Origin of the sequence: Mesonia phycicola (genome assembly GCF_900141885.1) — a bacterium.
Lineage (GTDB): Bacteria > Bacteroidota > Bacteroidia > Flavobacteriales > Flavobacteriaceae > Mesonia > Mesonia phycicola.
In genome coordinates, this window is record NZ_FQYY01000004.1 from 58948 (window position 1) to 116618 (window position 57671).

48 protein-coding genes, 1 tRNA gene and 1 pseudogene (2 of these 50 only partly in view) are annotated in these 57671 nt (G+C 30.2%); 8 read left to right on the forward strand and 42 right to left on the reverse strand.

The annotated features are described in order from the left end of the window. From BUC03_RS06540 to BUC03_RS06640, 20 genes and pseudogenes are all read right to left on the reverse strand, one after another. Nucleotides 1-4408, reverse strand: the 5' portion of a protein-coding gene (locus BUC03_RS06540; RefSeq protein ID WP_073149513.1) for a PKD domain-containing protein. It extends 605 nt beyond the left edge of the window; 4408 of the gene's 5013 nt are visible here — the first part of the coding sequence; the start codon lies at nt 4406-4408; the stop codon falls past the left edge of the window. Nucleotides 4409-4456: 48 nt separating this feature from the next. Beyond that, entirely contained in the window at nt 4457-10081 is a 5625-nt protein-coding gene (locus tag BUC03_RS06545; protein WP_073149515.1) for a hypothetical protein, read from the reverse strand. A 1-nt stretch (nt 10082) separates the two neighbouring features. Next, the gene (locus BUC03_RS06550) at nt 10083-10661 is read right to left on the reverse strand and encodes a hypothetical protein (protein ID WP_073149517.1); all 579 of its coding nucleotides are present in this window, start codon (nt 10659-10661) and stop codon (nt 10083-10085) included. A gap of 196 nt (nt 10662-10857) precedes the next feature. Beyond that, nucleotides 10858-11352, reverse strand: coding sequence for a hypothetical protein (locus BUC03_RS06555; protein ID WP_073149519.1), 495 nt, complete (start codon nt 11350-11352; stop codon nt 10858-10860). Then, entirely contained in the window at nt 11345-12205 is an 861-nt protein-coding gene (locus BUC03_RS06560; protein WP_143159150.1) for a hypothetical protein, read from the reverse strand. The genes BUC03_RS06555 and BUC03_RS06560 overlap by 8 nt, the downstream gene beginning before the upstream one ends. Nucleotides 12206-12296: 91 nt before the next feature. Continuing rightward, a complete protein-coding gene (locus tag BUC03_RS06565) occupies nt 12297-12827 on the reverse strand; it encodes a hypothetical protein (RefSeq protein WP_073149523.1) in 531 nt (176 codons plus the stop codon). Then, the gene (locus BUC03_RS06570) at nt 12824-13996 is read right to left on the reverse strand and encodes a hypothetical protein (RefSeq protein ID WP_143159151.1); all 1173 of its coding nucleotides are present in this window, start codon (nt 13994-13996) and stop codon (nt 12824-12826) included. The genes BUC03_RS06565 and BUC03_RS06570 overlap by 4 nt, the downstream gene beginning before the upstream one ends. A gap of 11 nt (nt 13997-14007) precedes the next feature. Further along, nucleotides 14008-15909, reverse strand: a complete 1902-nt coding sequence (locus tag BUC03_RS06575; protein WP_073149527.1) for a type II secretion system protein GspD — start codon at nt 15907-15909, stop codon at nt 14008-14010. Between the two features lie 3 nt (nt 15910-15912). Continuing rightward, the gene (locus BUC03_RS06580; RefSeq protein WP_073149529.1) at nt 15913-17304 is read right to left on the reverse strand and encodes a GspE/PulE family protein; all 1392 of its coding nucleotides are present in this window, start codon (nt 17302-17304) and stop codon (nt 15913-15915) included. Between the two features lie 490 nt (nt 17305-17794). Continuing rightward, entirely contained in the window at nt 17795-18223 is a 429-nt protein-coding gene (locus BUC03_RS06590; protein WP_143159152.1) for a type IV pilin protein, read from the reverse strand. Between the two features lie 21 nt (nt 18224-18244). After that, the gene (locus tag BUC03_RS06595; RefSeq protein WP_073149533.1) at nt 18245-19366 is read right to left on the reverse strand and encodes a type II secretion system F family protein; all 1122 of its coding nucleotides are present in this window, start codon (nt 19364-19366) and stop codon (nt 18245-18247) included. Then, nucleotides 19366-19716: a hypothetical protein gene (locus tag BUC03_RS06600; protein WP_143159153.1), complete on the reverse strand. Its 351-nt coding sequence runs from the start codon at nt 19714-19716 to the stop codon at nt 19366-19368. Before BUC03_RS06600 ends, BUC03_RS06595 begins: the two co-directional genes overlap by 1 nt. A gap of 118 nt (nt 19717-19834) precedes the next feature. Next, entirely contained in the window at nt 19835-20143 is a 309-nt protein-coding gene (locus BUC03_RS06605; RefSeq protein WP_073149537.1) for a hypothetical protein, read from the reverse strand. A 1-nt stretch (nt 20144) separates the two neighbouring features. Continuing rightward, entirely contained in the window at nt 20145-21368 is a 1224-nt protein-coding gene (locus BUC03_RS06610) for a bactofilin family protein (protein WP_159432703.1), read from the reverse strand. A gap of 72 nt (nt 21369-21440) precedes the next feature. Then, a complete protein-coding gene (locus BUC03_RS15445) occupies nt 21441-21704 on the reverse strand; it encodes a hypothetical protein (RefSeq protein ID WP_317041152.1) in 264 nt (87 codons plus the stop codon). Beyond that, on the reverse strand, nt 21701-22654 hold the full coding sequence (locus BUC03_RS06615) for a type IV secretory system conjugative DNA transfer family protein (protein WP_317041153.1): 954 nt from the start codon (nt 22652-22654) through the stop codon (nt 21701-21703). Before BUC03_RS06615 ends, BUC03_RS15445 begins: the two co-directional genes overlap by 4 nt. Next, nucleotides 22651-23684 (reverse strand): annotated as a pseudogene (gene mobB / locus BUC03_RS15470) (MobB family relaxase). Before mobB ends, BUC03_RS06615 begins: the two are co-directional and overlap by 4 nt. Next, the gene (locus tag BUC03_RS06625) at nt 23650-24282 is read right to left on the reverse strand and encodes a BfmA/BtgA family mobilization protein (RefSeq protein ID WP_073149542.1); all 633 of its coding nucleotides are present in this window, start codon (nt 24280-24282) and stop codon (nt 23650-23652) included. The pseudogene mobB and the gene BUC03_RS06625 overlap by 35 nt, the downstream one beginning before the upstream one ends. Before the next feature lie 585 nt (nt 24283-24867). Beyond that, nucleotides 24868-25317, reverse strand: coding sequence for a JAB domain-containing protein (locus BUC03_RS06635; protein ID WP_073149544.1), 450 nt, complete (start codon nt 25315-25317; stop codon nt 24868-24870). Between the two features lie 75 nt (nt 25318-25392). After that, nucleotides 25393-25734 (reverse strand): single-stranded DNA-binding protein, encoded by a 342-nt coding sequence (locus BUC03_RS06640; protein WP_073149546.1) that lies wholly within the window; start codon nt 25732-25734, stop codon nt 25393-25395. Nucleotides 25735-27317: 1583 nt separating this feature from the next. Between BUC03_RS06640 and BUC03_RS06645 the strand changes: the two genes are divergently transcribed. From BUC03_RS06645 to BUC03_RS06655, 4 genes are all read left to right on the forward strand, one after another. Next, entirely contained in the window at nt 27318-28652 is a 1335-nt protein-coding gene (locus tag BUC03_RS06645; RefSeq protein ID WP_073149548.1) for an RNA-binding domain-containing protein, read from the forward strand. Nucleotides 28653-28963: 311 nt separating this feature from the next. Then, the gene (locus BUC03_RS06650) at nt 28964-31654 is read left to right on the forward strand and encodes a KAP family P-loop NTPase fold protein (protein ID WP_159432704.1); all 2691 of its coding nucleotides are present in this window, start codon (nt 28964-28966) and stop codon (nt 31652-31654) included. A 13-nt stretch (nt 31655-31667) separates the two neighbouring features. Beyond that, nucleotides 31668-31811 (forward strand): hypothetical protein, encoded by a 144-nt coding sequence (locus BUC03_RS15180; RefSeq protein WP_159432705.1) that lies wholly within the window; start codon nt 31668-31670, stop codon nt 31809-31811. Nucleotides 31812-31855: 44 nt separating this feature from the next. Beyond that, nucleotides 31856-32389 (forward strand): DUF7010 family protein, encoded by a 534-nt coding sequence (locus tag BUC03_RS06655; protein WP_073149552.1) that lies wholly within the window; start codon nt 31856-31858, stop codon nt 32387-32389. Between the two features lie 167 nt (nt 32390-32556). Here BUC03_RS06655 and BUC03_RS15340 read toward each other — a convergent pair whose 3' ends face one another. From BUC03_RS15340 to BUC03_RS06670, 5 genes are all read right to left on the reverse strand, one after another. Next, nucleotides 32557-33039, reverse strand: a complete 483-nt coding sequence (locus BUC03_RS15340; protein WP_317041157.1) for a site-specific integrase — start codon at nt 33037-33039, stop codon at nt 32557-32559. Nucleotides 33040-33043: 4 nt separating this feature from the next. Beyond that, nucleotides 33044-33304 (reverse strand): phage integrase SAM-like domain-containing protein, encoded by a 261-nt coding sequence (locus BUC03_RS15345; protein ID WP_317041158.1) that lies wholly within the window; start codon nt 33302-33304, stop codon nt 33044-33046. Between the two features lie 12 nt (nt 33305-33316). After that, complete coding sequence (locus BUC03_RS15350) at nt 33317-33790, reverse strand: Arm DNA-binding domain-containing protein (protein WP_234971605.1); 474 nt, start codon at nt 33788-33790, stop codon at nt 33317-33319. Between the two features lie 231 nt (nt 33791-34021). Then, nucleotides 34022-34095, reverse strand: a tRNA-Arg gene (locus tag BUC03_RS06665). A gap of 121 nt (nt 34096-34216) precedes the next feature. Next, entirely contained in the window at nt 34217-35575 is a 1359-nt protein-coding gene (locus BUC03_RS06670) for an NAD-dependent succinate-semialdehyde dehydrogenase (RefSeq protein WP_073149554.1), read from the reverse strand. A gap of 164 nt (nt 35576-35739) precedes the next feature. Between BUC03_RS06670 and BUC03_RS06675 the strand changes: the two genes are divergently transcribed. Further along, on the forward strand, nt 35740-36150 hold the full coding sequence (locus BUC03_RS06675) for a glyoxalase (RefSeq protein ID WP_073149556.1): 411 nt from the start codon (nt 35740-35742) through the stop codon (nt 36148-36150). 45 nt (nt 36151-36195) lie between these two features. Then, nucleotides 36196-37278, forward strand: a complete 1083-nt coding sequence (gene corA / locus BUC03_RS06680) for a magnesium/cobalt transporter CorA (RefSeq protein WP_073149558.1) — start codon at nt 36196-36198, stop codon at nt 37276-37278. Between the two features lie 8 nt (nt 37279-37286). Here corA and BUC03_RS06685 read toward each other — a convergent pair whose 3' ends face one another. Next, nucleotides 37287-37982: a TVP38/TMEM64 family protein gene (locus tag BUC03_RS06685; RefSeq protein ID WP_084112844.1), complete on the reverse strand. Its 696-nt coding sequence runs from the start codon at nt 37980-37982 to the stop codon at nt 37287-37289. A 66-nt stretch (nt 37983-38048) separates the two neighbouring features. After that, complete coding sequence (locus tag BUC03_RS06690; protein WP_073149562.1) at nt 38049-38831, reverse strand: tRNA pseudouridine synthase A; 783 nt, start codon at nt 38829-38831, stop codon at nt 38049-38051. A gap of 152 nt (nt 38832-38983) precedes the next feature. Between BUC03_RS06690 and epsC the strand changes: the two genes are divergently transcribed. Then, complete coding sequence (gene epsC / locus BUC03_RS06695; RefSeq protein ID WP_073149564.1) at nt 38984-39772, forward strand: serine O-acetyltransferase EpsC; 789 nt, start codon at nt 38984-38986, stop codon at nt 39770-39772. After that, nucleotides 39762-40649 (forward strand): cysteine synthase CysM, encoded by an 888-nt coding sequence (gene cysM / locus BUC03_RS06700; RefSeq protein WP_073149566.1) that lies wholly within the window; start codon nt 39762-39764, stop codon nt 40647-40649. Before epsC ends, cysM begins: the two co-directional genes overlap by 11 nt. 111 nt (nt 40650-40760) lie before the next feature. Here the strand turns inward: cysM and BUC03_RS06705 are convergent, their stop codons facing one another. The 15 genes from BUC03_RS06705 to BUC03_RS06775 form a co-directional block, all read right to left on the reverse strand. Then, nucleotides 40761-41438 carry a DUF2461 domain-containing protein gene (locus BUC03_RS06705; protein ID WP_073149568.1) on the reverse strand — a complete coding sequence of 226 codons (678 nt, stop codon included), beginning with the start codon at nt 41436-41438 and terminating at the stop codon, nt 40761-40763. Nucleotides 41439-41776: 338 nt separating this feature from the next. Further along, entirely contained in the window at nt 41777-42058 is a 282-nt protein-coding gene (locus BUC03_RS06710) for a GIY-YIG nuclease family protein (RefSeq protein ID WP_073149570.1), read from the reverse strand. Between the two features lie 345 nt (nt 42059-42403). After that, complete coding sequence (locus BUC03_RS06715) at nt 42404-43048, reverse strand: thiamine diphosphokinase (RefSeq protein WP_073149572.1); 645 nt, start codon at nt 43046-43048, stop codon at nt 42404-42406. After that, nucleotides 43048-43644 carry a bifunctional phosphoribosyl-AMP cyclohydrolase/phosphoribosyl-ATP diphosphatase HisIE gene (gene hisIE / locus BUC03_RS06720; RefSeq protein ID WP_073149574.1) on the reverse strand — a complete coding sequence of 199 codons (597 nt, stop codon included), beginning with the start codon at nt 43642-43644 and terminating at the stop codon, nt 43048-43050. Before hisIE ends, BUC03_RS06715 begins: the two co-directional genes overlap by 1 nt. A 248-nt stretch (nt 43645-43892) precedes the next feature. Beyond that, on the reverse strand, nt 43893-44648 hold the full coding sequence (gene hisF, locus BUC03_RS06725; protein ID WP_073149576.1) for an imidazole glycerol phosphate synthase subunit HisF: 756 nt from the start codon (nt 44646-44648) through the stop codon (nt 43893-43895). A 248-nt stretch (nt 44649-44896) separates the two neighbouring features. Then, nucleotides 44897-45625 carry a 1-(5-phosphoribosyl)-5-[(5-phosphoribosylamino)methylideneamino]imidazole-4-carboxamide isomerase gene (gene hisA, locus BUC03_RS06730; protein ID WP_073149578.1) on the reverse strand — a complete coding sequence of 243 codons (729 nt, stop codon included), beginning with the start codon at nt 45623-45625 and terminating at the stop codon, nt 44897-44899. A gap of 148 nt (nt 45626-45773) precedes the next feature. Beyond that, complete coding sequence (gene hisH, locus BUC03_RS06735) at nt 45774-46355, reverse strand: imidazole glycerol phosphate synthase subunit HisH (RefSeq protein WP_073149580.1); 582 nt, start codon at nt 46353-46355, stop codon at nt 45774-45776. A gap of 250 nt (nt 46356-46605) precedes the next feature. Beyond that, nucleotides 46606-47748 (reverse strand): bifunctional histidinol-phosphatase/imidazoleglycerol-phosphate dehydratase HisB, encoded by a 1143-nt coding sequence (gene hisB, locus BUC03_RS06740; RefSeq protein WP_073149582.1) that lies wholly within the window; start codon nt 47746-47748, stop codon nt 46606-46608. A 125-nt stretch (nt 47749-47873) separates the two neighbouring features. Further along, nucleotides 47874-48923: a histidinol-phosphate transaminase gene (gene hisC / locus BUC03_RS06745; RefSeq protein ID WP_073149584.1), complete on the reverse strand. Its 1050-nt coding sequence runs from the start codon at nt 48921-48923 to the stop codon at nt 47874-47876. A 1-nt stretch (nt 48924) separates the two neighbouring features. Next, nucleotides 48925-50211 (reverse strand): histidinol dehydrogenase, encoded by a 1287-nt coding sequence (hisD, locus tag BUC03_RS06750; protein WP_073149586.1) that lies wholly within the window; start codon nt 50209-50211, stop codon nt 48925-48927. 44 nt (nt 50212-50255) lie between these two features. Further along, complete coding sequence (hisG, locus tag BUC03_RS06755) at nt 50256-51113, reverse strand: ATP phosphoribosyltransferase (protein WP_073149588.1); 858 nt, start codon at nt 51111-51113, stop codon at nt 50256-50258. 226 nt (nt 51114-51339) lie between these two features. Next, nucleotides 51340-52182, reverse strand: coding sequence for a prohibitin family protein (locus BUC03_RS06760; protein WP_234971606.1), 843 nt, complete (start codon nt 52180-52182; stop codon nt 51340-51342). Next, complete coding sequence (locus BUC03_RS06765; RefSeq protein ID WP_073149590.1) at nt 52169-54190, reverse strand: vWA domain-containing protein; 2022 nt, start codon at nt 54188-54190, stop codon at nt 52169-52171. Before BUC03_RS06765 ends, BUC03_RS06760 begins: the two co-directional genes overlap by 14 nt. 71 nt (nt 54191-54261) lie before the next feature. Beyond that, entirely contained in the window at nt 54262-55008 is a 747-nt protein-coding gene (fabG, locus tag BUC03_RS06770) for a 3-oxoacyl-[acyl-carrier-protein] reductase (protein ID WP_073149592.1), read from the reverse strand. 142 nt (nt 55009-55150) lie between these two features. Beyond that, nucleotides 55151-57671: the 3' portion of an insulinase family protein gene (locus BUC03_RS06775; RefSeq protein ID WP_073149594.1), read on the reverse strand. Its footprint extends 461 nt past the window's final position; 2521 of the gene's 2982 nt are visible here — the last part of the coding sequence; its start codon lies beyond the right edge, outside the window; its stop codon occupies nt 55151-55153.

Here is a 57671-nt window from a genome sequence, read left to right on the forward strand (position 1 = left end):
CACAAGGCTGACATCCCTCTTCAGCTGAAATTACATTTAATGAAGATTTTTCGAAATCGCAATTTTCATCAAATATGGTTTGTGATAGATTTAGACTTAATTCTCCAAAATTATTAATGTATTCATCAGTAACTATACCTGAGCCAGAATTAGGAAATCCATCCCAATCCCAAGCATAATAATCAAACTCAGGAATGGGTCCGATTATATACTTATCACTTTGGATCTTCTCACATTTTTCAATACATCCAGTAGGTAATACCCATAAATGTTCTTTTGGTAGTTGCGGAATCTCAATTTCTTTAGTAACACTACAACCATTGCTATTGGTATAAGTTAATCCAACAACACCACTTCGATTGATGATTGTATTTACCCCTCCATCACCGTTACTCCAGCTATAAGTTCCCAATGGATCTGGATTTACGACACTTAAATTTACCTCAAAAGGATCGCATATTACTTGTCCTTGTACTACTATTTCATCTACATCAGGTACATCAAAAACTTCGACCACAAAATCTTTATTCGTTTCGCAAACCTCATTGGTTTCTAATGTAAAGGTAAATACTCCATTATTATCGAATACGCCCTCTACAGCTACTGTTGATGAAGTTGCTGTTTGCCAATTTTCTAATACATTTCCATTTCTTAACCAACGATATTCAATATTTTGATAATTAGGAATATACCCTTCAATTTTAAATTCATCACCTTCACAAAATTGAGAAGGTCCACTAATGAAGATCTCCTGGGCTTTAATAAAATTTAATTTTACCGATTGAGGATTTATATTAGAAGTGCAGCCATTAATATCAATCAATTCTAAACTATAAACACCTGAAATATTTGTCTGAATTGAAGGGTTTGTTTCTCCGTTTATAATATTATTATTACGAAACCATTGATAAGAAGAAATTTGATCTCCAGAACCTTGATTATAGGTAAGAGTCGCTATATCTCCTAAACAATATGGCCCTTCACTACCCGTTATATTTCCATTGAATGAAGCTCTGTTAATATTTATGGTTTTTGAAGACTGAGCATAACAACCTTCTTTATTTTCAGCTTTTAAAATCACTAAAACGTTCTGCCCCTCTGAAAGATTAACTAATAGTTCATCTCGATAATCTACTTCATTATCAAAAGTCCAAGTGTAATCTAAATTAGGGTCAGGATTATTTGGGGTAAGTAACAAAGGTTCTTCTGTACAAATTTCTGATGGTATTGTAAAGTTAGCAGAAGGATCTTCCATATTTATTGTGATAACCTGTGAATTACAAATAGGGTTGTTACCTCTTTTAATCCCTAGCTGAAATGTATGTGTACCACTCGGTAAAGAAGTTGTATATGAATCTTCGTGATTATTAAAAGTTACAGAATTATTATTTACCGTAAAAATTGTTTGATCCGGCTGAAAGTTTGGAATAAAGGGCGAATTATTATAAATGACTAAATCATATCCTCCAAAAAGTGGATTACAAGAAATTTCATAATTTAAATCTACTTGATAATCAACCTGCACCAATTCTTCATCTCGTTTTGTACCACAATTATAATGTGCTCTTCCCGTTATTGAATAGTTTCCTGGTTTGGTTACTTCAAAAGTAGCAGTCGTACCAGAAGTTGATATATAACTCATCCCATCTGCCGGTTGAATATTCCAATTTATATTATTTGGAATTGATGAATAACTAAAATCAACTTCTACCGTGTTGCAATTAGTCCAAGATGTATTATCAATTGAAAAAGTCTCATTACAAGATCCTGATGCTCCACACCCCATTTGATAGATAGTATATGTAGATGATTCTCCACTACAACCGTTCTCTCCAACTGCGGTAACTCGATAACTACCAAATTGGCTAACTGTTAAATTTGGAGACGTAGTATTTTGAACTGTACTTCCATTTCTTTCCCAAATCCAGTGATTTACATTTACTAGCCCACCTTGTTCAATTCCTGTTAATATATAATTTGAAGGTATATCTGCTTCTTCACAGAAAGTAACTTGACTCTCATTACTCGAAATTGCAGCCACTGGTGTCGGAATAATTGTTACTTGTTGATAAACAGTTACATCTTGACAGGACTCTGGCCCTTGGAGGGTTAAGCTTACATTATAATTTACATTAGACTGAAAAACATTATCGAAAGAAAGATTATTAAATACCCATTGAAAAGCTCCTGCTGATGCCGGAGAAGTAAATACTTGACCATCTCCTAAATCTAAAATAGCTTGATCAAAATTACCGACTGGTTGAGTTCCTATATCTGCATTAAAACTAATACTAAATGAATCTCCTGCACACATAACCGGGTCTAAGTCTGTCCAGCTAACAGTAGGCACTTCCAGTTTATTAATTTCAAAACTATCTACCGTAAAAAGTACACCACATTTTTCAATTTGTAATTGTAAAAAACCTACATCAGTGCTTGACTCCTCATGAATATTCAATGCAATTTCTGGAGTATTTTGACCTGAAACGATACTGGCAAAATTAGCAGGAGAAACAGACCAAATATATTTATCTCCTTCTAAGTCATCTACTCTGAAATTTGCCTCTGTACTTGTACAAAAAGTATTAAAAGATAAAGTTGATCCAGAATCAGGATCAAAAGATTCAATTACTGTATCCACGCTTTCAGGTAATATAATATTAGAACTTTGCCAAGCTGACGGACAATATGGGTTGGCACTCATTACATAGCGAACTTCAACTTGATAATCTCCTGAAGGATTCACGTCGAAAATAACAGAGCTTTGTTCATTAGTGGTGCTACCATTAATTTCTCCGTTTATAGCCCTCCATTCTAAAATAAAATCTGAAGTATTAATATTTGGATCAGTATTAGTGAATTCAATATCATAAGCTAATCCCGGACAAACAACTTGCGGGATATCGAATTTGCCCTGTGGTGTTGCAGGTGGACTTTGAATTAAAATTGTAAATGCCTTACCAGAGCATCGATTTGGGCTATCAGCAATTAAAGAATATTCCCCAGCATTAGCTATTGCATAATTAAAAGTTGCACCAATCTGATTGTGTACTTGACTACCATTTTCATCATATAAAATCCAGTTTATACCATTATCCTGCTCTATAGTACTAAACTGTAAATGATCATTTATACAGGCTTGCTTAGGTCCTTCTATTTTGTGTGATTCTTCAAGAACAGTTAAATTAATCAGACCTCTACCAGAACATTTTTTAAGTGTGTTTCTATAAACAGCAGAAAGAACGTATGACCCACTTGGTAAAAAATTTTCAAAATCAACTAATATTTCATTGCGTTGATTACTATAAACTAAAAATTGAGTAAAATCATTACCATTAACATCAGTCAATGTCCACTTAACTTCAGTAGTTGGCCATTTAGGTATACTATATCTATTTTGTTCCTCCAAACATATTACATCGTCTCCTTTAATTCTTATTTCTTCTTGAACAATTGGTACTTTTGCTGTTGCAGGAACTGGACAAGGTGAACATTCATCTGTTAAGTATAACCAACCAAAACCTTCTAATTGAGGGTCCATTTGATCCCATTTAACAGTTACTTGCGGGGCATAAGGATCACCTAAAATTGTACCTCCCACGACATTCCATTTAAAACTATCGCAATCAGAATTTGAAATAGCTTCGTAACTTTCAACATTATTTTCACAGGTTACAGTTGGACAACTAATTTCAGGGGGAATTCCCATATCTTCAACAACAATTTCAGTTTCATAAACATTAAAACAATTACATTCGTTCCATACTTTTAACTCCACTATGTATGATCCTGGATTTGCATATGAATGAACTGGCTCATATTCTGATGAGGTAGTACCATCACCAAAATCCCACTCAAATGCCACAAGTTGTCCCCCAGGATTTGGAATCGATAAATTATTAAAATATACCTCTTGATCTAAACATAAAGAATCGTCTTCTAAATTAGATGTAGAAAAATTAGCTTTAGGACTTTCTAAGGGCTCTACACAAATAGAATTGTGCAAAACAGTTCCATCGGCTAAAGTTAAACTTAAGAAAATTGTTCCAGTGCCATTTATATTATTCCAATCTACTGTAATATTCTGGCCTCCGTTTCCAATTGTAAAATCTCCGCCAGTTACAGACCAATTAACAGAACTAACCAAGTCAACATCTGTGCCTGCAATCCAATAATCGGCTATCATTCCATGACATATTTTTAAGCATTCTGTCATTTCAAGTTCTTCAGTAAGTTCAATTTTGTCATGTTCTCCATCATCATAAACCGCGCATAAAACTTGATTATGCCATCCTAATCTAATATCATAAGATGATTGTGCTGAAGCAGCAAATAAATTCCCAATAAGTAGTAAAAAAAGAACAAAAGCTTTTTTTACTACATTAAATTTAAATTGTTTAACGATCATAATTATTTGGTTAGTTGGTTAATTGGATATTTTATATGATATAAAACTTTAATACATGACACTTCCGCCGCCTCCACCAGATGATGATGATGAATTACAAGACTCTAACGTACTATTAAACTCTATTTCATCACCAGCTTCAATCTTTATGCTTTTTTTACCTGAATGAGAACGCTCATTAGAAATAGAATTTGATATGCCAGGTACATTTTGAAAACCAAAATGAGTTTTCTCTAATGATGCTTCGGTATAATCTTCAAACCCATCAAATCCCATTTCTTGATAACTACTATTGGAAGAAACTGCTGTTGGTAATGTATACTTATAGCCATATTGCGCTGATGAATGACGTCCTAAGGCATCTTTATTTTCTAATTCAGCACCATAAGGGCTATACCTTGTGACTTCACTGGCAAAAGTCCATCGATCTTGACTATTACTATTTATTACCCAGTTTTGGTTATTGTCTAATGTATAAAATGGACTGAACTCATTAAAAAAACCTTGATTTCTTACTCCTAAACCATCACCTTCATTTCTACCCGTTAAATAAGCATAGGATTTTACCGCGCGATAGTCCCCCTTTATATTGTTAACATATGGATTAAGACATATGCTTTCGGGTAAATAAATTTCATTTCCTTTTTCATCTAAAGTATAATGTAATTGAGGAATATTACCTTCGCAAGGAGAGGGCCAAAAATCTTTATACTCTATAGCAGAGGCATTAATAATTCTAGGATTGATAAGCGCTGATAAATTCATTAAAAAATCGCTTTGATCGATTTGATCGTCATTAATAGGGTTTTTCATTAATGTTATAGATGCCATCGAACTTTTTTGTAAATTTCTATAGCCTGATCTGCTAATTTTAAAAATTATATTAGTTCCTTCATCAATAATCTCACCTTCTCTATCCATTAACCTAATTCCAGTACCTTGGTTATTAAAGCCAATAACCCAAGCTTTATTCTCTTTAAGTTTTGGAGGGAAAATATGGCTATAATACTTTAGATTCAATTCATCTCCTTCTGTAAAGAATTCACGTAAGTCAGTATTATCAGATAAATGATAATAACCACCTTGATTAATTAATGTGCTACTTATACCTAGGTTTTTTGTAGCAAAACCCATTTGAGGGTAAGACCAATATGAAGGAAAATTTAAATTATAATATTGATCATTATATTCATTAGATGTTTCTGTCAAGACCACATCCCCAGTTTTAGAATCCCAAGCTAAATTCTTAGTTGAAACACTTGACCCTAAATCATAAGCAATCTTCTCTTTTAAAATTCCCGTTCTATGTATTACTTTAGTAGTTGTAGCTGTATGTAAAATTGTTTTGTGTGTGGAAGATTGCGGAACAGATGTTGGTATTACCCATACAAATGGAGGTAATGGAACTGGAATAGCTACTACGTTTGTCTGATTACCGGACATATTTGAATAAGTATAATTTTCAAAAAAGTCATTGATTACATCATAATGCATTCCTACTTCTGCAGTAGTGATTATTTCTCCATTTTCTTTAACAACAGGGACTCGGTTGTTAAGGCTACCATCATCGTTAACGTTATATTTATATTCTACTCCTGAGATGTATTCTCCTAATTCGGAATAAACAGATTGTCTTTTCTCTTTACCATTCATATCGTTAGTCTGTACAGAAAAACCTTGCGAAAGTGTTAATTCAGTATTAACTTTTACATTAAGTCCTAATATTCCACCTAAACCTTGGTTAAGCATATTATTATCATTTGAATAAAAATTATTAGGACCATCAAGCGTTGTATAATCTACCTTCGTAGGAAAATCTTTAGAGGTATAAAACTCTTGTACAATTTTTCCTGTTGCGTGTTTATTGACACTTAAGGTTTGATTACCATCTTGTCTTTCGCGAGATAAATTTTTCACTTCAACTTTGGAATAGGTTACTTGAGCTGAAGGAAAATAAGATTCTCCAAAAGGCTTCTCTGTATAATTAACTTCTCTGGGTGCAACTAAGTTTTCATCTTTGCTGTAAAAAGGTTCAACAAAAGGGTTTTCCTTACTAGCATTAGGCTCATAAGTTGCTACACCTGAAGAAGTACCATCATCAAGTTTATAGGAATACTCTTGACCGTAGAACTGTTTATAAATATCTTGAGTTGAACCCATCATTGCATCCCAATTATCATGCATTTCAATTTTACGAATTCGACTTCCTCCTCCGAGTTTAGTTCCTGAGGGGTTTAATAATCTAATCCAAGATTTTTCAGGAATATAACGTCTCGCAATAAGTTTTTGGTTTCTTAGTTTTGCATTAGGCCCTCTAATAATTTCATCTATAGCACCAAAATCTGATTTCAATTGATTGATAATATCCTTTATAGATGCTGCACTCGAATACTGAGGGAGACCATAAACTTTTTTAGGTAAATACTTTTGACCGAAATACCAACCAGCTTTCGAAATTGGATTCACGTTTTTTTGTCCATTTACTCCACCCTCCATATCTGAAAATTGCATCGGAATTGCTCCATAAAACTTTCCGTTAGAGCTAAATGTATTTAATGATTCATTCTTGTCAATTTTAAAATATCCTTCAACATAATCATAATCATTAGATTGATTTCCCTGACCTGTGGATTTTGACATATTTAACAAAAATCGGAAAAAAATAGGCTTATCGTAATGCTCTGCTAAATATTTCTGTTGAAATAATTCTGTTGAAATTAAATTATCCTCCTGTAATTCAACAATTAAATATTTTGCATCTTCAGAATAGCTCCCATTTTTATATAAAGTTGTATTTCCTATATCACTTCCACTAGGAATATTAGACTCTTTTGTAACACCAGCAATTTTAAACATTTGCATCGCTTTACGATCTTGAACGTATTGATAATCATCTGATTCGTAAGTTAAATCAATTTTACCTCCAGAAGGCAAATCGATAGAAGTTAAAGACCAAGCTGTTACATATTGATCTTGCAAATCAGTATCTAATTGCTGTACATAAGGAAATTCTTGAGGAGACAACGGATTATTAAATACATTATAATTGATAGCATTATTTGGTTTATAATTACCCCAAATATCGTAAGCCTTTAAAGAATAATCTGGATTCATATTATCTTCTGTATAATGAAACTTATAAGGCGTATATGCCCCCATGTGAGAATCTCTATAAGTGAAGTAAAGTTTTTTTAAGGTTAATTTACCTGTGATCGTATCGCCATTTTCTATTAAACTCGGGTCGATTTGCACACCCAATGTATTGACATTATTTGGTAATTTTCTACATAATGAATAATCATATTCAAAGTGGGCTACTTTTATTGCATTTTTAATGAGAATATTTTCATCAATATTTTCTGGGTTTTGATTATCGACATCTTCAACTAATTTTTGATACTCTGGTTTGCTAAATAAAAAAATCTTATCAATTTTTTTCATATATTTATTACCATCAGCTTCTATAGCATCATTTCTATTTAATAACTTAAAATAAGCAACGTGAGTTTTTGTTTCAATGGTATGAATATATTTAAGCTCTTTAGTACCAGAAACAATAGAACCTTTTTGATCTTTTGTATTTGAATATAAACCTTGATTAAATGATGCCTTTCCAATTTGATAAGGAACTCTCCAGTTATAACTAGATTCATGTATTTCATAATTAAACTTAGTATAACTTCCCAAATCATCATCCGTCATCCCATCTCCTGTTAAATCTTCATAATCAGAAGATAAAACCCCCGTCAACAAATAGGTATGAGCATAACCTGGAGTAGTAATACTATTAAAATAATTATCAACACCCGATACATTTTTTATAGAGTTTTCTTGAGAAATACTATCAACATCAACAGTACCATCTAAATTGGGTTCTCCATCTACTGCAAAAGTATTTTCTTGCTTAATATTATTATATACGGTTTCTCCATAAATATATTTAGCTCCATCAGTTTTAAGGATTTCATAACCTGCAATATGATGCGGTTTAGCTTCCTGAGATGTACTCGAATAAACAAAAGGATTTAATTCTACTTCACTATGATAAACAGGTTTTATTGCTGTATTTCTTATTTCCCGATGCTCTCGCTGAATAGGCGAATTGATCGATTCTTGAGCATAACTATGATTTCCTGTACTAGAAATGGTATTTGATTGTTTTACTTCGTATTTATTCTCGGCATATTTCCCGGGCCCATTGGAGTTACCACCAATCCCTATTCTGATTGGTTGGTCTCCTCCTAATTTATCTTCCAACATTTCAGAAGCCTCTAAATCAACTGTATATTCTCCGATAGTTTTATAATAGACTGGTTCATAATCAATATTATAATTTGTATTTTCCTTAAAATAATTTGACACTGGAGTATTCCATTTTCCAGTTCTTGAAAAACCGTCAGCCAAAGTAAAATCTAGCCCAACATGCCAACCCGTTCCTCCTTCACCTTCCCCTCCAAAACTATCATCATTACTTTTATCTTGAACAGATTGACTAAAAACCTCACCTACTTGACTACGAAACGGTCTAAACATTCCACCTATTCCTTGTCCTTGTATTTGATAAATGTCATAAGTATAGTTTGTAATAGGCAAATTGAGAGTATTTTTACTAATTACATTTTCTTTTTCTTTATTAAAATCTAGTATATCGTTTTTGGAAGCTAAATGCGTATTATTAAACCCATAAGAATTTGAAGTATTGGTTTTTGAATCTAATTTCTGCGTAATTCCAAATCCCGTCACACCAATTTCTGCATCAACTCCCCAAGCATCTAACCCAAGAGATATTGCAAACGAAAGATTTGAATTATTAAACGCTAATCTCTTAGAAGGTGTAAAAGTATTATTCAAAAATGAGATAGAGCCACTTGTACCTTCGCTAAAACCTCTACTTCTTTTATAATTTTTATTTCTCATACTATAACCCGCAGACATATTGAAAGATGTTAATCCTTGACGAGAATTGTACCCAACTCCAACACTCGATGTAAAACCTCTGTTTACCTCGCTATTTACTTCCTTACGTTTTGACCTCAAACTCAATGAAGGGCTCGCTGAAGCACCACTAGCCGCTGAAGAACTTAAATTTAGACCAGCACTAACATGTTCATTAAAATCATAAGAAATACCATAAGATGGTTGAAACCCTAATCCTGTATAATTATTATGCTGAACAGTAATACCAGCATTTACACCCAACCCCATACCTTTATTTACACCGAGTCCCTCATCCCCTAAGCCCCAAAATTGCGGATTGATATTAAAAGTCAAACCTACCGTACGATTGTCCTTAATATTATTTCGATAAATTAAATCATCCCCTTTAAAATCATCAGGAATACCTCTAACACTTCTTGTAATTTGCCCTACATTCAAATTCCAGCCCAACCCAACCCAAGACGCTTCTTGATCCATTCCTACTCCAGAATTATAGGCCAAATTCAATGGGTACCCCCCTACATCCATGATTGGAATATTATATTTGAAATCACCCGAACTTAAATCAACCATTTCAGAAGTACCAATTGGAGTAAAAGAATTAAACTCTGGCTGATCAGGACCTCCGGTTAACGCATATAAATTAGCAGGTTGAATTACAGAAATTAAAATCTGCAGGGCCAGATAAGATGCTAAAATTTTAGAAAATTTGCTTTTGCGTATTGATTTTATCATATTAATACATTTTAACAGGAATTTCTCCGAATTTAAATTTAAACAAACCATTTTTATATAACTGATCATCATATAACAGTTGTATATAATCATCATGTACATTATCAAAATATAATAATAATCGTATTTTTGGATCTACCTCAAAATGTCGTTCGAAATGGACACCTTTACAATTTATAGTATCTCCTTGTGATGTTAAAACTTGAAAATCTTTTTTAATTCCTGAGGATATATATTGAACACCCTCAGAGCCTTTTAAAAGTTTTTTATTTAAACGATTATACTCCTTTTCTCCTTCAAATGTAATCTCAAATTCAATCACTCTTTCATCTGACATCATAATAAGTAGAGAATCCATCGTTACAGTATTTATCTCAACTCTATTTTTCAGTAAATAATACTCTATAGGAACTTCTACTGCCTTATAGGCAATTTCGTTAGAGTAATGTTTAATATTTCGAGACTTCCATCCCCCTCCCCTATGCTTAAAGTATGTATTTAGATCATCCTGCTGACTAGAATTTGATTGACAAGAGAAAATAATAATTGCGATAAAAAAAAGTAGGTATTTATAATACATACATGTTATTTTTATAATACTAAAAATCAAAATAAAAACTCCTTCGTATATAGAATTTATCTAATTACCGAAAAGAGATAAAACACTATCGTAATTAAAAAATAAATTTTTGGGGAAAGATTATAAATAATTACGAGACTAATTTAGTTAAATTAACAAAAAAAACAAACTTTTAATATAAATTAATATAAGGTATTTATTTCTTTACAAAATTTTTAGACTCAATACCATTAAATAAAACGACTGTATCTTTAAAAATTTTAATAACAGATATTCCTAATTTTGAATCTTTATCTTTTATTTTATTTACTGTTCCGTTGATTTTCAATAGTACTAGCGGTTGTAAAGATTTTTCACTTTTCAAGAATCCCAAATATTCTATATCGGGCCAAATTTTACTATACTTATTGTGATTTATCTTCTTCTCATAGATGTTTGTATTTTTGTTCGTTACTTTTTTTGAGATTTTAAATTGTTCATTTTTAACATAATTCAAAAAAGGATCCCTACTAAATATAGGTGCTGAAAAAGTATCTCTATTGATATAATAATGCTCTGAGAAAACTTTTTTCTTTTCAAAAATTTCATTAGAAAAAGATTTTTGGAACGGAAAAACAAATTTATAGATAACAAAGAACCAAATAATTGCTAAAATAAAAATCAAGATAAAATTTAATTTCCTTTTATTCATTAATTATAATTTTTCCATCTTGATTGAAGCTACCTATATTGCCTGCTAAATCTTCACCTCGAATTCTCCAATAAAAACTTCCTGAATTTTCAAATTCATAGTTTGTATTGTTTGTATTTATTTGATCTGAAAAAATAATATTTTGAAAAATTTCATCATTAGCTATCTCAAATAAAGTTAATACTGGTGCAATTTGATTATACTCTGTAGGATATGTCCATTGGAATTGTACATCTTCCATTATATCAAATTGATCTTCATATTCAGGAATATTAGTAACAGGTATTTGTGGATTCTGTGTATCAATAAAAAAATCTCTATAAAAAAAAACAGTTTCACTTTGAGTGTTTAAAGCCTTTACCTTCCAGCGATAATGAGAATCCTGAGAAATCACTTCATCATCTAGGGTTAATACATTATCTAACATTTGATTTTCTAAGTGAATAGTTATATTCCCTGAAGTTGTAATTGCTTGTAATTCAAAATTATAAAAATCACTATTATCCAAATGTTGCCAATTAAATAAAACTTCATTATTATTAAGGTATATTTGGTCTGAAGGACTCATAAGTAAGACAGTTTGATTCGTTAAATCATCAGAGGCAACTAAGGTAAATGATTCAGGTAGGCTATAAATACTTGTATAAGCAGAATTCTGCCCTCTAATTCTCCAACGATAACTCCCTGGATTTAACACCTCACTATGATTAATAGTCTGAACTACGGTATCTCTAATAATTGACAAATTATTATTTTCAAAAATTTGAATTTTATATTCGTCTGCTCCTTTAAGTTCACCCCAATTAAACTGAATAGTATTTCCTTGAATAGTATCACCTTCTTTAGGGCTCAATGAAATAACTTGTTCATCTTGAATATCGTCTTCTAGGATATCCTCACAAGATATAAAAACAAATGCTAATATCACAATTAAATGAACATGGTTATTTTTTCTCATAATTCTGGAATATAATTTCATTATATAAAATTTTATTTTTTTTCACATAATCTTCTTTGGTATATAATTTAACAGATGCTATCCGAGCTTTATCAAATTTTTTTTCAATATCATAAATCGTTTTAAAGAGTTCATCAAATTTTCCTTCTAAAGTAATTTGATTTGAATAAATGGCATAGTATCTATTAGTAGCTACGTGTGTACTTTTAATGTTTGATAAGGTTACATTAGATTTATTATCTGAAATAAATGATAAAATATCATTTTGAACTATATCAGGCTTTTTCAAATTTTTCCCAATAATATTATCTAAATTTCTAGTTTGAATTTTTAAATGTTCTAATTCAGTTTTTGTATTAGAAGAGTCATTAATCTGTTCTAAATAATTGGCGTATGTTACATAAGACTTAAATGCTTTTTTTACTGAACGGTTATATATAAAAATACTAAAGCATATTGATAAAATTATCAATGCTATAAATTTTTTTTTATTCGAGTAATTTTCTAAAAAGCTCATAAGTACAATTTTATCGAAAAAATATAATTTTCATTAATATACAGGTACTGCTGTATTTCTGTTTTTTTTAACCAATTTAATCTTGATAATTTTTCAATCCATTCATTTACCCCTTGTTTAGAATTTGACGAACCTTCAGCTATAATAAGGTTTGAATCAATTTGAATTATTTCATTATTTTCTATTCTATCTATTATCGGAAATACCTCCAATTCATCTAATATTATATTTTCGGGCACTGTTTGAACTATTTCCGATATATAAAAACTAATAAATTTTTCAGAACCTAAGCTAGAATTCTTTATAATTTCTTCTTTATAAAGAATGTCTGAATTTAAATCATGAATTTGTTTTGAAATATTATTTTTTTGATAAACATAATCTTGATATTCTAGACTTTTGGAATTGAAATGAGACGTTAATATATAGCTTAACAATAATGTTGTAAATGCAATTACTATTGCAGCAAAACCAACAATTTTAAAAGCTTTATTGTATAAAAACTCTAAAAAATACTTGTCAGTAATATCCTTATAATTCACTGTAAAAGCAGGATTGAAATGTTGAATAATTCCAGCAAAGGGTAATATCGAATTCAGGCTTATTATTTCACCATCTATTTGAAATTTATCATTTGAAGGTGTGTTTTCTTCATAGCTAGTTATTTCAGTAGTATTTAAGTTATAATTGAAATATGGGGTTTTAATAATACTTTTATTATACAAATATTCATTATAAACACTTAAACTATATGGACCCAATATAATTTCAATAATACTATCTCCAAATTTCCCTAATTTTTCAATACACTTATTCAATACGTTTTGCCGTACTACCGAAACTAAAAAGTGTTTATCTTGTGACAATTCAAATATGTAAAAATCATCGGGGTTTTTATTAAATAAAATTGTTTGTAAATAATTTGGTGAATGTTCAATTTTTTTACTTAAAACTTTGGTTCCCGTCAACATAAAAATTATCGGGTAATTTTTATTTATATTTTCCTTTAAAGTATTTAAATTGTTATATATGTTCTCATCAATAATAGTTAATTGACTTTGAGATTTTTTGACCGTAATTACACTATAAACTTCAACATCACTGTTTATATGAATATGTAAAACATAATAATTTCTTAACAAATATTTACTGAAAATTTTCGTTAGCATATTCATTCTAATTAATAAATTATAGTAGGTCTAATAAATACGTGGAGTTTTGATTTTGACTTACTCTTACCCCGACTACTAAAGAACCATTTAATAATTGGTATTCGAGCTAAAAAAGGTGTACCTGTACCTGTATCTTGTTTTTCAAGTTCATCTAATCCGCCCAATAGAATCATCTCGTTATTTCTCACACGAACTAAGGATTGAAATTGTTGTGTAGCTCTATCTGGCGGTGCATTTTCACCTGACCTACCTGTAAACGCACTTTTTTCAACCCTAATGTTTAATGTTACTTGCTCATCTTTGGAAACATTTGGCTTTATCATCACACTCAAATTTGCCTCGGTTGGTTTCCATTGTCCAGATTGCAAAATATTATCAGTTATTCCTGTATTTATTAATCTATTGGTTTGTTCGAAATAATAACTTGTTTGACCTATAGAAACGGTTGCTTCATGACCATTCAATGTGGCTATCTTTGGAGTTGATTGGAGATTGATAATTGAGTTATTTTCCATTGCAGAAAGATTAGCATAAAAGTTTTGTGTAACTTTACCTAAATTAAAAATACCAAAACCATTAAAACTATTGATCAAATTATTTATCGAACTTGAATTTAAAGTCACATCTGTGGTAGGAAAAATATTCCCTTCAGTAGCAATAGTTTGCCCTTGCTCACCAAGAATAGCTCTTAGTCCAGTTTGAACATCATGCGATTTCTCGTATTGAACAATTAATACTTCAATTTGAATTAAAGGTACAACCTGATCAATTTCTCTAATATAATTTTTTAACTCTATGATTTTTGGCAAAGATCCTGAAGCGATAAGTCCATTTAATTCTATTACCTCCTTAATTTCAACTCCTTCTAAAAGTTTCTGAGGAAGAGTCGATAAAACCGATTCTAAAGTTCTATTTTGTAATTGAATAAGTTCAGTTTCTCTTAGACCTTCTGTATTATGCTCTCCTATAACATATAATCCATTTATATTTTTATACGTAAAGTTTTTACCTTTGAATAAATGAATTAATAAATCGTCAAAAGAAATTTGATTTGCGGAAAAAGTAGTTTGTTCTTTTTTAGGCTCATCATACATAAAATAACTCATATTTAATAAGCTTGCAGCTTGCATGATAATATTACTCAAATTAGCTTCATAAGCTTTAATATTCAAGTAGCCTTTCTCAGTAAGGGTTACATCAAGTAATCCTGTTTGTTCGTTAATATTATTTTGATAATTCCCGTTTAAATTTTGAGTGGAAGTTTTTTCATTTATAATATCTCTTTTCTCTAAGTAATAGAAATTATTTTCGTCTTTAGAAACTTTTAAGTTATTTGATTTCGCCATCATTTCTAATACTTGATCAAATGGTCTATTCAGAATATACGCTGAAACCTCTAAATTTTTAATATTTGGAGATAAAACAATATTTTTATCCGATACTTCCGTAATTCTTTCGGCGACTAGAGATAAAGAATCTTTTCTAAGTTTTAAAGACAAAAAATCATTACTATCGTTATAATTAACATCTATAACAGGAGAAGGTTTTTTAACCTCAATGACTTTATCTTTTTTATTAAAAACGATAATCCCATTAATAAATTTAACTTCTAAGTTGTATTTCTCTATTAAAAATAAAAAAACATCCTTAACCTGTAAATCATAAAAATTATTATTAATAAGTTGATTCAACTTATTATCAACACTTATATTTAATCGATGTTCATCTGCGATTGAAGCTATAAAATCATAAAGAGTAAGCCCAGAAATATCGATTCTAACTTTTTCATTTAACCCCTCATTCATGAAAGATAGTTCTTCAAACTTATCTTCAATTTTTTTTTGATCCTGAGCTAATGTCAGCTTGCAAAAACTAAGTAATAAGATTGTGAAAATTGTAGTTTTAATCATTGATTAATTATTATCTTGGATTAAAATAGAATAAACCTCATCTATTGAAGTAACTCCCTTAGTTATTAACGAAATGGCTTTAGTTTTTAAGTTTGATTTATTATAATCTGGTAATTTATCACCATTATTTATTTTAGATACAACTTCACTATTTACTGAAAATAACTCATATATCGCAACTCTCCCCTTATATCCAGTATGAAAACAAGTATCACAACCTTTTGAAATATAATGAAATTTTAATTCTTTAAAATCATCTTTAAATTGACCTTCTAAAGGTACACATACTTTACACTTTTCGCAAAGTTTCCTAATCAATCTCTGCGCTGCTGAGATCAATAAAGTTTCTGCAATTAAAAAGGATGGCACCCCCATATCCATTAATCTCGAAACAGTACCTATTGCTGAATTTGTATGAATGGTTGAAAGAACTAAATGACCGGTCAAACTTGCTCTAATAGCCATTTGAGCAGTTTTTTCGTCACGAATTTCTCCCACCATAATAATATCAGGATCTTGCCTTAAAAAAGTTTTAAGGGCGCTAGAAAAAGTTAAACCAATGTCTTCGTTAAGTTGAACTTGATTTATTCCTTCTAATGTATACTCAATAGGATCTTCAATTGTTAAAATATTTGTATTCAACTTATTCAACATCTTTAGTGTAGCATACAAAGTAGTAGTCTTACCAGAACCTGTAGGCCCACTAATCAAAATTATTCCTCTAGATGAGTTAACTCCCTCTAAATAAGTATCATATTCACGCTTTTCCATTCCTAAATCTTGAATCGATAAATTAGAAGTATCCTTTCCCAATATACGCATAACAACCTTTTCGCCATATAACGTGGGTAGAATTGATACTCTCAAATCAAAATCATCATAATGTATACGGCCGTCCTGAGGTAAACGCTTTTCTGTAATATTAAGTCTAGATTTTATTTTAATTTTATTTATTAATTCAAGATAATTTTCTTTCTCAACCTTATACCTTTCAATTAACTTACCATCAATTCGAAACCTAATTCTTGAATTATTTTTAAATGATTCAAAATGAATATCACTACTATCTAATGATTTAGCTTCTAGAATTAAATTTTCTAAGAAATCAGTATTAAGCGAAAAACTAGTATCTCTTTTCTCATTATTATTTGACCTATAATATTTAGATAAAGTTTTATTAATTATCTCATCGGATACAGGATTAAATTTTACAGAACAGCCTAAGATTAATTCTAATTCCTCAATATAATGATTATCTTTCTTACTATTAGCAATATATAGAGTTAATATATTGTCAATTTTACTTTCTGGAATTATTTTATAATGAAATGCTAGTTTACCCGAAATTAACTGTTGATGTTCTGTAGATAAGTCTATTTCTTTGATTAAATTCATTATTAATAAAAATTAAATAAATTGTAAGTAAAAAGGTTTCTCAAAAAAATTAGTATGATTAAAGCTATGGATAACAACCCAGCAAGTGGAATCATTTTTTTTTCAATATAATTTTTAAAAAATAAAGCAAAAATTATCGAGAATAACAGTCCACTTATAAAATAAATAATATAGTCTTTAAGAGTAAAAAAAGGTGTTATTGAAAAGAAGAACAATATATCTCCTAAACCTATATGTTTATCCAAAGGGTTTATTATTTTCTTTGACTTAATTATTAAATAAAACCACAGAAAAAATAAGATAACACTTATAAATAATGCGGGTCTTAAAAAATTAAAAAAACTTATATCATTAAGAATATTTCTCAATAAACCTACAATAAATATAAAAAGTAAGACTAATATATGAATCAATCGATATTTAAAATCCTGATATACAATAATTCCTAGAAGGATGATAATAATTAAATCTATGATTAAAATCATTAAGTTCAATCTTTCTCCCTTTCTTTTAATTTTTTATCTTCATCAATTTCCCATACATTAAAAATACCATCACCATCAAAATCTGAAAGAGATGTAGCTATTGCTTTAAAGGAATTTGTAGAAGCACTTTCAATTTCAATTTCATATACAGCTTGTCCACCATCTTCAATTGTAGTTGCCTGAACAAAACCTATATCATCAAAATTATTGCTATATTTTGAGTATTTATAAAAATAACTTTTTTCTAAAGCATATATTTGATTTAACATACTTTGAGCCTCAATAGATTTTGCTTGTCCGATAACAGAGGTTTGATTAGGTAAGACCATTAATATTAATATCCCTATAATGCAAAGGACTATTAGTATTTCGGTCATGGAATACCCCGGCACGTAAAGAGGTTGATTTTTAATTTTGGATTGAACTTTCTTCATAATTTTAAATTTAGTTTTATTTTAATTACCAATTACTTTACTCAAGTCAAACATTGGAGCGTACATTGAAATCATAATTAAACCTACAATACAACCTATAAATAAAATTAATACTGGCTCAATTATTTTTCCAACCAATGTTGTTTTATGTGTCACCTCCTCATTGAAATTCAAAGCAAGTCTTACAAACATACTATCTAACTGATTTACTTCTTCAGCTATTTTAATCATAGAAATAACGTTACTGTCAAAAATTGAAAATTTCTTTATAGCTTCACCAAAAGTATTTCCTTTCTCTATTTGTGATTTAACATCTTTCAAAGCTATTTCTAATGGGTAATAATTAATCATTTTTATAACTAATTCAAGTGATTCTATTATTGAAGTCTTTGAAGTTAATAATAATGACATTGACTGACAGAACCTCGCCATGTAAATTTCTTTAATAAGTTTACCTAAAAAAGGAATCTTCAGTACAATTTGTGAACTGATTTTTCGAAAAATTATATTGTTCTTTATAACAGTATAAAGTAAATATATACTTAAAACACTTGATAGAAAAATAAAAAGTAAAAAATTAAAATTTTCTGATAAGTGAATTATAAATTTAGTCAACTCAGGTAATTCTTGATTAAATTGATTAAAAACGGTTTCGAATAATGGTACAACATAAGTAAGCATAAAATATAATGTCCCTAGAGTCAATAATAATATAAATGCTGGATAGGCTAACAAAGAAATTATTTGCTTTTTTAACTTAACTCTTTTCTCCACATAAATATGTAATTCATCTAGAATTTTTTCAAGCATATGCGTTTCTTCTCCAATTTTTATACTATAGATCTCATAATCTGAAAATTCATTTGTATAATTTAATGCTTGATAAAATGGTTTTCCTTTAATTATATTATTTAAAATATTATCGTAAAGGCTTTCATTACTATTTTTTTTTTGCTGATTTTTAATTATTGATAACGATTCCTTCAGGTCTATACCAGCATTTAATAAGATTGATAGATCTTTATATAAGGTCATCTTCTTTCTATCATTAATTTTTTTCTTGAAAAAAATTTTCTGTGAATGTGTTTTATTTTTTCTAAAAACAGATTCTTTTCTATTGATATGTTTTAAATGAACTCCCATTAAAGATTATTCATTAGTATAGTTGCATAATATTTTTTTTGAAAAAACAACTTCACTTCTTCATCCTCAAACTCAGATACAATCTCAATTCGATCAATTATTCTTGTTGTTTTGACAGAATCATTTAAAAATTTCCATTCAACCTGTTTTACATTTAACGAATCTATGTGGTTATTACTATTTCTATAAAAATAATCTCCTTTTTGATAATATAAAATGGACTTATTGTCGTAAGAAATTATTTTTACTTGACTACTATTTGCCTTATAAATATATTGAGATGTCAAAAAATCATCATTAAGTAAATACCTAAAATTATTTACCTGCATACTATATTTCTCAGTTTTCATAAAATTTTCTAACGAATAAGACAAATAACCATAGAATAGATATATAAATGAAACTACAATAGTCATTAATACCATCATTATAACCGTTTCCAATATTGTGTAAGCTTTAAGCAAATTATTATTTTTTAATTAAAATAAAATATGAAACCTTTTGATGACCTTCTTGATATGTAAATTCTATTTTTCTTAATCTAGAAAATTCACAATTCTTCAACTCAACTTTATGTACACTAGAAGATGATATTCTATGCCCTTTATATCTATTATTTAAAATATAGTTTTTATATTCGAGTTTCTTCAATTTAGGGCTACGATTAGTAATAATAGTAAATAAGATTGTAAAAGAATAAATACAGCAAGCAATAACTACTAATGCTATTGAGGTTTCTATAATGGATGAGCCTTTAAATCTAAAAGAATAAGCCATTTTAAATTTGTTTTAATAAGAGTGCTTGACTAGAATTAAAATTTTCTAAATAATCAAGTTGAAAAAAAAAATTTTTCTTTTCTTGCGGATTAGAAAATATTTCGCCACCACATATCAAATTCTCATAACCAAATTCATTATTTTTATATTGCAAAGATGAAGTGAAAACACTACCTAATACTTTCCCTTTTAAAAATAAATTACCTTCACAATAAATATTTCCTTCAATAGTAGCATTTTCTTCTATTATTAGTGTATTTCTATCAACTTGAGATAGCCCTAAGGTTTGAAAATAAATCAAACCTGAAAAACTTGATTGATTGTTGAATATTAATTCTGATGTTTCATCTGATTTTGATACTATTATCGAAGGATATTTTAACTTAGTATTATTTTCCAACACAACCCCGTTTTTAGCAAAAACCTGAGCATTACCTCTAAAATTTGAATGAAATACAACTTTAGGAGCATCTAAAATCACATCTTCAAGATATGTACTACTATCAATATGTAGCGTATCGTTTGATTTAATAATAATATTTCCTTTTATAATATAATTCCTCAAATAACCTTCAACTAATACTACTTTAGTTACATTTCTAAAGCTATTTAAAATTTCATTATGTTTGAAATTTTCAATTTTAGAATATATCCAATTTTCAGAATACTCTAAATTAACTTCATTTACTCTTGGCAGATTTTTCTTTGAGGTATATATTTTACCATTATGCCTGGATCTTGAAAAATTATTTACCCCACAACTATTAATTTCTATATTTTTAATTCCTAACTCAGGTATATATATATCACCATTAATAAAAGTATTACCAGATAAATTTAAATTCTCATTATTATTTCTCAAATATAAAGCTGGCATATTAGAAATTTGCTTTTTACCAGTTAAAAAACACTGAGATAATGTGTCTTTTTTAAATATTGAATTAATTTCTAATTTCTCAAAATATCCCCATTTTCTTTTAATGAATCGAGTTTTAATATTGTAATCTGAAAAGAATATCTTTTCAGATTGATTATCTAAATCTGAATAATATTGCTCTGCATAAGCTACTGCAGATTGGTTATTTAAAAGCATCCTATCTTGCATGTCATAATAATCATCCATTCTTAAAAAAAAAGTATAAGAATTTAGAATTAAATAACAGAAAACACCTACTATAAGTAGAAAAAAAACTGAATAGTAAAGCGAAGCAGCTTTTAACATCAAAAAATAAAATTTTTATTCTAATAAGATAGAAATATAAATATTTATCAATAAAAACCAAAATTAAAGTTAAATTTAATTTTTAAAAATATTATTTAGATCTTCATAAATACTTCTATAAATAATAGTCTGTCTTTCTAAACTAACCTCGAATTTAGTTCTCCTATTCTCAATATTGATATTTTCTAAGTTAAACCTTATTTTTCTATCCTTCCCATCGGCAAAAGCGATAAACTCCCCGGCTTTGAGTTTAAAAAACTCGTGAGCCCTTCGTTTCAAAACCTCTTTCACCCCTTTGGTTACCCTACTTTGTAAAGTTAATCCACTACTCTTGCTCACACTTTGGGAGCTTCTCCCATCAATAGGAAAGATCCCTCCCGCTGGCGTACACTCATCTGCTTGGTAATGGTATGAATAATGGTGGCAATAATTGGGGAATAAGCAGATTCGTATTGCGGATTGTTACTAATGGATATTACCGCGTGATGTTCGACTGCATTGATATCTAAGGGGATCTGATCAGCGGAGAGCATATAAAACATTTTTTGAGAGCTGATTTTTTTAAACGCATTGGCAAGCATACTTTTAACTCCTGCGGTTTGTTTTTCAGAATCAACCCCATTGATAAATGCCCCTGCCATACTTTTTGCTATGAGGTCACTACTTAGAAAAGCCACCAGATTCTTCGTATCTAAATACTGAAACACAGCGATAAGATGGGGTAAACTACAATACTGCGGATACCTTGATTTCAGTTTCCAGATAAGTCCTGCCAATAATCCTTCCACTGCATCTGTAAAAAAACGGTTGCTTCCGCTTGAAGACGATAGATTTTGTTCTAACAGATTCTCCATTAAAACTTTCGCCACTTCATTGACACTCTCTTCATTCGGCAAATATCGAGGAGCGATAGGATTTATTCGGTATTGAACCCGATCAAAAGAAACAGGATAACAGTGCACTCCTGCCGCTTTAAATAAAGGTAGAGCAATCTCGGTAAGTTCCTGATCTTTATAATCATGAATCACCCCAGAAAATTTATACTTGCTAAAATGCAGTAACAAATTATAAACCATACTAAAAGTTTTTCCGCTTCCTGCAGCTCCGATGATCGAAACCCCTTTTCTGATATCCTGAATTTTAAAACGCCCTCCACGAAGCTTAAGTATTACTTGATATTTTTCAGAGACTTTTGGGGTTCTTCTTTCGGTAAAGAGTCCCCAAAAAATCACTCCCAAGAATACAAGAGGAGCTACATAAACGAAGAGGTAAGCAATATCTATACTCATAATTCAATAGATCCGGAATGGATGGCTTTGGTAATCCCTTTTTTAAGCTTCGTCATAATTTTTCCAGCGAGCTGTGAGGAAGTTAAGGGAATAGTTGTTAAGGGTAATTTCACTCCTCTTTCTTTTAGCAGTTGGAAGGCTATTTTCTTCTCTGGTGCAGGAAGCCGAAGAAGTTGTTTAAAATATTTCTCCGGATGTTTTAAAAAAGTATTTCGAGCTTGGTAGCTTTCCACATAATTTCTTCGGTATTGAAATTTCCGATCAAAAACTTCTTCTGCCGCTTTAAAAAATTGATCCCGATCGAAACCTCGCTTCACTTCTTTCCCGTGAAGCATAGTCGTTGATGCTTTGTACCTACTCCCGGGAGAAAAACTATACCGATTAGATCGATCTTTTCGACTTACCAGCACGTGAATATGGCGTTGATCCCCTTCCTTGATCATTCCCTCCTCGATCATCTTCCCTTGTTGTTGATGCGGCGCTTTTTGCTGAAGTTCTCGAATGCTTTGCTGTTTCGTTTGAATACTTCCTTCCATCTCCCCTTTTTTGATGAGTACCAACTCGTGTTGTAAACGAGCAATTTTTTGAATATAAGGTTGATTTTCCCGAACAGTCCTATCGGTACCTTTATACCTACGCTTTGTTCTAATTTTGCAAAATAGAGAATATCATCTTTAGTAATTTTACGTCCCTCTATTTCCCGATGAAAAGCCTTGGCATAGTTTTCCATAAGGCTTCGGGTATAAGCTTTTAAGGTGGAAGGGTTATCAGCGATATGTGCCAGTTCCCTCGCGCTGGGATTGATTGTGATCGAATAAAATTTAGGCTCTTTTTTCTTTAGTTTAGCCGTGTTTTCATCAATAGACGCTTTCACCTCCTCTGCAGAAATTTTATCATCATATGGATCAAAAAAGGCTTCCATATCATCTTGGGTTTTCCCTTGATTTTCTTTTTCCAGATAGTCTACAAAATCACCGGCACTTTGCAGGTAATGACTATCGAGTTTCTGTGGTGTGATGGTGATATACATACTCTATTTTTTGTTGAATTTTCTCCCATTGTTTCGGGGTCATTTCCAAACGGAAATAATTCTTCCCTAATCCGGGTTTGATATAGCGAACATTTGATGAAATAGCCGAATATAATTCATAAAGCATTTTACTTTTCTCCTGTTCACTATGATAGGCTATTTCCCAAGAGGATACTTCCGGAACCTCCCGGCTTGAAGCCTCCTTTTCCACTTTTAGTTCAGGAATTTCTTTAGAGGAAGACGGGTTGAATAATTCTCTTTCCTGAATATCCGGGGTATTCTCATCGGTAGCCGCTACCTGTTCGAAAAGCAATTGAAGCATAGCCTGAGTAGGTTTGGTTTGCCTTTTTTCAATATCTTTAATAATAGCGATCATTGCATTCATTCTTTTTTTCAACCTACGCTCCAGGGTACCCATATTATTCCCTAAAGATTCATAAGGAGAAAGCTGGTGTATGTCAAAAAATCGAAGCATAGCCTTTAAACTATCACTATGAGAAGTCCCTAATATCTTGGAGAAAATCCGGAACTGATCCGCCACCTCTTTTTTAAAATTAATCGCTGAAAACTTGTACTTTTTAAAAGGTTTAAGTTCCATTTGCTGTAAAAATTACCCGGTATTTAAGGCTCACGAAGGTATTTGCTGCAAAAACAGGTAAGTACACGATCTGATCAATCACCGTACCCCCTATCCTTAGGCGATTTCAGAAAAAACATATCGCTATAACACCGCTCCGCGTGTTATCCTCTTGCTTTTCCTTTTCGTCCCGTGAGGGACAAAAATTCAAACCTCTGGCAGTCACCGAAAACCACGAATTAAAACTTATTTATTTGGTCGTTCAGGAAAGTCAAATCAAAAAATAAAAGGACCAAAACTTCTATCTTTCAATGCTTTAAAGATACAAATTTCAGTCTATTAAACATTAAAAAAGCCCTAATTAAATAAGGGCTTTTTTGTTTTTATTTAGCAATTACATCTCAAATACAAAATGATAAGTATATAGGTTTCGTATTCCTTCCTCTTGTAGGAGTTGCTCATAATTCACATGTGTTTCTGAGCATAACTCATCAATTCTTTACCTTAACGTCGATGCACTTCCTTTTTAGAAATTGAAATTAAACGCTCCTGTGTCTCGCTATCAATATTCGTATAATTTAAATAGATCATAAACGAAATTTTACTTTACAAAATCCCCTGATCAGCAAAACTGTAATACTCTTTATTAGGAGTTATAATAAGATGATCAAGAACTTTGACATCTAATAATTCTCCCGCTTTGATAATCTTTTGTGTAAGCTGTCGATCAGCTTCACTAGGTTTTAAAGTGCCGCTTGGGTGGTTATGCAAAAGTATGATCGCTGTAGACAAACTTTTTAAAACAACGGCAAATAAGATTCTAAGATCTACTAAGGTTCCAGTAATCCCACCTTTTGAAACCTCGTAAATACCTTTAACAATATTCGAATTATTGAGCAATAGAATTTTAAAATTCTCCTGCATTTCGATATGGTTTTGATCCCAATGTTCAAAAGCCAATTGTGCAGCATCTTGCGAACATCCAATTTTAAAAGTGGTATTTATCGTTTGATTTCCGTGGTAGCTGATTTGAATTTCATTAACTTTGGTTTTCATGAGACTTTTTTTTTAAAGGTTAACAATGAAAAAGAGGGCAAAACTTTGGTGAGGGATGCCCTCTTTATTTTTTACTTATTCCGCAGCTGGATTTCCAAGAAATAAAATTTCCTGTACCACCACTTCGGTTACATATCTTTTTTCACCCGTTTGGGTTTCATAAGATCTGGAGGTCAATTTTCCCTGAATGGCTATTTCTTTTCCTTTACCGACATATTTTTCGATAAGATCCGCCTGATTTCCCCAGGCGATCAGATTATGCCATTGGGTACCCTGCACTTTCTCACCATCCTTTTGGTAATATTCATTGGTTGCCATCGATAGACGAACCGCTTTTTTACCACTATCAAAAGTGATGGTTTCCGGGGTGTTCCCCACATTTCCGATTAATTGAACTTGATTTTTGATCGTACTCATAACATTAAAATTTAGATTCTACCATTAGTGTAGAAAGGTTAAACATTGATTTACTTATTATATCTGAAGCGTTTTCCTTTTTGATTTTTACTTCGCTTCCGATTTTGTTGTTTTGAAATGATTTCATAATGATATTTTTTTGATTTACTTCCCATAGAGCTGTGAGCTGTTCCCTTTTTTGATGCTGATACGTTTTCAGGAATTGGAAATTAGGAAAGATGTATAAAAAGGAAGAATGACTGGCTTATGTCATCTGGACTAACTTCCAATTCCTGGTATTTTGCATAGTAAAAAAGGGAGAGACAGTGAGCAGCCGGGAAGTCAACAAAAACCATTGAAATTGAAAAACAACCGGAAGTGAAGTAAATGGAAGTATATAACTCTCCTATAAAAGTATATCTAATCGAATACTTGACCTCTAGTGATAAATGAATAAGAATTATGCACCGGGGAGAAATAAATAATAATAGGAGTACCAGATTAGAAAAATTATAACTTTTTAAAACCAATTCATATACACAGTTTATTAATGGATTGAAAAAATAATCTAACATTTAGTAAATAAATTAAAATATTGAATTGCTAATTATATCTAAATTGAAAACTAAAATGTAAGTCTACTTTGAACTCCTATTTTTCTATGGATTCTTGTGAGAAACTCATAATTCATCTCAAGACATACCTTCCTGTTAAATATTTATTTAATATGTATTCTTTGAAAATTACTCAAAACTTGATAGGACCGTATCAAATTTTATGAACTACGATTCTTCATTTTTTCTTGTAAAAGAATAAGAATTTATGCTATCATTGGATAATACTTATTCCACATATATAGACAAATATCAATTCAAATTTCTAAACTCCTTAGGTACAACACCAACCTTTTTGTTCAAATAGTCGGGTAAAGCGCTGTAGATATTAAGAACCATATGCGGTGAGTGGATATACTGATCTAGTCTTTGTATTGAAGTGAATTTAGTTTGAATAGGTGTTCCTATTGGTTTGATCCTACCCAATTTTTTCGTTTTTAGTGACTCACAGCTTTTTTTGCAGTGGTACTTTACAAATTATTCATTTATTTCATTCGATATTTTGAGACTTATACAAAATTAAACATCGCCCCTAACAAAGGTATTTTGCTTTCTAGTCCTGTAAATTTTGACAAAACCAGTTTAATAAAACTGTTAGGTAAATCGTACTAAACCAAAGGTTTTATGAACTAATTCTAGCAAGAAACATTATATTTGTTTTCACTAATATTTGGTACAAAACCATCCAAGAATATGATAACTGTAATTTCTATTATTTTGATAATTTAAGTGTAAAAAGCACTGGAAGAAATTTCGGTGAAAAATGCAATGCTATTAACGAAATACTTTTAAGTACCTGCTACTCCGAGTGCACTCAAGGAGTCAAAATTCATGCCCCAACAAACTTTAACGCATATGAATTAGAATAACGCCATGGTAACCTTTACAGGCCATAATACGTCAACTCTTTAATTTGGTTGTTTTTGATAAGGAAAGTAAGGACAAAAGAATTTAAAAGAAACTTGAAAATGATTTCATAGATTTGTTGTTATGTTAAACGAAAAAAATATTAAATCATTTATTGCCTCCGGAGAGGGTTATAATATTGAATTTAAGGTTAGTATACCAAGTAAAATTAAAGATGTTACTGAAGAAATTTGTGCTTTTGCTAATGCAGCTGGAGGAACACTTCTTTTAGGGGTAAACGACAACAATATTGTTCAAGGAGTTACTTTTAATAATGCTAAACGTTCTGCGCTTCAAAATTCAATTAATGAAATTTCACCCGCTTTACATTGTAAGATTTATACTGTAATTGTAGACTCCAAAGATGTTGTAGTTATTGAAGTGCCTTCTGGAGAAAATAAGCCATATGTTTTATCCGGTGCAATTTATGTTCGTCAAGGTCCAAATTCGCAAAAATTGACTACCGTTGAAGAAATGAGAGATTTTTTTCAGCAAGCAGATAAAATTTATTTTGATGAAGCACCTTGTAAGGCAATTGATATAAATCAAGATGTTCCTGATAATAATATTAATCAGTTTAGAGTTTTAGCTGGATTAGGTGCTACAGTTTCAAACGAACAAGTTTTCAATAACCTTAAACTAATTACTAAAGAAGGTTTCTTAAAAAATGGAGCCACATTATTCTTTGCCGAAAACCCTGAACATTTTTTCGAAAAAGCCGTAATACGTTGTATCGCTTTTGATGGTATTGATAAACGGTTTATTGAAGACTATAAAATAATGACAGGCTCTTTATACAATCAATACTTGCAAGCAATGTCTTGGTTGAAGAAGAAATTAGATGTACGTTATGATATTGAGGGAGAAGGTTCCCAACCAAGAAAAGAAATTTGGGAAATTCCGGAAACCGTTTTCAAAGAAGCTATAATTAATGCCCTGGCGCATAGAGATTATTACGATAAAGGAGCTCGTATTACTATTGAGGTATTTAATGATAGAGTTGAGATTTCTAATCCTGGAGGTTTAATCAGTGGTATTCCTAAAAATGAATTTGGTAAAAGAAGCTTAAGTAGAAATCCTTTAATATTTGGTCTATTTGAGAGAATTAGAATGGTTAAAGCTGATTTAACTGAACCTGAATTTAATACTGAAGGAATGTTTACTGTAACAGTTAGAAGACCTTTTGATTTTAATAAGTGGGTAGATAAGTGGGTTGATAATCTTACTGATAATAGAGTTAATATCATTAAAGCTATTCACGAAAATAGTAAAGTTTCTAAAAGAGAACTTGAAGATAAAGTTGGCTTAAGTGCTACTGCTATTGATAAAAACCTTGATGCCCTAAAAGATTTAGGTCTTATAGAAAGAGTTGGTAGCGCAAAAGGAGGTCATTGGCAAATTAATTATATACTTCCCTAAGTGGGTAGAAAAATGACAATAAAGATAAAACGTTTCTTCGATAAGATTTTTGAAAATAGGATGTTTAAGATTTCATCTGTTTATGTATTAGGAATCTTAATGTTCTATTTAGCATCATCTACAGTTAATAGAAAAATTTTAAATATTTTACTATCGATGAAAAGCTAATATTACAAATTCCTAAATTTATTTTTGTTGTTTTATTTGCTGTAGCTGTAATGTATATTTTATACAAAATAGCTTTAAAAAAATATCAGCCTTCAATCTTTTTGATTCATTCATTAGTTGTGTCTAGCTTGATTTATGTAGTATTGAAGTGGGGAATTGATAAAGATGGATGGTACTTCATATTATTTTCTTCAAAATTATTCTACGTTGACTTTTTAGGAGTATTGTTAGTTCTTTCGATTATACTGACTGTTATAAATTTATTAAGTAAAAAAGAGCTTGAAAGAAAGCCAAATCCGTTTATCTCTGATGACCCTGTTTTATTAAAAGGCGATGACAAGTTAAACTACCACAAAAGAGCGGCAAAAATTGTCGAATATTTAGAAAGATCAAACTTTAAAAATTCATTTACAATTGGAATTGTTGGTCCTTGGGGTAATGGTAAATCAAGTTTGATTAGCCTAATTGAAGAGAAGTTAGAAGAGAAAAGTAATGAACATACAATTCATTTAAAGTTTTTACCATATCTAAATCACAGCGAAACTGATATTATTTCAGAGTTTTTCAAACAGTTAAGTACTGAAATAAATAAGTATAGTGGGAGATTGTCAAATCAATTTTTGAGTTATTCTGATAAGCTTTTAAAACTGTACAAGAATAAAAGTATTTCTGAATTCTTTAAGCCAAATTCGAGTTTATTTTCCGATTCGTCTTCTTACGATACATATAAAAAGATTAATGATACCTTAAACCAATTAGACAAGAAATATATAGTATTTATAGACGATCTTGACAGACTTTCTAATAATGAAGTTTTGCAAGTCTTAAAGTTAGTTCGAAATACTGCAAATTTTAAAAACTTTATTTTTCTAATTGCTTTGGATAAAGATTATGTACTTGAATCTTTATTGGTAAAAAATGATATTGCTGACCATACATTTGTAGATAAATTTTTTCAATTAGAAGTTTACTTGCCAGAAATTGAAAAATCCCAACTAAAAACTGATTTCATAGGTCTATTGAAACAAACAGATTTAGGTTTTGAGAGAGAATTTTTTAGAAATGTTGAAGCTTGTATCTTTAAAGAGGATAATCTATTTGATGATTATATTTCAAACTATAGAGGTGTAAAACGCTTGGTAAATCAATTGGTTTTTGATTTTAAATCCTTACCAGATGAGCTTGACACTAATGATTTTTTAAATTTTACTTATTTAAAAATGACCTTTCCTTATGCAATAAAATTTTTAAATAATAATTGGTCAACCATAATTCCTTATAATCCAGAAACAAACCTTTGTGAATTAGTAGAAACCGAAAATGATTCTGATAAAAGTGATGCTTTTAAAGAAATGAGAAGATATAGAGTTTTTCATTTAAATCAAAAGCTTAATATAGATTTTAGCAAGTATGAAATCTCTAAAGACATTGATAAAGAAACAAAGATTAACGAAACAAATAATTTAACTAAACAGCAAAATATTTTATTAATAAAAACATTAATTGTGCTTTTTGGTAAAGAAAATATTACTGACAGTCATACCTCAATAAAGTTTGAGAATAATCTTCGAAAACTACTTCAACAGAAAATACAAGAAAAAGATTTAAGCGAAGTCAAATTTAAAAGCATATTTAATTTTCATAATGACTTTGAGAACTTAAATAAGTTATTGAATGAAGGTCATACGAATAGTATTTTAAATAGACTAGCATATTTTAATACAATTGATAAAGATGAAGCTTTAAAAGCAATAATAATATTGCTATATATTTTTAACGATGCAGAATTTTATTCTTTTAATTCAACTTCTGTATGGAATATGTTATCTGAATATATTGTACGTCAATTAAAGCTTAAAATAGGAAATAACGATTTTTGGACAGATAATAATAAACCAAATATTTGGAAATATATAGTTAGTGAGTTTATCGATAAGGATAATTTTAAACTTAAAAGTAAAATCCAATTTTTAGCACTCATAAGTGAGTCTAGAATTAGACTTGATTTTTCTGATTGGGGAACCACAGAAGATGATCTTAAAGATCTGTCACTTTCTTTATATAAAAAGTTATTAGACGATAAGCAAAATAATTTATGGGACATCCATGACTATTCTTTTTATCATGCCTATCATGATGTTCGAAAATTTCATACAGCTGATAAGATTAATCCAATTACAATAGACTTTTGGTCAAAAAATGATATTACTTTATTGTGTGCGCAAATGACACAAAATGATGCTTGGACTACCAAAATGCTTAAAACATCGGACTATGCAGCACAATTGTTTGAATCCAAGTATAAATACAAGCAATTTATAAATAAAAAATTAACAAATCCTATAACATCAGAACTGAAAGAATATGTTCAATTTTTAGAGTTAGAAAGCTATACCGATTTTAGTAGATATATTAGATTTGAATTCTTAAGTTTTAATTTAATTAAACAAAAGCTTCAAAGAGTAATAGATTTTAATAACCTTGCCCAAGATGAAGCAGAAACCATTATCGAAATAGTATTAAAATCAGATAATAAAGATCTTTGGAACATAACATATACAGATATGAATACTGATGTTATTTCTGGGTTTATAGAATTAAGAAGATACAATATAGGTGGTACACTTTTTACTTTTATTAGATTACAATCAGGTAATTATCACAAATCTATACCTGAGATGTTTCAACATTATAAAGAAATGCTTTCTAATAATAACATTAATTCTAAAATAGATTCAGAACAAAAGTCTATAACAGTTGATGATAGTGATGAATCCATAAAAATTATTTCAGTACAACCAACTAGTTATGATTCGAAAATTAAATTAAGATGAAATAGCGAAAATTATGGCAAGAAGGAAAGATGTTAAATATACAATTTACAAAATTTTTAGAAAACATAGCGTTTTAATGAGTTATCATTATTTCGATAATCATCAAAAACCTATTACCACCATTGAGATTACAACTGCAATGTATACAGATGAATAGGGTCTACTCCCTTATACCTTTAAATAACTAATATTACTCCTCCAATGAACGATAAAAGTTTTAAGGAACTGAAGTTAGAAGTACAAGAAGCTTCAAAAAAAGGAATTGATTTTTTGTGCGCTGGTAGCTTACTTTGGTTGTTCATTACATTAATCTGGTATTTCACCAACTCTCCATATTATAAAAGTATTTTTACTTTTATGATTGCCGGACTAATGTTACCCTTGGCTTATCTGGGATCTAAAATTTTCAATACGCAATGGAAGCTTCCATCTAATCACCTACAACCTTTAGGCGTATGGTTAAATTTTGCCCAGCTTGTTTACTTTCCTATTCTTATTTTTATATTTTTAATATCTCCAGACTATTTTTTAATGGTCTACTCTATCATTACCGGAGCCCATTTATTTCCTTATGCGTGGTTATATGATGAGATAGCTTATGCCATTATTGCCATATTGATTTCTGTAGGGTCGCTTTTCTTACAATTATACCTTCCTTTCGAAATGATTTGGATCATCGCTTTATTTACTTCCATCTCACTATTGATGTTATTTTTCAAAATAAGAAAAGGGTAAAATATTATTTTAGTTAAGATTATTTATTTATTTTCAAATTAAATAAATAAGATGTTAATCATCTTGTTTAGTTCATTTACAAGTTGTCAACGAATTGGTTATCAGTTTTTAACTAAAAGTTTTTTGTCTTTTGATTTGAATTAGAAATCGTAATATCTTAATTTTTTCTATTCAAAATTATTATTAAGTTTATTATTTAAGATTGACATATCATCCTTTACTTTATTATCAATCACACGCGCATAAATTTGTGTGGTCGCTAACTTGGTATGACCTAATAATTTCGAAACTGTTTCTATAGGAACCCCATTAGTTAGCGTAACGGTTGTTGCAAAAGTATGCCTAGCTACATGAAAGGTCAGATTTTTTTTAATTCCACAAAAATCAGATATCTCCTTTAAATAACTATTCAGTTTTTGATTCGAGTAATGAGGTAATAGAGTTTTTGAATGAGCAGTTTTTGGATGATTTTGATAAGATTTTAAAATATTTCTGGCTTGATTAAGCAAAGGAATTTTAAGCGCTGTTTTGGTTTTTTGACGTTCCGTTTCAATCCATTGATTCCCATCAAAACCCATACCTATATTATCTATTGAAAGTTTAGTTATATCAATATAAGAAAGTCCTGTATAGCAGCTAAAAAGAAAAATGTCCTTAAACTATATTAAGTCTATCTATAGAAGATTTGAAATTCTCGATAGAACCCAATTCCTCTTTTGTCAAAAATTCCCTCCTTTTCTTTATAAATGATGATTTAAATCTCACAAACGGATCCTTTGGTATCCATTCATGATGATAAGCCATAGTCACCATTTTACGCAATCTCTGAAGATGTTTCACGGCAGTATTATGACTCATTTTGCGTTGATGATCTTGAGGTTGATAGGATTTTATAAAAAATTCAAAATCTTTGATAAAGGTGTAATCTTAATCTATTAACCTATAATCGTTTAAACTGAATTTAGCGGACAAGAACTTATATAAATATCTCTGGGTCACTTTATAATGCTTTAAAGTACGAGAGGAAAGCGATTGTTTAGAAATCTCATTATGATATTCAAATAAATCCTTTAATGAGCGGTAAAATATATCTTTTCCTAAATATCGATTTTTGATTGCCTGAGCAGTTATCATTTTATGTTCGGACAACAAGTCTTCATAAGCTGAATAAATATTTGATCTTACTTGATCTAAATACTTATTTACAAGTTTAGACTCTTGACGTGTTCCCTTCATCATACCTCGGGAAGCTTCCCAATTCTCAGCGGGAATTCTCCTTTTTAGACTAAAATTTGCTCTATTTCCGTCTACAGTAATTCTAGCATAAATTGGCACCTTGTTATTTTTGGAGCGAGAAGAATAAATCCAAAAAATTAGGCTGAATGTTGATCGATTTTTCATTTTTATCGTCTTTAATTATACATTTTTATAAAGACGAAAGTCAAATACAGGTATCTAATATTAAAATAGTTACACTTAAATTGGTTCACAATTTTATAAGATTCCAATTGTGAACCGAATTGCGAACATTTTTAGCGGTTTTTATTAATTATAAATATAGCTAATAAAAACATAAAACCCTGAAAATCATACGATTTACAGGGTTTTAGTTTAAATTGAATACTTATAAAGTGATCGCACCAGGATTCGAACCTGGGACCGCCTGCTTAGAAGGCAGGTGCTCTATCCAGCTGAGCTATGCGACCTTTTGCTTTGTAAGCGGTTGCAAATATACTAATACTTCTTAATTAAACAAGCATAAAATAAATGAAATTTTCAACTAAATTATAACCTACTCATATTCAGAATAAAAGTTTTAAAAAAAATTTAAAATTTATTTATATATACAGTCTTTCTGTTTAAAAACTCTTTAATTCCGTCGGAAGATAGCTCTCTTCCGTAGCCAGAATCTTTAGTACCTCCAAACGGTAATCTTGGGTCGCTTTTTACCATAGAGTTAATAAATACGGCACCATCATCAAATTGAGAAATTAAAGCTTTAGCTCTTTCAAAATCTTCAGTAAAAACAGAAACTCCTAATCCAAAATCAGATTTATTCACTAAATCTATTGCTTCCATATCTGTTTTAAAACTGGTTACAGAAATTAGTGGTCCAAAGGTTTCTTCTAAAAAAATAGGAGATTTTTTACTTACATTAATTACAATTGTAGGTTCAAAATAAGTTTTATTTCTTTTACCTCCTAAAACTACTTTTGCTCCTCCCTGTATGGCTCTATTTAATTGATCTTCTAAATCTTTTGCCAAATCTTCTCTTGCCATTACTCCAATAAACGTATCTTCTTCTAATGGATCTCCACTTTTTAATTCTCTTGTTTCTGTAATTAGCGCTTCTACTACTTCATTATAAATAGATTCGTGTACAAGTAGTCTTTTACCTGCTATGCAACTTTGCCCCGTATTTTGAAAACGTGCTTGTACACAAGTTTTTACAGACTCTTCTATATTTGCATCTTCAAAAACTACCAATGCGTTACTCCCACCTAGCTCTAACAAAGATTTTTTAATTTCTTCTCCTGCTATACTAGCCACTGCACTACCTGCTGGTTTGCTACCGGTAAGCGTAACTGCTTTTATTCTTTTATCTCTAATTATATTTTCTACTTTTTTACTACTAATAATTAGATTTTGAAAACATCCATCAGGGAAACCTGCATTTTGTATTGCTTTTTCTATATTTTCTGCACAGCGCATTACATTGCTTGCATGTTTAAGGACTCCTACGTTTCCTGCCATTAAAGCGGGAGCTATAAACCTGAATACTTGCCAAAAAGGATAATTCCAAGGCATAACTGCCAAAATAACCCCTAAAGGGTCAAAGCGCACATAAGATTCTTGTGCATCTGTTTCTATAATTTCTTTTTTAAGCTGATTTTCTGCGTGCTCTGCATAATAATTACATACCCAAGCACATTTTTCTATCTCTGCAATTGCTTGGGCAATAGGTTTACCCATCTCTTTGGTTATGGCAGTTGCGTAATCTTTTTTATTATTTATTAACTCTTCAGCTAAATTGTGCATTAGCTCAGATTTTCTAGCAAAAGTGGTATGCTTCCAATCTTTAAAAGTTTTATCTGCTTTTTTTATTTTTTTTGAAACGTCAGATTTTGAATGCTCTTTAAATTTTTCGAGCGTTTCTCCTGTATATGGATTTATGGATTTAAGCATGATATCTTTAATTTAACGCTAAATTTAAAAATCTTAGCGTTCTCTTAATTTTGAATTATGATGAATTTAACTTTGTTATTTTGTTGAAAAGTTAGTTCAAAAGTCTTTAAAAAACCGAGATGTTTATTTAATCTATTCTTTAAATTTATAAAAACCAATTATTTATGGATACTAGAGATGTAAAATTACTTGAGTTAAGACCAGAGATACCTTCTGCTAAAGTTTCAGCAAATATGTCTTCTGAAGAACAGTTTCAAAATAAAACTTTAAGACCCGTAATTAAATTGCAACACTACTTGTTAATTGAAGCTTTTAAAAATTACATCAAAAAGCATAAAAATATTTTTTATGAAATGTCTTTAGAAAAAAGATTTCTTTACGTAGAAAATACAATTCAAAAAGACATAAAATTTAGAAACAGCTTAAAAGGTATGATTATAGGTCAATTTACTATTGATGAATATACTACCTACATAGAAAACTCTTCTAAACTTAATAAAAGAATGATGAATATTGTAAAAGAACGTATACAAGACAGTATTCAACTGTTAGAAAATGTACCTTCTTTTTCATAATTAAAGTTTAATAATTATTACTACTTTGGTTCTTTTAAATAGTTTATGAGTAGAAAAAAACGACAAAAAAAAGATAAGAGAGTTAAATATACTTCTGTTAACCAAGTACCTGGTCAAGTTACTTATGTTGGTAGTAAAGAAAGTGTAGCTCCCAGCGTAGAAATAATTAATTACAATAAAGAAAAAGTTACTAGAGAAGATAGTAACGATGTACAAAATGCTTTCAATTTTAACGGCACAGATGATATTACATGGATAAATATTAATGGTTTAAACCATACCAAAGAAATTGAAAAATTAGGGAAACACTACAAACTACATCAGCTTATAATTGAAGATATTGTAAACACTCAACAAAGACCTAAAATAGATGATTATGAAGGTTATATTTTTGTTGTTTTAAAAATGCTTTATCACGATGCTCAAAATGAATTTATAAATGAACATTTAAGCATTGTTATTGGTGAAGACTACGTTTTGACTTTTCAAGAGGCAGATGGTGATGTTTTTAACGGATTAAGAGAAAGAATTGAAAATGCTAATGGCAGAATAAGAAATTCTGGTACAGATTATTTATTATATGCACTTATTGATGCTGTAGTAGATAATTATTTTATCATTATAGATACTATGAGTGATAAAATTGAAGCCTTAGAAGATAGTTTATTTCTAGAAAATCCCGAAGAAGACTTATCTCACGATATTCAAGATTTAAAGAGAGAGGTTTTAAAAATTAGAAAAGCTATTTACCCTCTTAGAGAAGTAATTAATAGATTAGAAAAAAGCGAACATCAGTTAATAGATGAAAAAACACATAGCTATTTAAGAGATTTACAGGACCACATAACCCAAATTTCTGAAAATATAGAAGTATATCGTGAAATGATATGGGGATTAATGGATATGTATATGACCACTATTAGCAACAAAATGAATGAAGTAATGAAAGTACTTACCATAATGGCTAGTATTTTTATACCTCTAACATTTATGGCAGGTATTTACGGGATGAATTTTGAGTATATACCAGAGCTTCAATTTAAATACGGATATTTTTATTTGTGGGGAGCTATGATTGTGGTTTTCTTTTTAATGATTTGGTATTTTAAAAGAAAAAAATGGCTTTAACAGAAATGTTATTCATTCTTTTTTCTCTTTTTATGATCTAAATAAACAAAAACAGCATAAACAACAATACCGCCCCCTCCTATCCAATATAAACCAGTTTTCAAAGTTTCTATATCTTTTGCAAAAAAAGAAATTGCGGTTGCTAGTGGAATAATACCAAGCATAGTTGCTGAGATAAATTTAAGATATCGCATCTTTAAACCTCCAGCAATAATGCTAATTGCATCATTAGATAAAAATGGAGATATTCTAAACAAAACTATACTCCAAAACCCGTAATTAGATACCCAATATTTAAGTTTATTAAAGGTTTTATCACTTATTAATTTATGTAGGGCATTCTCATTAATACCAATCCCTAAAGAATAACCAATTGTAGATGCTAAAAAAACACCTGCAGAAGACATTAAAATAGAAGGTACAGTACCATAAACTAAAGCAGCAGCAACCATTGGTAACCAAGACGGAAATATTACCAAAAACATCTGCAACACAATAATTAAAATTATTGCTACCACTCCCCAAGCACCAAAGCCCTTTATTGTAGAAGAAATTTGTTGTTGATTTCCAGATTTTAAAGCATTCCATAAATTAATGATAGCTTCATGAAAGTTTGGAGAAACAAAAAATAAAATTACTAGTACTACAATTAATGCTAATGTAAAATATAAAGAACTGTATTTGGCTATTTTTTCTGCTTTCAAAATTTAAGATTTTACTCAAATTTATAAAAGGCAAGCTCAAATTTCCTTAAATAAAAATCAAAATTCTCAATCTAATTTTACTTCATTCAATATTAAACCAGAGGGCTGCGCTATGTGCTCTAATTTTATTTTATGCTCTGCTTGTAAGGTTTTTTTTATAAAATCAAGATCTATTAATCCTTTACCTAAATCAAACAAAGTTCCCATCATTAATCTAATTTGGTAACGTTTAAAACCTTTTCCTTTTATTCTTAAAACATAGCTTTTTTCAGGAAAAAAATTGGCAGTATAAATATCATTATCGGCAAGCTCACAAAAATCTATAGTACCTTGAGTAATAGTTTCTGGTTTTGGTTTAAAAGCATAAGACCAAAAATCGTGCGTACCTTCAAAGAGTTTAGCTCCTTTTTTCATCAATTCAATATCCAAATCGTCTCGCATATACACCATAAACGGAGCACAAAAAGGGTGAAATTTTTCTTTGTAAGCAAAAAAGTACAAATATTCTTTTTGCTTAGGGTGGTTTATAATATTAAAATCTTTGGTAGTTTCTGTGACTTCTAGCGCCCTAATATCTGGAGGTAAATTTTTATTTAAAAGAGGAAAAAACTCCTCTAAACTTAATGGTTCATTATCTACAAATAACTCTACATAGGTTTGGTTTACAGATACTTTTGCATCTGTTCTTCCCGCTGCTATAAGTTTAAATTTTTTACGATCTAATACATAAGAAATTGTTCTTTCTACCATTCTCTCTACTGTATTCACATCTGGTTGCTTTTGCCAACCGTGATAACGAAACCCTAAATATTGAAGCTTAATAAGGTAATAAAACCTAACTCTTTGCATGTTTTTTATTTCTGAGGTAAATATTAATAAGAAAATACCAAGAATAGATTCTAGTTTGGTATAAATTAATCTTTAAAAACTTTTAATTTTCTTAAAAATCAAAGATAAGAAAATCAATATTCTTAATTTTGAAATTACAGAATTGCTAATCAATGAATAAAAAAGAAGTCATTAAACAAATAGAGGATCAGAAAAAAATTCCGCATTTAAAATTTAGACTTAAATCTTCTACAGAAAATTTTACCAAAAAATTATTTCACACCCTTTTTGATGCTGAAATTCCAGTAGAAAAAAACTTAGAAGAGTTAGAAAAAGATTTTGAAATTCTGGTTGCCCTAGCCTGTTGGGATTTAGAAAAACCTTGCGCTAAGCTTTGGGAAAATTATGTTGCTAAGTTACCAGAGCTATTGTGTAAACTAAATAAAGATGCCGAGGCTATACATACCAACGATCCTGCTTCTAATTCTATTGAAGAAGTATACTTAAGCTATCCTGGTTTTTTTGCCGTGGCTATTTATCGTTTTGCTCATGAGTTTCATAAAGCAGGTTTTCCTTTAGTACCTAGAATGATGACGGAGTATGCGCACCGTTTAACAGGAGTAGATATTCACCCCGGAGCCATTATTGGTACTTCCTTTTTTATAGATCACGCAACAGGTATTGTAATTGGAGAAACTGCAGAAATAAAAAATAACGTAAAAATTTATCAGGGAGTTACGTTGGGCGCTTTATATGTAGAAAAAAATCTCAAAAATATAAAAAGACACCCTACAGTAGAAAATAATGTAACTATTTATGCCAATGCCACAATTCTAGGAGGTGATACTGTTGTAGGTAAAAATAGCGTTATTGGTGGTAATGTATGGCTTACCTCTTCTATACCAGAAAATTCTTTAGTAACGCACAGTCCAGAAATTAAAATTAGACAAAATTATGAGTAGTATATTAGATTTAATAGGAAATACACCTTTAGTAGAAGCACAAACTTTAGTAAAAAATAAAAATGTGAAATTATTTTTTAAACTAGAAGGAAACAATCCCGGCGGAAGTGTAAAAGATCGTCCTGCTTATAATATGATTAAAAGTGCTGTAGAGCGTGGAGATATTAACGAAAACACAAAATTAATTGAAGCAACTAGTGGTAATACTGGTATTGCTTTGGCATTAATTGCTAATCTATACAATTTAAATATAGAACTAGTTATGCCAGAAAACTCTACTAAAGAGCGTATACAAACTATGCTCGCTTATGGTGCAAAAGTGACTTTAACTTCTAGTGAAACAGGTATTATCGGGTCTCGTGATTATGCTGAAAATAAAGTAAAAAATGAAGGTTATGTAGGCTTAAATCAATTTGCTAATAACGATAATTGGAAAGCGCATTACAAAACCACCGGACCAGAAATTTGGAGAGATACCCACCAAAAAATTACTCATTTTGTCTCTTCTATGGGTACAACAGGAACTATTATGGGTACTTCTACTTATTTAAAAGAACAAAACGAAGCTATTCAAATTATTGGCGTACAACCTACAGATAATTCTAAAATTCCTGGAATTAGAAAATGGCCACAAGAATATTTACCTAAAATTTTCAATCCGAAAAAAGTAGATCAAGTAATAGAAATTAGTGAAGAAGAAGCTAGAGCAATGACAAAGCGCTTAGCGAAAGAAGAAGGTATTTTTGCAGGAATGAGTAGCGGTGGTGCAGCTGCAGCAGCTTTGAAACTTATAGATACTATGGAAGAAGGTGTAGTTGTATCTATAGTTTGTGATCGTGGAGATCGTTACCTCTCTTCTAATTTATTTGAAGAATAATTTTTTTATTTGGCAAGATTTATAATCCGTTATTCTGAATTTATTTCAGAATGACGGATTATTATTATAAATAGATGAAGCTCTTTACTTAAATCTGCTCAACAAAATAAGTTAATCAATTAAAGAAACTCCATTTAAATCTGTAGTTAAAACGCTGCTCATATAATTAAAAAATGGTTTTATAGCTTCAAAATGATTGTCAACGGTATTAGCAAAATTAGGGTTTACCACATCTTCATCTGTGAAATACTTTGTAAAAACCCATTGTTTTAAATTTAATAAATCAATATCTGGATGCGTTTTATCAAAACCTTTAGGTGCGGTTTTTAAACGTTCCCCATCTACTCTACCCCAAAAATTTTTTAATTCTTTTTGCTGAAGAATTTCTTTTATCTCTTCTGCATCCATTTCTATCTCTTTTCTAATTCGGTATAAATCCTCTTTATTCGGATTCCAAAAACCTACAGCAATAAAAGACTTATTATCTGGCTGCACATGAACATAATAACCACCTCTTAATTCTGGTTTTTTACGAGTAAAACTAGCACCAAAATTAGTTTTATAAGGAGTTTTATCTTTAGAAAAACGAACATCTCTATAAATTCTAAAAGCTTTTGTTTTTTCAATTTGATCATGCTGATTTAGCTGAAATTCAATTTCTTTATAGAATTCTTTCATTTCTGCTTCTATAGATTTGAATTTAGGTTTGTGCTCTTCAAACCAATCTCTGTCATTATTATTTTGCAGCTGAACTAAAAATGGGAGTGCTTCTTGGGGTATAGATTTCATTACAGGTCTTTTTCTTCAAAGTTAAAAAACTTATTCTTCTTTTAAATGATGTTTTTAGGTAACGTCATCCCAAACTTGATTTGGGATCTCATCCACATTTTCACACAACCACTTTTAATCTTTTGATGCGATGCTGAATCAACTACCCCATGACGATAAACATTCACTTTACCTTCCTAAAAACGTCATCCCAAACTTGATTTGAGATCACACATATATTTTCAAGTAATAGGTTTTATTCTTTTGATGTGATGCTGAATCAAGTTCAGCATGACGAAGAGAATTCTCTTTATTTTCAAAGTAACGTCATCCCAAACTTGATTTGGGATCTCATCTAATTAAATTAGTTCTATTGTTTTTAATTCAGGATTTTTCTTTTTAACTAGATCAATTTTCCAATCTTTCTTCCAACTCTTTAATTGTTTTTCTCTTTTAATTGCTTGTTGAATATCTAAGAATTCTTCATAATAAATTAAATATTTCAAATTGTATTTTGCAGTAAATAAAGAACCTTTCCCTAGTTGATGTTCCGCAATTCGCTTAGTTAATTCACTTGTAATTCCAATATAAAATGTAGTTCTATATTTATTGGTTAAAATATAAACATATGAAGTTTTCATTCTAAATTGTTTTATATATATATGATGCGATGCTGAATCGAGTACCCCATGACGATAAACATTCACTTTACCATCCTAAAAACGTCATCCCAAACTTGATTTGGGATCTCATTCACATTTTCACACAACCACTTTTAATCTTTTGATGCGATGCTGAATCAAGTACCCCATGACGGTAAACATTCATTTTACCTTCCTAAAAACGTCATCCCAAACTTGATTTGGGATCTCATCCACATTTTCACACAACCACTTTTAATCTTTTGATGCGATGCTGAAATCATAGATTCAACTTAGTTAATCAAGTACCCCATGACGAATAGAAAGTGACTATTATCTGGAAATCTACTTCAATAGATCTTGTATAAATACTAATAAATTACCTTCTTGAAACCTTACACTAGCCTTATCTTCAATGATTGTATTTCTGGTACCTATTCGGGAAATAATATTTAGATTTTCGTTTTGTAGAGTATATTTAACTCCGCTAGAAGTAATATTTTTCGCTTCTGGAAAAGGGTACAAAGAGAAAACTTCATGTTGAAATCCTATAATTTCGGTTTCATTTTCAGCAAAAAAATAAAAGCCAAAATCGTCAAAACATCTAATATCTATCTCTTCTTTGTGTTTTAGCATTGAAGTTAAATTTCCTAAAAAATGGTCTTGTTCTAAACCACTACAACCAAATACAGAAACACTTTTAAAGCCTTCTTCTATAATTATACGAAGTGCTTTTTCAAAATCTGTAGCATTTTGATCTGGAGTTTCTATAATTTTAATTGAAGAAGAAATCTCTGATACAGAAATTGAATCAAAATCACCAGACACAACATCTGGTGTAATATTTATTTTTTGTAAACTTTTATAAGCTCCGTCTGTGCAATAAATTTTTTGAAAGTGAGCTAATTGGGGTATTTGCTTGGGAAATTGCCCGTTAATAAATAAAACTACCTCACTTTCAAACCTATAGTTGTCACGATAAATATGCATTAATTTCTATTTTCTAAAACCTTTGCAATATCGTTTAATTTATAGCCTTTTGCAGATAAAAGAATTAAATAATGGAATAATAAATCTGCCGATTCATTCAAAAATAAATCTTCATTATCATCTTTAGCTTCTATAACTACTTCTACAGCTTCTTCTCCTACTTTTTGTGCTATTTTATTTATTCCTTTTGCAAAAAGTGAAGCTACATAACTATCGTCTGGCGTAGATTGATTTTTACGATTTTCAATAATTTGTTCTAATTCAGAAATAAACCCATAATCTTGTTTATTTTCTTCTTCCCAACAAGTATCATCTCCTTTATGACAAACAGGGCCTACTGGATTTACATGTATTAAAAGGGTATCGTTATCACAATCTAATTTAATATCTACTAATTGTAAAAAATTACCACTCTCCTCGCCTTTTGTCCATAAACGCTTTTTAGTTCTACTATAAAAAGTAACTTTTTTAGTTTCGTTGGTTTTTAAAAATGCTTCTTCATTCATATATCCCAACATCAAAACTTTTAAGGTTTTAGCATCTTGAATCACCGCAGGTACAAGTCCGTCATTATTTTTATTAAAATCTATATTCATGGTTTTGTAATTTATTTTTTGTTATCTCAAAATTGATCTGAGATAAAATTGTATTTCTTTATTTACTTCAACGTTTATCAATATGATGCGATGCTGAATCAAGTTCAGCATGACGAGTATTTATTCTCCGTCATCCCGGACCTGATCCGGGATCTCATCCGATTAGTTCTATTGTCTTTAATCTTTTGATATAATGTTGAAATTAAAACTTCGAATAGCTCAGTGTGACAATTCAGCATAACTAAACATTACCTTCTCACTAAAATATCTTTATCGCTTAAAAATTCTTTTAGCTCCGGAATTTCTATTTCTTTAAAATGAAAAACACTTGCTGCCAATGCTGCATCAGCTTTACCTTCTATAAATGTATCTGCAAAATGCTGCATATTTCCTGCGCCGCCAGAAGCAATTATTGGGATATTTAACTCTTCAGATAATTTTGCTAAAGCCTCATTAGCAAAACCATTTTTAGTACCATCGTTATTCATAGAAGTAAATAAAATTTCTCCTGCTCCGCGTTTCTCTACTTCTTTAGCCCAAGCAAATAAATTAAGCTCTGTAGGTACTTTACCTCCTACTAAATGTACAATCCACTCTCCATCAATTTGTTTTGCATCTATAGCTACAACCACACATTGACTACCAAATTTAGCAGAAAGCTCATTAATTAATTCTGGTCTTTTCACTGCAGACGAATTGATAGAAACTTTATCTGCGCCACATTGCAAGAGAATATCTACATCTTCTACGGAAGAAATACCACCACCAACGGTAAACGGAATATTCACTTTTTCTGCAACTTTAAGTACTAAATTAGCTAGTGTTTTTCTTTTTTCTTCTGTAGCAGATATATCTAGAAAAACCAACTCATCTGCTCCATTTTCTGCATAGATTTTTGCTAATTCTACAGGATCTCCTGCATCACGTAAATCTAAAAAATTTACGCCTTTTACGGTTCGTCCGTTTTTGATATCTAAACAAGGTATAATTCTTTTGGTAAGCATTGTTTATATTGTTTTACTGAAATGCATTCAATGTTCTATTTTTTCTGTTGATGCGATGCTGTCCCTCGACTCCGCTCGGGATGATCAAGAAGTTCAGTATGACGTACTCTAGTTAACTTTTAAAATTCGTCATCCCGGACTTGATCCGGGATCTCATCCTGTTATATTTTAAGTGAATAAATATCTAGATGAAGTTCAAATAATACTTCGACAAGCTCAGTGTGACAATTTCACTTTTTTACTTCTAATTAATAACTTTCTAAAATATAGCTTTCTAATTGTTTTAAACTAATTCTGTTTTCATAAATCGCCTTGCCAATGATAGTTCCTTCACAACCCATTTTTGCAAGTTTCGGAAGTTCATCAAACGTTGAAATTCCTCCGGAAGCGATCAATTTAACTTGCGAACATTCTTCAAGAATTTTTTTATATAATTCAAAAGAAGGCCCTTCTAACATTCCGTCTTTACTAATATCAGTGCAAATCACGTATTGAATTCCTTTTTCTTGGTATTTCTGAATAAAAGGAATTAACTCTTCTTCTGAATCTTCTTGCCAACCTGAAACTGCAATCTTTTCATCTTTTGCATCTGCGCCTAAAATTATTTTTTCAGCTCCATATTTTTCAATCCAACTTTCAAAAATTACTTTATCTTTTACTGCAATACTTCCTCCGGTAATTTGTTTAGCACCACTTTCAAAAGCAATTTTAAGATCTTCGTCAGATTTTAGTCCACCACCAAAATCGATATTCAATTTTGTTTTCAATGCAATTTCTTCTAGTATTTTATAATTTACAATGTGCTTACTTTTAGCGCCATCTAAATCTACTAAATGTAAATGCTGGATTCCGTGTGCTTGAAATTGCTTGGCAACCTCTAACGGACTTTCATTATATATTTTTTTGGTGTTATAGTCTCCTTTTGACAGTCTTACACATTTACCGTCAATAATGTCTATTGCAGGAATTATTCTCATTTAAAGTAGGATTTTATATTTTTCGTCATTCCAGACTTGATCTGGGATCGCATTGAATATTTATTTAATTAAAATATAATCATGATGTGATGCTGTCTCTCGACTCCGCTCGGGATGACTAAGAAGTTCTGAATCATGAAATTTATTTTTAGCATTTCAAGAAGTTTTCTAATATCTTTTCTCCAGCATTGCTACTCTTTTCTGGATGAAATTGTACTCCGTAAAAATTATCTTTTTGTAATGCAGAAGCGTATGCTAAATCATAATTGGTTTCAGCAATCATTTCAGAACATTTTTCAGCATAAAAACTATGTACTAAATACATAAATTCTTCTTCTTTGATACCTTTAAAAAGTTCTGATTTTAAATTAGTGATTTGATTCCACCCAATTTGCGGAACTTTTACTTGGTTGGAGAAACGTTTTACTTCTACATTAAAAATACCGAGACCTTTGGTATCGCCTTCCTCAGAATGTTTACACATTAACTGCATGCCTAAACAAATACCCAAAACTGGTTGTTTTAACTGCGGAATGATTTGATCTAAGCCTGTAGATTTTAGCATTTTCATTGCGCTACTTGCCTCACCTACTCCAGGAAAAATCACTTTATCTGCTTGCAGAATTTCTTCTACGTTATTAGACAAAACTGCTTCAAAACCTAAGCGTTGAATAGCAAATTTTATACTTTGTATGTTTCCTGCTCCGTAATTAATAATGACTATTTTCATTTTCTATTGGTAATTAGAATTGAGTTAGTTTAAAACTCACTTTGATGAGATGCTGATTTAAATTAAGTATGACTTACTTTATTTCCCTTTTGAATCGCGTCATTCCAGACTTGATCTAGAAATCTAATTCTGTTTTTTATTCAACTTAACTTTTATCAACCTGATGTGATACTGCCCCTCGACTCCGTTCGGGATGACTATTAAATTAAGTATGACGAATTTTCTCATCTCTAGAATCCTCAATTCTATTTTATAACATTCCTTTAGTGCTTGGTAAAATCATTTTTGCTGAATCTCTTTTTACGGCAACTTTAATAGCTTTAGCAAAGGCTTTAAAAATAGCTTCAATTTTATGATGCTCATTGGTGCCTTCTGCTTTTACATTTAGGTTAGCTTTAGCTCCATCTGTAAACGATTTAAAAAAGTGATAAAACATTTCTGTTGGCATTTTACCTACCATTTCTCGTTTAAAATCTGCTTCCCACACTAGCCAATTTCTTCCGCCAAAATCGATGGCTACTTGTGCTAAACAGTCATCCATTGGCAGACAAAAACCGTAACGCTCAATACCCAATTTATTACCCAAAGCTTTACTAAAAACTTCACCTAGCGCAATTGCGGTATCTTCTATAGTGTGGTGCTCATCTACTTCTAAATCTCCTTTTACCTGAATAGTTAAATCCATCTGACCATGACGAGAAATTTGATCTAACATATGATCAAAAAAAGCAATACCAGTATCTATGTTGCTTTTTCCTGTTCCATCTAGATTTAAATCGATAAAAATATCTGTTTCGTTGGTTTTTCTTGAAATTTGAGCAGATCTATCCGTCAGTTTCAAAAACTCGTAAATCTCTTTCCAAGAATTAGTTTCTAATGCTATGGCATTTTCTACTTTACTTTTATCATTTTTAATTTCATCGGCACCTAGTTCTATGTGAGTGTTAATAAAAATTCCTTTTCCTCCAAAATTGTAAGCAAATTCAACATCTGTTAAACGGTCACCTACCATAAAAGAGTTTTCTAAATCATATTTCCCTTCTTCTAAATACCCTTTTTGTTTTAACAAACCGATATTTGGTTTTCTGGTATCTGCATTGTCTTTTGCAAAAGTTTTATCTATTAAACTCTCTTTAAAGACTGCTCCTTCATTAGCAAATACGTTTTCTATAAAATTTTGAATTGGCCAAAATTCTTTTTCAGGAAAACTATCGGTTCCTAAACCATCTTGGTTAGTGACCATCACTAATTCAAAATCTAATTCTTTTGCAATTTTAGAAACATAGTAGATTGCTTCAGGATAAAATTCTAATTTTTCTAAACTATCTACCTGGTAATCTTCTGGTTCTTGTATTAAAGTACCATCACGATCTATAAAAAGTATTTTTTTCATATTTATATTTTATTTCTCTGGATGAGATGCTGTCTCTCGAGTCCGCTCGGGATGACCAAGAAGTTCAACATGACAAATATTTGATAATTGTCATTATTGACTTCACCTAGAATCTCATTATATATTTAATTATCAATTTCTTGTAAAACTTCTATCAACTTTTTATTTTCTTCTGAAGTACCGATAGTAAAACGCAAGGTATTTTCACATAAGGGTTGATTGGTTCTGTTTCTAATTACAATTCCCATTTCTAATAATTGATTATACCTTTTAGTAGCGTTATCTACTTTTACTAAAATAAAATTAGCTTCTGTTTCAAAAATTGTATCAATAAAGTTTACTTCTTGTAAAACTTCTATTAATTTTTCTCGCTCTATAATAATCGATTCAACTTCATTAAAAACTTCATCTACTTTTAAGATGCGTTGTAATGCTTTTTGCTGAGTTAATTCGTTTACATTATAAGGAGGTTTAATTTTATTTAATACAGAAATAATTTCTGCAGAAGCATAACAAACACCCAACCTTACTCCTGCCATACCGTAGGCTTTAGATAGCGTTTGGGTGACTATTATGTTTGGATATATATCTAAAAAGTTAATCCAACTTTCGTAAGAAGAGAAATCTATATATGCTTCATCTATTACTACAATTCCATTAAAATTTTCAATTAAAGTTTTAATAGAACGAGCATCAAAAGCATTACCCGTTGGGTTGTTTGGGTTACAAATAAAAATAAGCTTTGTAGTTTCTGTAACTTCATTTAGAATTGACTTTACATCTAATTGAAACTCTTCTGTAAGTAAAACTTCTTTATTTTCTATATTATTGATTTCTGCCAATACTTTGTACATTCCGTAGGTTGGAGGTAAAGTAATAATATTGTCTTTTTGAGGTACACAGAATGCACGAAAGATTAAATCTAAAACTTCATCGCTACCATTACCTAGCAATATTTGGTCTGAATTTACATTTTTAAGCTTTGCTAATTCTGATTTTAAATCACGCTGCTGCGGATCTGGATAACGATTCACTCCATTTTCAAACGGATTTTCGTTAGCATCAAGAAAAATCATCTCATTTCCGTTTGCTTTATATTCATCACGCGCTGATGAATATGGTTGTAATTTTTGAACGTTGGCTCGTACTAAGTTTTGTAAATTAAATTCGCTCATATTATTCTTCTAAACTTTTTAATCTTAAGGTTACAGCATTTTTATGTGCTTGTAAACCTTCTGCCTCTGCCATTAATTCTATAGCTTTTCCTATAGTTTTAATTCCTTTTTCATCTATTTTTTGAAAAGTCATACTCTTTTGAAAACTGTCTAAATTTACTCCGCTATATTGTTTTGCATAAGCATTTGTAGGCAACGTATGGTTGGTACCTGAAGCGTAATCTCCTGCACTTTCTGGCGTGTAATTACCAATAAAAACCGAACCCGCATTTTCAATACCGTCTACAAAAAATTTTTCATTTTCTGCAATTACAATAAAATGTTCTGGAGCATACTGGTTGATTAAATTTAAAGCTACTTCCTCATCTTTAACCAAAATAAGTTTAGAATTTTCAATAGCTTTAGTAGCAATATCTTTTCTTGGTAATTTTTCTAATTGACTTTCCACTTCTTTTTCTACACTCTCTAAAATCTCTTCAGAAGTAGTGACTAAAATTACCTGACTATCTGCGCCGTGTTCTGCTTGCGAAAGTAAATCTGAAGCTACAAAACTCGGCTTGGCAGTTTCATCTGCAAATACCAATAATTCTGAAGGTCCCGCTGGCATATCTATAGCGACATTAAATCTTGTTGCTAGTTGTTTGGCTACCGTTACAAATTGATTACCCGGACCAAAAATTTTATAGACTTGCGGAATAGTTTCTGTACCAAATGTCATCCCTGCAATTGCTTGAATACCACCAACTTTAAATATTTTGGTTACTCCGCATAAATTTGCAGTGTATAAAATAGCTGGATTAATTTTTCCTTCTTTATTAGGTGGTGTACAAAGAATAATCTCTTTACAACCTGCCAAATTAGCTGGTATTGCTAGCATTAAAATAGTTGAAAATAAAGGTGCAGAACCTCCTGGAATGTATAAACCTACTTTTTGGATAGGTCTTTTTTCTTGCCAGCATTTTACACCACTTTGTGTCTCAACTTCTACTCTATCTGTTTTTTGAGCAGCGTGAAATTTAGTAATATTTTCTTTAGCAAGCTGAATAGCACTTTTTAGCTCTGTTGAAATTTCTTTTTCTGCAGAAACAATTTCTTCCATAGAAACTTGAAAATTATTTAAAGAAATTCCGTCAAATAAGCTTGTGTATTTTGTGATGGCTTGATCTCCTTTTGTTTTTACTTCTGCAAAAATTTCATTTACCGTTGCTTCAATATCATCAATAGTTTGTGTTGGTCTTTTCAAGATATCTGACCAATTTTTTTGAAGTGGATTTTTTATAATTTTCATAATTATATTTTTTTACCTTTTTAGTCCGATTGAGGTGACAGATTCTACAATACCATTTTTTCTATTGGGCAAATAAGAATACCTTCTGCTCCGTTATTTTTTAGCTCGTCGATCACTTCCCAAAAAGCTTCTTCATTAATAACAGAGTGTAAAGAACTCCATCCTTCTCTTGCTAACGGAAGTAAAGTTGGGCTCTTCATTCCTGGTAAAATTTCTACTATTTTGTCTATATTTTTATTTGGAGCATTTAGTAGAATATATTTAGATGTTCTTGCTTTTAAAACTGATTGAATTCTGAATTGTAATTTCTTTAAAATTTCATTTGCTTCTGCAGAAATTTTAGGAGATACAGCTAAAACCGCTTCACTAGTTAAAATTTGCTCAACTTCTTTTAAATTGTTTTTAAATAAAGTGCTACCGCTAGAAACAATATCTACAATTGCATCTGCCAAACCTATGTTGGGTGCTATTTCTACAGAGCCTGATATTTGGTGTAAATCTGCGGTGATATTTTGTTTAGCTAAATAGTTTTTTACAGTATTAGGGTAAGAAGTGGCTATTTTTTTGCCTTGTAAATCTTGTATACCGTTATAGGTTTTTCCTTTAGGGATGGCTATAGAAACTTTACATTTAGAGAACCCTAATTTCTCTACTATTTGTAAATCTTCTCCTTTTTCTATCAGTAAATTTTCTCCTACAATAGCTAAATCTACTACTCCATCTCTTAAATATTGAGGTATATCTCCGTTTCTTAAATACAATACTTCTAACGGAAAGTTTCTTGCACTAGTTTTTAATTGATCTCTACCATTATCAATATAAATACCTGCTTCTTTAAGAATTTTAATAGAGTCTTCATTAAGACGACCTGATTTTTGAATAGCAATTTTTAATTTTTTCATTTTTTAAATTTCAGGTTTGAATAATTACAGACAGGCAACAAAAAACCCGTTTGAAATTACTCAAACGGGTTTGTAAATTATTTTTGAATTACATCAAATACAAAATCACCTCGCTTGAGCGTGGATATGAAAATGATGATGATGTAAGTTTAAATCTCTCATTGTGGTTACAAACTTATAAATAAATTACTTAAAAAAACTAATTTTAGATAAATTTAATTTTTGTTTAATTATTTCCAAGAATAATTGGCATTCCTTCCTCTCCGCTTCCTATTACAATTACTTTAGCATTAGATGATTTTGAAAGTTCTACCGTAGCTTGTATTCCCTTCTCTTTCAACACCTTATCTGTTAAAGATTGACTTAAAATAGTATTAGCTCTAGCTTTACCCTCTGCTTCAATTTTTTGTCTTTCTGCTTCTTTAGTTGCTTTAGTTAATCTAAACTCATACTCTAAAGATTCTTGCTCTTGACGTAATTTACGCTCAATTGCATCTTTAATTGTAGTTGGTAAAGACACATCTCTCACTAAAATTTCGTTTACTTGTACATATTGATTTTTAAGCAACACTTGTGTTTCTTCTAAAATTTCTTTTTGTATTGCCTCTCTTTTACTGGCATATAATTGTTCTGGACTATATCTACCAACCACTGCTCTAGCAGCAGACCTTACTGCTGGTTTTAATAACCTCTCGATGTACTCTTCTCCTTTTTCTTTATGAAGTTTACCTAAATCGGCATATTTAGGCTGAAACCAAGTAGAAGCATCTAATTTAATTTCTAAACCATTAGAGCTTAGTACTTGCATTTTTTCTTCTAAAGATTGTTGTCTTACCTCATATACAAAAACACTGTTCCAAGGAGCTACAAAATGAAAACCTTCTCCCATTGGAGGTTCGTTAGTTACTACACCACCACCTAAAGTTTTATACAAAACTCCAGCTTCTCCAGAACCAATAGTCACGGTAGATTTAAATAGTATCACTAAAAAAACTATTCCTATAACAACTAATGGTAGTGTTACTTTGGGTATTTTATTATTCATTTTAAATTGATTATATGAGTCCATAATATTTTCTTAAAAACCATTCTGAAGACAAACAAAATATTATTATCACTAATAAATAGAACCAATCTATTAATGGTGAAATTTCTGTTTTACTTTTTTGAATAGGTTTAAATTGTTTGTTATTTAATAATTGACTTTTTATTTTACTAAAATCTTCTAAAAAATAAACTTCAGAATTTAGTTGTAGAAGTCCGTTAAGATTAGCATTTAAATATTGCTTTTCTACATCGTAATCTACAATAGTAAAATTACCAGATTTTGAAATTTGCTCGTTTTCTACTTTTGTTGTAAAACTATAATCTCCAGCAGATAAATTACTTAAATCTACTTCATAATGATTATTTTTAAGTAGAAAAGGAAAAATTTGTGAAGCATTAGTCGCTTTATTTTTCACGGTAAGATTCAATTTACCACGCGCATCAAATTCATAGTTCTTATCAAAATATTGAGCCTGAAAAACAATATTTTCTCCAGAATTATAAAAAGAGTTATAGTCTAATTGAAGACGTTCTCTACGTTTGTTTGATGCTAAATATTGAATAAGTTTCCCAAAAAACTCATCATATACAGTAAAATCTTCTTCCTGTAAAAAACTTTGAGCTCTCCACCTCCAAATATTTTCTCCAAATATAAACCCTAATCGCTGATTGCCATTTTCTACCGTAGCCAATAGTGGAGATTCTGTTACATATCCATTTATAGATTGATTTAAAAATGTGTTTACTGTTGTAGAGAAAGAAATATCTCCAAATTTATCTTGTAACGGCGGAAACTTATTAAAACCAATATCTTCTAACTGAAATGATGTGTAATTAGCATTATAATTAGCCAAATAATCTTCTTCTTGATTAGAAGTTTGTTTTGTAAAAATTGTTTGGTTTCTATTTAAAAATTGATAATCTGTTTTTGTACCTGTTACCGTTAATGAGTTTAAGCCTAAGCGATTAATTTGCTCGTAAGCGGTACTAAATTTTGAGTTAGGTTGGTATAAAATTATTAATTGATAGTTACCCCAATCAATATCATCATCAATATCTTTAATAGTAGCCTGTCTTTGTTGGTTGTGTTCTATTGATTTTTTAAAACTCCCTAAATCAGGATGAATAATATCTGATACTAAAAGAACATTTGTTTTTTCATCAATAACTTCTACAGCAAAATTCTTCGTGTTATTTTCTGTATTTTTTTCATTTTCTAATGCTTGAATAGAAACTGAATATGTTTTTACACCTACACTATTAGCAGGTAGTGTGGCATTTACCACAGAAGAAGTTTTTTGTTTACCAAACGTAATATTCTCTGTATAAACAATTTGTTTACCTTGTTTAATAGTAAAACGTTGTGTAATATTTTTATCTCCTGTATAATTTACAAATATTTCTACTGGAAACTTGTTATTAATAAATGCGTAACGATTGGCATTTAATTGTGCTATTTTTAAATCTACATATTGTGTAGTATCACCTACTACTACTGGAAATATAGTTTGGTTAAATTGTTTGGCCGAAAACGTATAATCTTGACCGTAGGTTTGATTTCCGTCAGAAATAAATACAACTGGAGCTGTTTGGTTTTTGTAAAGTTTATCTAAATTAGTTATTGCTTGATTTAAATTACTTTGTTTTTCTGAAAAGGATAACGAATCATTTTTTTCAAAATTCTCTCCAAAAGTATATTCTTCCACAGAAAAACTTTTATTAATTTCTTCATCTTGTAGTAATTGTGTTACTAAAGAAGATACATTTTTACTTTTACCTAAATTTTGAATAGATGAAGAGTTATCTACCGCAACAACTAAAGAAGGTTTTTCTATAGTATAAGTAGTATTTTCAAATTTAGGATTAATTAGTAATAGAAATACCGAGAAGTAGGTAATAAAACGCAAAGCACTGAATAGTTTCCAGTGCTTTGGACGTTTATTTTTCTCTTTATAATAATATTGTACCAATGCCAATACCAAAGCTGCAAGAACAGCTAAGATGATATAAATTATAGTTGGTACACTCATTAAATAAATTTGAATTTTTATAGTTATTTTATAGTAACTAAATAACTATGATTTAGTTTTTTAGAAAAAAATTAAGTTAGCATACCGCCATCTACATTAATAACTTGACCTGTAATATAACCACTTAAATCACTTCCTAAGAAAACACAAGCATTTGCAATATCTTCTGGAGAACCACCACGTTTTAATGGAATATTTTCTCTCCACCCTTGTACAGTTTTCTCGTCTAATTTTGCTGTCATTTCTGTTTCTATAAATCCTGGTGCAATTACATTTGTTCTAATATTTCTAGAACCTAACTCTAAAGCCATAGATTTTGAAAAACCAATAATTCCTGCCTTAGAAGCTGCGTAGTTAGATTGCCCTGCATTACCTTTAACACCAACTACAGAACTCATATTAATAATACTACCGTAGCGTTGTTTTAACATGGTACGCTGTACAGCTTTTGTCATGTTAAAGATAGATTTAAGGTTTACTTCTATAACCTTATCAAAATCTTCTTCGCTCATACGCATTAACAAATTGTCTTTGGTAATACCTGCGTTGTTAATTAAAATATCTATGCTACTAAAATCTTCTGTTACTTTACTTATTAAGTCTTGAGCTTCTTCAAAACTAGCTGCATTACTTTTATAAGCTTTCGCTTTTACTCCTAATTTGGTAAGTTCTTGTTCTAATTCTTCTGCAGCTTCTACAGAAGAGCTATAGGTAAATGCCACGTTTGCTCCATTTTCTGCAAAAACTTTAGCTATTCCTCTACCAATACCTCTACTAGCACCGGTAATGATGGCATTTTTTCCTTCTAGTAATTTCATAATTAAAATTATTTATTTATCGCAAAGCCAAATATAACTATATGTACAATGAAGACATAAAAAAACCTCTTGAAATCTCAAGAGGTTTTAAAAATTATTAAATAATAATATTAACTCGTATTTAAAATAATGCTTTTTTTGCTTATAATTTTAAATCGTTTGTTGTTTTTTCATAATTAAATAAATAATCTACATCTAATTCTTCTACTTTCCCTAATTTAGAAAGAGCATCCATATTTGCATCTTTTTTATTACCTATAACTAATACATTATAATCTTGCCCTTTGATGTTGTTGTTAAAAAATTCTTTTAAATCTTCCATAGTCATTGATGCAATAGTATCATACATTTCTTTTCTGTTATCGTGATCTATACCACGTTTCTTTAAGCTCTCATAATTCCAGAAAATTGATGTTTTAGTAATTCTATCTGCTGCAATTTGTTTTAAAGTTGCTTCTTTTGCAGATTGAAATTGCTCTTCTGCCTCTGGCATATTTGTCATTAACTCCATCATTGCATCTACGGCTTGCGGCATTTTATTAGCTTGTGTACCAATGTATGCCATTACATAATTAGGCTTATCTTTTTCTCTAGAAGTTTGGTAAGCTGAATACGCTGAATATGCTAAAGATTTAGATTCTCTAATTTCTTGAAAAACTATTGAAGAAAGACCACTACCAAAATAAGTATTAAATAACTCTGTAGCTGCCATTTTTTCTGGGCTAAAATCTTCTCCTTTAGATAAAAATACCATTTCACTTTGTACCATATCATAATCTACAAAATACACTTTTCCGCCAGTTTCTATTTCTGTGTATTTTTTGGCTTCTGGGTAGTCTTTTAATGTTTCTGGTAATTGGTGCTTTTCATCTAAGGCACTAATAGCGTTTTCTACATCTTTACCATAATAAAAAATACGTTGTTTGTAATTTCTTAAATCTTTTACTTTTTGAACAAGTTCTTCTGGGTTTTTAGATTTTAATTCAGCTTCAGAATAAATATTTCTCAATCTTGAATTTTCTCCATATTTACCGTAATTCATTAAACCATTAAAAAGAATATTACTTTTTTGAGTTTTACCATCTTCACGGCCTTTAATAATCTGTTCTACATATTTGTTATACGTATCTTGATCTGCAGTTGCATTTTGCCAAACATCTTCTAAAAGAGTTAAACCTGCTGGCAGATTTTCTTTTAAACCAGAAATACCAACGTATGTTTTATCTGTACCAGAGCTTACAAAATAGTTAATACCTAATTTATAAAACTCTTGTTTAACTTGGTCTGCTGTATATTTATCTGTCCCTAAATAATCTAAATAGCCTGCTGCAAGTGATAATTCTTTATCATTATCTTGCCCCATATCAAAAATGATATATAAATTAAATAAGTCATTATTTTTATTTTCTATAAAAGCTACTGGCAAACCATTTTTTGTACTTAAGCTATCTATAGCCTCATTATAGTCTACAAATTGAGGTGTTAAAGCTGGAGATTCTTTCTTATTAAATTCTTTAATAAATTCTGATTGCTTATCTCTGTTTAATTTAACTGGAGTAATCCCTGGGTTTTCTACTTTAGCAATACTAGGGTCTTCACCTTTACGCTTATATACCGCTACATAATTTTCTTGGTAATGTTTATTGGCATAATTAACAATATCTTCTTTTGTGATAGATTTTAAGTTTTCTGTAAAATCTACTTGTGATTGCCAGTCTTGAAAGTGAATAAAAGCGTCCATAAACGCATAAGCCGTAGAAGATGCATCTTCATATTGACGAATTTCTGAAAGTTTTAAATCGTTAATAACAGCGTCTACCAACCAATCATCAAATTCACCTTTCTTAATTTTTTCAACCTCTGCTAGTAATAAAGATTTTACTTCTTCTAAAGATTGATTAGCCTTTGGCATTCCGTACAATATGTGAAAACCATAATCATTATTAAAATTAGTAAATGAAGAAGCTCTTTGTACTTTTTGTTGTTGATTAAGATCTAAATCTATTAAACCAGCTTGAGAGTTTGCTAAAATATAGTCTATTAAAGTTACTATTTGCTGATCTTTACTACCAACGCCTTCTGTTCTAAAAGCTACATATACAGACTCTGATGTTGGCCCTAAAACTTCTTTCTCTACAGGAGCAGTAATAGGTTGCTCTTTAGGAAATTTTGGATGCGTTACTTCTTTTTCTTCATAATCACCAAAAGCTTCATTTACTTTTTGAATAGTTTTATCAAAATCTAAATCACCTACAAGAACTACTGCCATATTATTTGGTACATAATAGGTATCAAAATAATTATGAATAGCTTCCATTGAAGGATTTTTTAAATGTTCTGATTTACCAATGGTACTTTGTGTACCGTACGGGTGGGTTGGGAATAAACCTTCTAAAGTTGCTTGGTACTGTTTACGGCCATCACTATCTTGACCTCTATTAAACTCTTCATAAACTGCTTCTAATTCTGTATGAAATAAACGTAAAACTAACGTACTAAAACGCTCACTCTCTACACTTAACCATTTATCAAGCTCGTTAGATGGAATTTTATTTACATATACAGTTTGCTCGTTAGAAGTAAAAGCATTGGTACCCTCTGCCCCTAAAGATGCTACCATTTTATCATATTCATTCGCTATAGAATATTCTGAAGCTTTTTGA

What these genes read in the sequence shown, in the direction of transcription:
- BUC03_RS06600 (WP_143159153.1), bottom strand. Translation starts at nt 19,716, where the DNA reads ATGAAAACTGAGAAATATAGTATGCAGGTAAATAATTTTAGGTATTTA.
- BUC03_RS06580 (WP_073149529.1), bottom strand. Translation starts at nt 17,304, where the DNA reads ATGAATTTAATCAAAGAAATAGACTTATCTACAGAACATCAACAGTTA.
- BUC03_RS15180 (WP_159432705.1), top strand. Translation starts at nt 31,668, where the DNA reads ATGGCAAGAAGGAAAGATGTTAAATATACAATTTACAAAATTTTTAGA.
- hisIE (WP_073149574.1), bottom strand. Translation starts at nt 43,644, where the DNA reads ATGAATATAGATTTTAATAAAAATAATGACGGACTTGTACCTGCGGTG.
- hisH (WP_073149580.1), bottom strand. Translation starts at nt 46,355, where the DNA reads ATGAAAATAGTCATTATTAATTACGGAGCAGGAAACATACAAAGTATA.
- BUC03_RS06575 (WP_073149527.1), bottom strand. Translation starts at nt 15,909, where the DNA reads ATGATTAAAACTACAATTTTCACAATCTTATTACTTAGTTTTTGCAAG.
- BUC03_RS06625 (WP_073149542.1), bottom strand. Translation starts at nt 24,282, where the DNA reads ATGGAACTTAAACCTTTTAAAAAGTACAAGTTTTCAGCGATTAATTTT.
- BUC03_RS06705 (WP_073149568.1), bottom strand. Translation starts at nt 41,438, where the DNA reads ATGAAATCTATACCCCAAGAAGCACTCCCATTTTTAGTTCAGCTGCAA.
- BUC03_RS06670 (WP_073149554.1), bottom strand. Translation starts at nt 35,575, where the DNA reads ATGCTTAAATCCATAAATCCATATACAGGAGAAACGCTCGAAAAATTT.
- BUC03_RS06595 (WP_073149533.1), bottom strand. Translation starts at nt 19,366, where the DNA reads ATGGGAGTTCATTTAAAACATATCAATAGAAAAGAATCTGTTTTTAGA.
- hisF (WP_073149576.1), bottom strand. Translation starts at nt 44,648, where the DNA reads ATGCTTACCAAAAGAATTATACCTTGTTTAGATATCAAAAACGGACGA.
- BUC03_RS06545 (WP_073149515.1), bottom strand. Translation starts at nt 10,081, where the DNA reads ATGATAAAATCAATACGCAAAAGCAAATTTTCTAAAATTTTAGCATCT.
- BUC03_RS06645 (WP_073149548.1), top strand. Translation starts at nt 27,318, where the DNA reads ATGTTAAACGAAAAAAATATTAAATCATTTATTGCCTCCGGAGAGGGT.
- BUC03_RS06590 (WP_143159152.1), bottom strand. Translation starts at nt 18,223, where the DNA reads ATGAAGAAAGTTCAATCCAAAATTAAAAATCAACCTCTTTACGTGCCG.
- BUC03_RS06570 (WP_143159151.1), bottom strand. Translation starts at nt 13,996, where the DNA reads ATGCTAACGAAAATTTTCAGTAAATATTTGTTAAGAAATTATTATGTT.
- BUC03_RS06615 (WP_317041153.1), bottom strand. Translation starts at nt 22,654, where the DNA reads ATGAGTATAGATATTGCTTACCTCTTCGTTTATGTAGCTCCTCTTGTA.
- epsC (WP_073149564.1), top strand. Translation starts at nt 38,984, where the DNA reads ATGAATAAAAAAGAAGTCATTAAACAAATAGAGGATCAGAAAAAAATT.
- hisC (WP_073149584.1), bottom strand. Translation starts at nt 48,923, where the DNA reads ATGAGCGAATTTAATTTACAAAACTTAGTACGAGCCAACGTTCAAAAA.
- BUC03_RS06605 (WP_073149537.1), bottom strand. Translation starts at nt 20,143, where the DNA reads ATGGCTTATTCTTTTAGATTTAAAGGCTCATCCATTATAGAAACCTCA.
- BUC03_RS06555 (WP_073149519.1), bottom strand. Translation starts at nt 11,352, where the DNA reads ATGAATAAAAGGAAATTAAATTTTATCTTGATTTTTATTTTAGCAATT.
- BUC03_RS06635 (WP_073149544.1), bottom strand. Translation starts at nt 25,317, where the DNA reads ATGAAAACCAAAGTTAATGAAATTCAAATCAGCTACCACGGAAATCAA.
- BUC03_RS06640 (WP_073149546.1), bottom strand. Translation starts at nt 25,734, where the DNA reads ATGAGTACGATCAAAAATCAAGTTCAATTAATCGGAAATGTGGGGAAC.
- BUC03_RS06550 (WP_073149517.1), bottom strand. Translation starts at nt 10,661, where the DNA reads ATGTATTATAAATACCTACTTTTTTTTATCGCAATTATTATTTTCTCT.
- BUC03_RS15350 (WP_234971605.1), bottom strand. Translation starts at nt 33,790, where the DNA reads ATGAAAAATCGATCAACATTCAGCCTAATTTTTTGGATTTATTCTTCT.
- hisG (WP_073149588.1), bottom strand. Translation starts at nt 51,113, where the DNA reads ATGAAAAAATTAAAAATTGCTATTCAAAAATCAGGTCGTCTTAATGAA.
- hisD (WP_073149586.1), bottom strand. Translation starts at nt 50,211, where the DNA reads ATGAAAATTATAAAAAATCCACTTCAAAAAAATTGGTCAGATATCTTG.
- corA (WP_073149558.1), top strand. Translation starts at nt 36,196, where the DNA reads ATGAGTAGAAAAAAACGACAAAAAAAAGATAAGAGAGTTAAATATACT.
- BUC03_RS06655 (WP_073149552.1), top strand. Translation starts at nt 31,856, where the DNA reads ATGAACGATAAAAGTTTTAAGGAACTGAAGTTAGAAGTACAAGAAGCT.
- fabG (WP_073149592.1), bottom strand. Translation starts at nt 55,008, where the DNA reads ATGAAATTACTAGAAGGAAAAAATGCCATCATTACCGGTGCTAGTAGA.
- BUC03_RS06715 (WP_073149572.1), bottom strand. Translation starts at nt 43,048, where the DNA reads ATGCATATTTATCGTGACAACTATAGGTTTGAAAGTGAGGTAGTTTTA.
- BUC03_RS06710 (WP_073149570.1), bottom strand. Translation starts at nt 42,058, where the DNA reads ATGAAAACTTCATATGTTTATATTTTAACCAATAAATATAGAACTACA.
- BUC03_RS06675 (WP_073149556.1), top strand. Translation starts at nt 35,740, where the DNA reads ATGGATACTAGAGATGTAAAATTACTTGAGTTAAGACCAGAGATACCT.
- BUC03_RS06765 (WP_073149590.1), bottom strand. Translation starts at nt 54,190, where the DNA reads ATGAGTGTACCAACTATAATTTATATCATCTTAGCTGTTCTTGCAGCT.
- BUC03_RS06565 (WP_073149523.1), bottom strand. Translation starts at nt 12,827, where the DNA reads ATGAGCTTTTTAGAAAATTACTCGAATAAAAAAAAATTTATAGCATTG.
- BUC03_RS06690 (WP_073149562.1), bottom strand. Translation starts at nt 38,831, where the DNA reads ATGCAAAGAGTTAGGTTTTATTACCTTATTAAGCTTCAATATTTAGGG.
- BUC03_RS06760 (WP_234971606.1), bottom strand. Translation starts at nt 52,182, where the DNA reads ATGGACTCATATAATCAATTTAAAATGAATAATAAAATACCCAAAGTA.
- hisB (WP_073149582.1), bottom strand. Translation starts at nt 47,748, where the DNA reads ATGAAAAAAATACTTTTTATAGATCGTGATGGTACTTTAATACAAGAA.
- hisA (WP_073149578.1), bottom strand. Translation starts at nt 45,625, where the DNA reads ATGAGAATAATTCCTGCAATAGACATTATTGACGGTAAATGTGTAAGA.